At 64.0% G+C, this 41,435-nt stretch carries 28 protein-coding genes and 1 pseudogene; 16 read left to right on the top strand and 13 right to left on the bottom strand.

Annotated elements, in window-relative coordinates; all coding sequences use genetic code 11:
* Nucleotides 1–161 precede the first annotated feature (161 nt).
* On the bottom strand, nt 162–593 hold the full coding sequence (locus FQ664_RS16845; RefSeq protein WP_144173444.1) for a PACE efflux transporter: 432 nt from the start codon (nt 591–593) through the stop codon (nt 162–164).
* Nucleotides 594–786: 193 nt separating this feature from the next.
* Between FQ664_RS16845 and nfrB the strand changes: the two genes are divergently transcribed.
* The 4 genes from nfrB (at nt 787) to FQ664_RS16865 (ending at nt 8,017) form a co-directional block, all read left to right on the top strand.
* On the top strand, nt 787–2,961 hold the full coding sequence (gene nfrB / locus FQ664_RS16850; protein WP_144173446.1) for a cyclic di-3',5'-guanylate-activated glycosyltransferase NfrB: 2,175 nt from the start codon (nt 787–789) through the stop codon (nt 2,959–2,961).
* A complete protein-coding gene (locus tag FQ664_RS16855; RefSeq protein ID WP_144173448.1) occupies nt 2,958–5,963 on the top strand; it encodes a phage receptor in 3,006 nt (1,001 codons plus the stop codon). The genes nfrB and FQ664_RS16855 overlap by 4 nt, the downstream gene beginning before the upstream one ends.
* Nucleotides 5,963–6,802: a DUF4434 family protein gene (locus FQ664_RS16860; protein WP_144173450.1), complete on the top strand. Its 840-nt coding sequence runs from the start codon at nt 5,963–5,965 to the stop codon at nt 6,800–6,802. The genes FQ664_RS16855 and FQ664_RS16860 overlap by 1 nt, the downstream gene beginning before the upstream one ends.
* A 123-nt stretch (nt 6,803–6,925) precedes the next feature.
* Nucleotides 6,926–8,017 (top strand): GGDEF domain-containing protein, encoded by a 1,092-nt coding sequence (locus FQ664_RS16865; protein ID WP_144173452.1) that lies wholly within the window; start codon nt 6,926–6,928, stop codon nt 8,015–8,017.
* Between the two features lie 115 nt (nt 8,018–8,132).
* Here FQ664_RS16865 and FQ664_RS16870 read toward each other — a convergent pair whose 3' ends face one another.
* A complete protein-coding gene (locus tag FQ664_RS16870; RefSeq protein WP_144173454.1) occupies nt 8,133–9,431 on the bottom strand; it encodes an ATP-binding protein in 1,299 nt (432 codons plus the stop codon).
* A gap of 6 nt (nt 9,432–9,437) precedes the next feature.
* A complete protein-coding gene (locus tag FQ664_RS16875) occupies nt 9,438–10,139 on the bottom strand; it encodes a response regulator (RefSeq protein WP_144173456.1) in 702 nt (233 codons plus the stop codon).
* A gap of 272 nt (nt 10,140–10,411) precedes the next feature.
* Here FQ664_RS16875 and FQ664_RS16880 point away from each other — a divergent pair, with 272 nt between their 5' ends.
* The 3 genes from FQ664_RS16880 to mobA all read left to right on the top strand — a co-directional run bounded on the left by FQ664_RS16880 (nt 10,412) and on the right by mobA (nt 15,364).
* A complete protein-coding gene (locus FQ664_RS16880; protein ID WP_144173458.1) occupies nt 10,412–11,587 on the top strand; it encodes an efflux RND transporter periplasmic adaptor subunit in 1,176 nt (391 codons plus the stop codon).
* Between the two features lie 11 nt (nt 11,588–11,598).
* The gene (locus FQ664_RS16885) at nt 11,599–14,727 is read left to right on the top strand and encodes an efflux RND transporter permease subunit (protein WP_144173461.1); all 3,129 of its coding nucleotides are present in this window, start codon (nt 11,599–11,601) and stop codon (nt 14,725–14,727) included.
* Nucleotides 14,728–14,788: 61 nt separating this feature from the next.
* Nucleotides 14,789–15,364, top strand: coding sequence for a molybdenum cofactor guanylyltransferase MobA (gene mobA, locus FQ664_RS16890; RefSeq protein ID WP_144173462.1), 576 nt, complete (start codon nt 14,789–14,791; stop codon nt 15,362–15,364).
* Between the two features lie 123 nt (nt 15,365–15,487).
* Here the strand turns inward: mobA and FQ664_RS16900 are convergent, their stop codons facing one another.
* From FQ664_RS16900 to peaA, 5 genes are all read right to left on the bottom strand, one after another.
* Entirely contained in the window at nt 15,488–17,161 is a 1,674-nt protein-coding gene (locus tag FQ664_RS16900) for a fatty acid CoA ligase family protein (RefSeq protein WP_144173463.1), read from the bottom strand.
* Between the two features lie 139 nt (nt 17,162–17,300).
* Complete coding sequence (gene peaD / locus FQ664_RS16905; RefSeq protein WP_144173464.1) at nt 17,301–18,422, bottom strand: quinohemoprotein amine dehydrogenase subunit beta; 1,122 nt, start codon at nt 18,420–18,422, stop codon at nt 17,301–17,303.
* 32 nt (nt 18,423–18,454) lie between these two features.
* Nucleotides 18,455–18,778 (bottom strand): quinohemoprotein amine dehydrogenase subunit gamma, encoded by a 324-nt coding sequence (gene qhpC, locus FQ664_RS16910; RefSeq protein ID WP_004375838.1) that lies wholly within the window; start codon nt 18,776–18,778, stop codon nt 18,455–18,457.
* Nucleotide 18,779: 1 nt separating this feature from the next.
* Nucleotides 18,780–20,210 carry a quinohemoprotein amine dehydrogenase maturation protein gene (peaB, locus tag FQ664_RS16915; RefSeq protein WP_144173466.1) on the bottom strand — a complete coding sequence of 477 codons (1,431 nt, stop codon included), beginning with the start codon at nt 20,208–20,210 and terminating at the stop codon, nt 18,780–18,782.
* Between the two features lie 49 nt (nt 20,211–20,259).
* Nucleotides 20,260–21,825, bottom strand: a complete 1,566-nt coding sequence (peaA, locus tag FQ664_RS16920; protein WP_144173467.1) for a quinohemoprotein amine dehydrogenase subunit alpha — start codon at nt 21,823–21,825, stop codon at nt 20,260–20,262.
* A gap of 493 nt (nt 21,826–22,318) precedes the next feature.
* On the opposite strand from peaA, the gene FQ664_RS16930 reads away from it, so the two are divergent.
* Together FQ664_RS16930 and FQ664_RS16935 are read left to right on the top strand one after the other, a co-directional pair.
* Nucleotides 22,319–23,812, top strand: coding sequence for an aldehyde dehydrogenase family protein (locus FQ664_RS16930; RefSeq protein ID WP_144173469.1), 1,494 nt, complete (start codon nt 22,319–22,321; stop codon nt 23,810–23,812).
* A gap of 147 nt (nt 23,813–23,959) precedes the next feature.
* Nucleotides 23,960–25,273, top strand: coding sequence for an alginate export family protein (locus FQ664_RS16935; protein WP_144173470.1), 1,314 nt, complete (start codon nt 23,960–23,962; stop codon nt 25,271–25,273).
* 119 nt (nt 25,274–25,392) lie between these two features.
* Here the strand turns inward: FQ664_RS16935 and qhpG are convergent, their stop codons facing one another.
* From qhpG to FQ664_RS28065, 5 genes and pseudogenes are all read right to left on the bottom strand, one after another.
* Nucleotides 25,393–26,685: a flavin-dependent monooxygenase QhpG gene (gene qhpG, locus FQ664_RS16940; RefSeq protein WP_144173471.1), complete on the bottom strand. Its 1,293-nt coding sequence runs from the start codon at nt 26,683–26,685 to the stop codon at nt 25,393–25,395.
* Complete coding sequence (gene qhpE, locus FQ664_RS16945; protein WP_144173472.1) at nt 26,678–27,355, bottom strand: subtilisin-like serine protease QhpE; 678 nt, start codon at nt 27,353–27,355, stop codon at nt 26,678–26,680. Before qhpE ends, qhpG begins: the two co-directional genes overlap by 8 nt.
* Nucleotides 27,345–29,078 (bottom strand): ABC transporter ATP-binding protein, encoded by a 1,734-nt coding sequence (locus tag FQ664_RS16950; RefSeq protein ID WP_144173474.1) that lies wholly within the window; start codon nt 29,076–29,078, stop codon nt 27,345–27,347. Before FQ664_RS16950 ends, qhpE begins: the two co-directional genes overlap by 11 nt.
* A gap of 1 nt (nt 29,079) precedes the next feature.
* Nucleotides 29,080–30,990, bottom strand: a complete 1,911-nt coding sequence (locus FQ664_RS16955) for a sigma-54-dependent Fis family transcriptional regulator (RefSeq protein WP_144173475.1) — start codon at nt 30,988–30,990, stop codon at nt 29,080–29,082.
* 278 nt (nt 30,991–31,268) lie between these two features.
* A pseudogene (locus FQ664_RS28065) lies at nt 31,269–31,460 on the bottom strand (hypothetical protein); the annotation flags it as partial.
* A gap of 351 nt (nt 31,461–31,811) precedes the next feature.
* Here FQ664_RS28065 and FQ664_RS16965 point away from each other — a divergent pair.
* The 7 genes from FQ664_RS16965 to FQ664_RS17015 all read left to right on the top strand — a co-directional run bounded on the left by FQ664_RS16965 (nt 31,812) and on the right by FQ664_RS17015 (nt 41,322).
* Complete coding sequence (locus FQ664_RS16965) at nt 31,812–33,914, top strand: type VI secretion system Vgr family protein (protein ID WP_144173476.1); 2,103 nt, start codon at nt 31,812–31,814, stop codon at nt 33,912–33,914.
* Nucleotides 33,911–34,486 carry a DUF4123 domain-containing protein gene (locus FQ664_RS16970; protein WP_144173477.1) on the top strand — a complete coding sequence of 192 codons (576 nt, stop codon included), beginning with the start codon at nt 33,911–33,913 and terminating at the stop codon, nt 34,484–34,486. The genes FQ664_RS16965 and FQ664_RS16970 overlap by 4 nt, the downstream gene beginning before the upstream one ends.
* Nucleotides 34,483–35,325: a hypothetical protein gene (locus FQ664_RS16975; RefSeq protein WP_144173478.1), complete on the top strand. Its 843-nt coding sequence runs from the start codon at nt 34,483–34,485 to the stop codon at nt 35,323–35,325. Before FQ664_RS16970 ends, FQ664_RS16975 begins: the two co-directional genes overlap by 4 nt.
* On the top strand, nt 35,318–37,189 hold the full coding sequence (locus FQ664_RS27915) for a hypothetical protein (RefSeq protein WP_256675990.1): 1,872 nt from the start codon (nt 35,318–35,320) through the stop codon (nt 37,187–37,189). Before FQ664_RS16975 ends, FQ664_RS27915 begins: the two co-directional genes overlap by 8 nt.
* 1,379 nt (nt 37,190–38,568) lie before the next feature.
* Nucleotides 38,569–39,009 (top strand): hypothetical protein, encoded by a 441-nt coding sequence (locus FQ664_RS16995; RefSeq protein ID WP_144173480.1) that lies wholly within the window; start codon nt 38,569–38,571, stop codon nt 39,007–39,009.
* A gap of 1,107 nt (nt 39,010–40,116) precedes the next feature.
* Nucleotides 40,117–41,046 (top strand): hypothetical protein, encoded by a 930-nt coding sequence (locus FQ664_RS27925; protein WP_256675992.1) that lies wholly within the window; start codon nt 40,117–40,119, stop codon nt 41,044–41,046.
* A 3-nt stretch (nt 41,047–41,049) separates the two neighbouring features.
* On the top strand, nt 41,050–41,322 hold the full coding sequence (locus tag FQ664_RS17015; RefSeq protein ID WP_144173482.1) for a PAAR domain-containing protein: 273 nt from the start codon (nt 41,050–41,052) through the stop codon (nt 41,320–41,322).
* Nucleotides 41,323–41,435: the final 113 nt, after the last annotated feature.

A 41,435-nucleotide genomic window follows, 5' to 3' on the forward strand; every position in this document is an offset into this window, starting at 1 on the left:
TTCACGTTGCCCAGGAGTCAGAGAGAAGAAACCCGCCTCCAGGGCGGGTTCGGTGCACGTACGCGCTAGCCCGCCAAGCTGATAATGGCGGTAATAATAATGGCGTTGAGGTGCGGGACAGTATTCATGAGCAGGAACTTAGCCGGTAGTACGGCACAAAGTCAACACTTCGCCTGCTGCGCCGAAAGCGGCACATCGAACACCTTGTCGAAGCCCCACTGGAAGACAAACGCGTACACGAAGAAGAACACGAACAACGCCAGGTTGGTCAACAACGCCGCCCACAGGCTGACATCCAGCCAATACGCCACCAGCGGCAGCAGGATCAGCACCAGCCCGCCCTCGAAGCCCAACGCATGCAGCAGGCGCCGCAAGAAAGTGCGCTCACGCTGGTGCTGACGGGCTTCCCAGCGCTCGAACAGCCAGTTGTAGGCCATGTTCCAGCTCATCGCAATGCCCGACATCAACACCGACAGCACGGTCGACTGTGCCATGCCGGCACCGAACGCCAACTCCAGTGCAGGCGCCACGCAGGCGACGGCGATAGCTTCGTAAAGAATGGCCTGGACGATCTTGCGTGCCTTGCCTTGCATGTTCAGCTCCCTGGTTAAACGACCTGTAAAGCTACAAGAAGTGGCCCACAAGAAAAAGCCGGAAATTTGGACAACCCCGCGTTCGGCTGCTTGTATCTATCCAGTACAAACGGCGACATGTCGTACAGCTTCGTCCAGGGAATCGAACGAGGATTAAGACGATGGCCCCCCCCTTCCTGCCGGTGACCGGCTCATGAGCCTGGTATTCATCGATTTTCTCACCTACGTGCTGTTCGGCCTGAAGACCCTCGCGATCGTCCTGGCCTCGCTGATGTTCCTGCTGGGCCTGGATGACTTGTTCATCGACCTGTGCTACTGGGGCCGCAAGCTGATCCGGCGCTTTCGCATCTACGACAAGTACGAAAAAGCCGACGAAAAACGCCTGTTCGAGGTACCGGAGAAACCCTTGGCCATCATGGTCCCGGCCTGGAACGAAGTGGGCGTGGTGGGTGAGATGGCGCGCCTGGCAGCCTCGACCATCGACTACGAGAACTACCAGATCTTCGTCGGTACCTACCCCAACGACCCGCAAACCCAGGCCGACGTCGACGCGGTGTGCCTGCACTACCCCAACGTGCACAAGGTGGTCTGCGCCCGCCCCGGCCCCACCAGCAAAGCCGACTGCCTGAACAACATCATCGACGCCCTGCTGCGCTTCCAGCAGGACGCCGGCATCGAGTTCGCCGGCTTCATCCTGCACGACGCCGAAGACGTGATCTCGCCCATGGAGCTGCGCCTGTTCAACTACCTGCTGCCGAACAAGGACATGATCCAGATCCCGGTGTACCCCTATGCACCGGAATGGAAGGGTTTCACCGCCGGGCACTACGTCGACGAGTTTGCCGAGAACCATGGCAAGGACGTGATCGTGCGCGAGGCCCTGACCGGTCAGGTACCCAGCGCCGGTGTCGGCACCTGCTTCAGCCGCCGCGCCATCAGTGCGCTGCTCGAGGACGGCGACGGCATCGCCTTCGACGTGCAGAGCCTTACCGAAGACTACGACATCGGTTTCCGCCTGAAGCAAAAGGGCATGAAGTGCATTTTCGCCCGTTACTCCATCACCGACCCGGCGCTGACCCTGAAGCAGGAATGGCGCCCGGGCATGAGCCGCGAATTCTCCCAGGTGATCTGCGTACGCGAGCACTTCCCGCGCGACTGGCAGCATGCCATCCGGCAGAAGTCGCGGTGGATTGTCGGCATTGTCTTCCAGGGCACCAGCAACCTCGGCTGGAGCCGCAAGGGCGCGCTCAACTACTTCCTCTGGCGTGACCGCCGCGGCCTGTTCGCCTACCTGCTGAGCTTTCTGGTCAACCTGTTGCTGCTGGTGTTGCTGGCCATGTGGCTGGTCACGGTGATTGCGCCAGAGTCGTGGCGCTTCATGTCGATCCTCAGCGACAGCCAGCTGCTGACCACCTTGCTGTGGCTGAACGGGCTGATGCTGTTCAACCGCCTGTTCCAGCGTGCCTGGTTCGTCACCCGCTTCTATGGCATCGGCGAAGGCCTGCTGTCGGCGCCGCGGATGATGTGGAGCAACTTCGTCAACTTCTTCGCCAACCTGCGTGCCCTGCGCCAGGTGATGGAAATGGGTGACTCGCGGCGCGTGGCCTGGGACAAGACCACTCACGAATTCCCCGCCATCGCCGCCCCCGCCCGCACGCCGCTGGGCCAGCGTCTGGTGGCCAAGGGCCTGATCAGCGACGAACAGTTGCAACAGGCGATCACCAGCCCGGTACGCCGGCGCCTGGGCCGCGAGCTGCTGCTGCGCGGCTGGTTGAACAGCGAACAGCTGGTCGCCACCCTGGCCGAGCAACTGGACCTGCCCTGGGCACCGCTGAACCCGTTCAAGCTCGACCCGCAACTGATCGCCAAACTGCCGCGCAAGCTGGCGACGCACTATGGCGTGCTGCCGGTGGCCGAAGACGGCGACATGCTGGTCCTGGCCAGCGAAAGCCCGGTCAGCCAGGTGTCGCTGGGGGTTATCAGCCGCCACCTGAAACGCCCGGTCAGCGCGCGCCTGGCGCCACAGGGCCGGGTGACCCTGGGCCTGCGCTACCACTACCCAAGCCCTTGGCAGAAGCCGGAAACCCGCGACATGCTGGCTATCCTCGAACGCCACCAGGACGACGAAGTGCTGCTGGAACGGGTCAGCCACCATCAGGTAATGCTCGGTGCGCTGCTGCAGGTGCGCGGCATGGTCCCGGTCACCCTGTTCAACCAGGCGCTGATCGACTTCGCCCCGGAACACCAGAGCCTCGGCGAGCATCTGATCGCCCGCGGCATCATCACCGAGCAGGTGCTGCAGCAGGCCCTGATCGAACAGGCCAGCGAACAGCAGGCCGCCTTTGACCTGACCCGGGAGGTGGCATGAAGCCGCGCTTGTCCCTCACCTTCACTGGCTTGTTGCTGTGCTCCGCAGCCCTTCCCAGCGCCGCTTCGGTGCCGATGACCGACTTTCAGCGGTTCACCAGCTACCCGTTCATGGAGCGCAGCTACCGCGAAGCGAAGAAGGATAACTGGGCCGAGGTCGAACGCCTGACCCGCCACGTGCTGAACCGGGTGCCGAACAACGACGAAGCCCGCGCGCTGCTGGTGGAGGCCCTGGCCCACCAGCGCCGCTACAAGGAGGCCGAAGCCCTGGCCGAACAGCTGGACGGCAGCCCCGAATACGCCAACGCGCTGTTTGAACTGCGCCTGGCCTGGATCGAACAGGCCCTGCCGCCGGCCAGCCAGGTGGAACAATGGCTGGCCACCAGCGACGGCACCCACCGGGTGCGCCTGTGGCAGGCCTACAGCCTGAGCCTGGCCAAATCCGGTGGCGCCGCCAAGGCGCTGGACTGGCTCAAGCAACTGCCGCCACAGGGGGATGGCCAATTGCTGCGCCTGGCCCGGGCCAATTTCGCCGAACAACTGCGCAACTGGAAGGAGACCATCGAACAGCTGCAGCCGCTGGCCGACCAAGGCCAGTTGCCCGCGCAGGACTGGCAGCGCCTGGCCAATGCCTATATCCAGCAGGTGGATGAAAAAGGGCTGAACGCGCTGCTGCCCAGCGCCCCTTCCCCGGCAGCAGCCAACCAGGCCCGCCTGGCCATGGCCAACCGCGCCATCGCCGTCGGCCAGAACCAGCAGGCTCAGCGTTGGCTGCAAGCACTGCCCGCCACGCAGCTGAACCAGCCCGAGCAGCGCCAGCAACTGTGGGAGCTGGCCCGCGAAGGCAACGACGCGCCGCTGGTCCAGCGCCTGAGCAACGAACTGCAACGCCCCTGCCTGGAAACCGTCGACTGGCTGTCGCGCCGCGCCCCGGAACTGGCGCGCGAACAGTTCAAGGGCTGCACCGCCAGCACCGACCCAAGCGCCTACGCCGTGCTCAAGCAACGCCTGTACGGCGACCCGCCACAGCCCCCGCAACCACGCACCGCCGCCGAATGGGAGAAACGCTATCGGCAGAGCGGCGACCTGGCGGCACTGGAGCAAGCCACCTTCCTGCTGACGCAACAGGGCCACGGTGAACACGCCAGGCAACTGCTGGAGCAGGCCTACGACCGCCACCAGGGCCGCCTTGCCCCGTCGCTGCTGCAGCGCCTGGGCAACCTGTATGCGCGTAGCGACGGGCCGCTGGACAGCCGCCGCATGCTCAGCCTGATCCCTCGGGTCGACGCCAATACCCGTGCCCAGCTGCTCGGCCGCCTGGCCGAGGCTGGCCTGTGCGATACCGTGCGCCAGGCCGTACCGGCCACCCCCAGCGAACCTGGCCAGTACCGCGCCCTGGGCCGCTGCGCCATGCCTGAGCAGCCCGGCGAAGCGGTGGTCTATTACCAGGCCGCCGCACGGCTGGGCGACAGCGGCAGTCGCTTGCCCCTCGCCTATGCCCTGGAAGCGGCTGGCGATTCCGAAGCGGCCCAGCCCATCTGGCGTACCCAGCCGGACAGCGCCTGGACCGACAACGCCCGTCTCACCGCCGCCCGTGGCGCGCTGAACGCTGGCGACCCGCAAGCGGCCCGGCGCTATTGGGACGCCGCCGCACACAACAGCGCCGACGACTGGGCCCTGGGTGCCGCCATCGCCCAGCGCCAGGGTGATTACCAGGCTGCGCTGGGCTTCCAGCGCCAGGCCCTGGCGCACAACCCGCGGGCCGACCACTACTACGCCGCCGCCAGTACCGCGCAACTGGCCGGTGACAGTGCCCAGAGCAGCGCCTGGCTGGCCGAAGCCGTGCGCCTGGCTCCCGACCAGCCGCGCTACCGCGCCGACTACGGCATGCGCCTGGCCGGCTCGACGGACAAGGCCCAGCGCCGCCAGGCGATCCCCTACCTGGAACGCGCCACCCACGACTTCCCCGAGGACTACCGCCTTGGCGAGACGCTGGCCTTGCGCTACGACGAAGCCGAAGACAGCGCTTCGGCACGCCGCGAACTGCGCCGCATCCTCGATGTGGAGCAGGATCTGGTCGACGGCGACGATGAGTACGGCAGCCTGGAAGCCCGCAAATACCGCCAGCGCCGCGCCCACGAAAGCCTGTCGCGGCGCGACAGCATCACCCTGGCCAGCACCTGGTCGCCGGCCGGCACCTCGACCAATGACAGGTTCCTCGACAATGGCCAGCGCAGCGGCACTTCGCGCCGCGCGCAATCGCAGAACGTGCAATTGGCCATGTGGGACCACGCCCTGGGCGAAGAGCCCAGCCGCAACGGCAGCACCCTGTCGGTGTATGGCCGTGTGCTGTTCGGAGGGCAAAGCCGCACCGACTACGCGCAAAGCATGGGCACCGGCGTCGGCCTGCGCTACAAGCCCCTCGGCCAGGCCAACCTCAACCTGTATGCCGAGCTGTACCACCAGCGACAGATCGACGAGGAGCACTATCGCGGCCTGAGCCTGGGCCAACTGCTGAGTCCGGCCAAGGTCGGCGGCAACTGGGGTGACTTGCGTCACCACGCCGAATCGAGCAACGACCTGCTGTTGCGCGCCACCGCCTCGTTCCTCGACCAGGGCGACTGGCGCAACGACTGGCGGGTCGATGAAGACGACTGGAACGAGCGTTTCCTCTACCTCGACGCCGCCTGGTGGACCCGGGCCGGCGACCACGCCTGGCTGTCGCGCTACCAACAGGGCCACGCCTGGAAGCTGCCGGGCAGCTCGCCGCAAACCATCATGCCCTATGGCTTTGTCGAGTTTTCCAGCCAGGACCCGAGCAACGACTGGCGCCAGGACGCCCGGGCCGGGGTTGGCGTGCGCTGGCAATGGTGGTTCGATGACGACCGCTACAACGCCTACCGCGGTTCGCTGAAAGTGCGTGCCGAGTACCAGCAAGCCCTGGGCGGCAATCTATACGAGCGCGCCAACGGCGTGCTGGTCGGTGCGGAGATGACCTTCTGATGCGTACGTTTCTGGCCCTCTGCCTGCTTGCCGTGTGCCTGCCAGCCAGCGCCGACCAGCGCCTGTTCTACCAACCCCTCAACCGCGACGCCAATGTCACCCCCGCCCAGTGGCAGCAATTGTGGCATGCCACCGTGGTCCGGGGCGGCAAGACCCTGATCGTGCAATGGAGCGCCTATGGCGACAGCGATTTCGGTGGCGCCCAGGGCTGGCTGGCCAACAGCCTGCGCAGCGCGCGTGCCCAAGGTCTGCAACTGGTGCTGGGGCTGTACATGGACCCGGCCTACTACCAGCGTCTCGACGAGCTCGATGGTGAAGGCCTGAACAGTTACTGGAAAGCGCAGCTGGGGCGCTCGCTCAGCCAGTACCAGCAACTGCGCCAGGCGTGGCAGTTGTCGGTGGACGGCTGGTACCTGCCGATGGAGCTGGACGACCATCATTTTCGCGAGGCCGAACGCCGTGATGCCCTGCACAGCCAGTTGCAGGCCTTCAACCGGCAGCTGGACAAGCCTTTGCACATCAGCGCCTTCAGCGCCGGCAAACTGTCGCCGCGGGTCAATGCCGCCTGGCTGGATCAACTGGCCGGGTTGGGCTTGACTGTGTGGTGGCAGGACGGCGCCGGGACCGGGCGCTTGCCCGCGTTGGTACGCCAGGGCTATGAGCAGGCCTTGCCGTGCCGGGTGGGCGTGGTGCGCGAGGCGTTCCGCCAGGTGAGCGCGCCAGGGCAGGTATTTCGGGCGGAGCCTGCCGAGCCCAAGCTGGGCGGCGGGTGCCATGCCGAGGCGGTATTCGACCTGCGTTACCGGCCCTGGGCCCGGGGTGTTCTGCCCAGCAATTGAGTCTCCAGGCCCGGCCCCTTCGCGGGTAAACCCGCTCCCACAAAGACCGCACAGAGTTCAAGCACTGTGGAGTACCCGCGAAGGGGCCGGGCCTGGTCAAGCAGTACACCCAGGAGCCCACCGATGTTCAAGACCATCGAAGCCCACGTGCGCAAACAGGTCGCCCCCGCCGCCCTGCGCGCCGAGTTCCGCCAACACGAATTCGAGGCCATGCGCCCTTTCTGCCTGCTGGTGTTCTGCGTCAGCATCCTGATCTGGCTGGTCTTCGACCTGATCGTCAGCTTCCTCGGCGGTCAGGGTTTCACCTGGCTGTCCTACCTGTTCATCACCCTGCTCAGCGGCCTCACCGTGGTGCTGCGGTTCACCCGTCGCAGCCATCACTTCGATGTGCTCAACCTGCTGTTCGTCGCCGCTATCACCCTGGGCATGCGCCTGGTGATCGAAGGCATCCCGGTGGCCCTGCGTCCGGTGTGGCTGGTGCTCGGGGTCTCCACCGTGCTGTATGCCGTGTCGGTGCTACCGGTGCGGCGCTGGTCGTTCTTCTGCGCCATGGCCATCACCTGGGTGCTGCTCAACCCGTTCTACCACACCCGTATCGGCCCGGACGAACTCGAAGGCGCCATGCTGATCAGCTACGCGGTGTTCCTCAGCGCCCTGGTCATCCACAGCTACCTGCAGATGCGCAAGGCCAAGCTGCACAACTTCTACCTGTCCAAGGTGCTGCTGGACCAGGCCTATATCGACGCCCTGACCGAAATCCCCAACCGCCGCTCGTTCATGACCAAAGCCGACCATCAGCTGCGCCTGGCCACGGCCGAGCAGTACCTGGCGATGATCGACATCGACAATTTCAAACGGGTGAATGATAGTTTCGGCCATGACGTGGGCGATGAAGTGCTCAAGCGCGTGGCCCTGCATATCAAGGCGAGCATGGCCGGTTACGAGTTCGCCCGACTGGGCGGCGAGGAATTCGCGATCTTTTTCCACGGGCTGGACCAGCAAGGCGCCGAGCAACGGGTGGCAGCGCTGTGCCAACGGGTGCGCGAGGACGTTGGCGAGCACCCGGTGACGGTCAGCATCGGCCTGACCCGGGTGGACCAGGGCGACAGCCTGACCACGGCGCTGGTGCGCGCCGACCAGGCGTTGTACGCGGCCAAGCACAGCGGCAAGGACCGCTTTGTGCTGTGGACTAAACAGCTGGCAGAGCAGGGTTAGCAGGCCCGGTCCTTTCGCGGGTAAACCCGCTCCCACAGATTCTCCACATTGATCGAGATCGGTGCGGTCCCTGTGGGAGCGGGTTCACCCGCGAAAGGGCCGGCACAGCCCCCCATCACCCAGCAGGCAAGCGAATCCGGAACTGCGCCCCACCCAGCGCCGACTGCGCCACGGTCAAGGTGCCACCCTGGCCCTCGATCGCCCGCCGGCTGATCGCCAAACCCAGGCCAAACCCGCCGGTATTGCGGTCACGGCTACGGTCCAGGCGGTAGAACGGCTGGAAAATCCGCTCACGCTCCGCCAGCGGAATACCAATCCCGTCATCCTCCACCGTCAGCAGGCAGGCACCATCCGCTTCCAGGCGCAAGCGCAGCAACAGGCTCTCGTCGCAGTAACGCATGGCATTGCGCACCAGGTTCTGCACCGCCCGTGCCGTCAGCCGTGGGTCCAGCACAAAACGCGGCAAATCACCCTCGGCCCGCACCTCCCACTGGATGGCCCGTGCATCGAGTTCCTCGGCAAAGCCCCCCAGCACGCTGTCGACCAGCTCCAGCAACGACACCTCGACCCGCTCGCGGGCCTGGTCGGCGTTATGCAGCCGGCTGTAGGACAACAGCTCCAGCACCAGCTCATCCAGCTCACGCACATGCCCCACCAGCTCCAGCAGGCGTTTACGGCTGGCCGCTGGCACTTCGTCGAACAGCAGCACCAGGCCGAAGTCCAGCCGGGTCAGCGGCGTGCGCAGCTCGTGCGACACTGCATTGAGCAGCTCGCGCTGCTGGTTGACGTGGCGCTCCAGGTCACTGGCCATGGTGTCGAACACCCCGGCCAGCTCACCGATGTTGGAGTGCGGCGAGATGTGCGTACGCTCGGCCATCTGCCCCTGGCCAAGGCGCCGGGCGGTTTCCTTCAGGCGCTCCAGGTCGCGCCAGTGCGGCCATACCCACAGCAGCAGGCAGCCGAGCATGGCCGCACCGATCAGTACGGTCACGCCCCACGACAGCACGTTGATGTCCAGCGGGTCTGGCGGTGAGTGCAGGCGCACCAGCCATTCCTTGTCCAGCGGCGCCAGCACCGTCTCGTAGTAGCCCCATTCGGCGATGCGCACGGCGTACAGGCCGTGCTCCAGGCGCGCCTGCTCGTCCTCGCTCAAGTCGGCCTGGTCCATGCGCAGCAGCTGCAGTTCCAGCGGTGCGAAATCACCGGCCAGCTCCTGCTCCACCGCCGACCACTGCTCGCGCGGGGCCTGGCGGAACTGGCGCACGATCAGCGACTGCACACCCTTGGCCTGGTCCAGGTTGTAGGCCATGAAGCGGTCCTGGAACAGGCCGACAATGGAGTCAGGGATGAACAGCAGCGCACCGGCATAGGCGACGATGATCACCAGGTACAGCCGCACCAGGATCTTCAGCATGGGCGGTCAGCACTCCCACTCGACGCGGCTGAACAGGTAGCCCTTGCCCCACACGGTCTTGATCTTGCGCGCTTCGCCGGCGTTATCGTCGAACTTGCGCCGCAGCTTGGAGATGGCGACATCCACCGAACGGTCGGTGCCGTTGAACTCGATACCACGCAGCTGCTGCAGGATGCGGTCGCGGTTCAGCACTTCGCCGGCGTTGCGCGCCAGTACCACCAGCAGGTTGTACTCGCCACTGGACAGCTCCACCTCTTCGCCGCGCCAGCTCACGGTCCGTTCAGCCAGGTCGATACGCAGGCCACCGATCAGGATCAGGTCGTTGTCCAGGCGCGGCTCGTTGACGCTGCTGCGGCGCAGCAGGGTACGCACGCGGGCCAGCAGCACACGCGGCTCGCAGGGTTTGGTCACATAGTCGTCAGCGCCCATTTCCAGGCCCAGGACCTGGTCGTGGCTGTCGTCGCGGGCGGTCAGCATCAGGATCGGCAGGCTTTGCGATTCCTGGCGCAGCAGGCGGCACAGCTGCAGGCCATCGATGCCCGGTAGCATCAGGTCAAGGATGACCAGGTCGGGTTTTTGCCGGCGGTACTCGTCCAGCACATGATCGCCACGGGCAATCACCTGGACATGGAAGTCGTTGCGTTGCAGGTAGCTGGCGATCAGCTCGGACAGGGCGCTGTCGTCTTCGACCAGGAAAATATTCGGCATAGGCGCTTGGAATCTGGGTTGAGGTAGACCTTTGCCGGCCTCTTCGCGGGTAAACCCGCTCCCACAGGGACCGCACAGGTTCCAGATGCTGTGCGGTCCCTGTGGGAGCGGGTTTACCCGCGAAGAGGCCGGCACAGGAATACTCAGGATATAGAACCCTACAGGTCGAGAGGATTGTTCTTCACACTTTTTCACACTCGCCCTACAGGTATTAACAGCCACCCAAGGAACGCCTGCCGTAGCATACAGGCGGTCATCATCGGAAGATCCGTATGTCTACTACCCTCCCCCCACGCCTGCGCCCATTGGCGCTTCTGGCATTTCTGAGCCTGTCCCTGGCCGGCTGCGACGATAGCGCCGAACAGGACGAACAAGCCCCCACCCCGCAAGTGCGGGTGGAAACCCTGCAACTGCAGCCACTGGCCATCAGCAGTGAGCTCAGCGGCCGCATCCTCGCGCCGCGCACCGCCGAAGTGCGCGCGCGGGTCGCGGGCGTGGTGCTCAAGCGGGCGTACCGCGAAGGCAGCGACGTCAAGCAGGGCGATGTGCTGTTCCTGATCGACCCGGCGCCGTTCAAGGCCGACCATGACAGCGCCCGCGCCACCCTGGCCAAGGCCGAGGCTACCCTGTACCAGGCACGCTTGCAGGAGCAGCGCTACCGCGAGCTGGTCGAGGACAAGGCCGTCAGCCGCCAGGAATACGACAACGCCAAGGCCAGCTACCTGCAGGCCGATGCCGAAGTGGCCGAGGCCAAGGCGGCCCTGGAGCGCGCCCGCCTCAACCTCGGCTACGCCACCGTGACCGCGCCGATTTCCGGCCGTATCGGCCGCGCCCAGGTCACCGAAGGTGCGCTGGTCGGGCAGAACGAGACCACGCCACTGGCGACCATCCAGCAGCTGGACCCGATCCACGCCGATGTCACCCAGTCGACCCGCGAACTCAACGCCTTGCGCCGCGCCTTGCGGGCTGGCGAGCTGCAGCAGGTCGGCGACGGCCAGGCCCGGGCCACGCTGATCCAGGATGACGGCAGCACCTACCCGCTGCCGGGCAAACTGTTGTTCTCCGACATCAGCGTCGACCCCAGTACCAACCAGATCACCCTGCGCAGCGAATTCCCCAACCCGGACCTCGACCTGCTGCCCGGCAGCTACGTGCGCGTGCGCCTGGAGCAGGCCGTGCAGCCCAAGGGCCTGAGCGTGCCGCAGCGCGCCATCCTGCGCGACAGCGCCGGCGTGCCCAAGGTGCTGGTGGTCGACCCGCAGGCCCGGGTCAGCGACCGCCAGGTAGTGCTGGGCAGCGCCCAGGGCGACCGCTGGATCGTCAGCGAAGGCCTGGCCCCCGGGGAGCGGGTAGTGGTCGAGGGCCTGCAACACGTCAAGGCCGGTGACCAGGTGCAGGTCGACAATGCATCAGGGGCACCGCCCATCGCACAGCACACTGGCCAGTGAGGGCCTGACTCATGCCGCAATTCTTCATCGACCGCCCGGTATTCGCCTGGGTGGTCGCCCTGTTCATCCTGCTGGCCGGTGCCCTGGCCATCCCGCAGCTGCCGGTGGCCCAGTACCCCAACGTGGCACCGCCGCAGGTGGAAATCTACGCCGTGTACCCGGGCGCTTCGGCGGCGACCATGGACGAGAGCGTGGTCAGCCTGATCGAACAGGAGCTCAACGGCGCCGACAACCTGCTGTACTTCGAGTCGCAGAGCAGCCTGGGCAGCGCCACCATCACCGCCACCTTCGCCCCGGGCACCAACCCGGACCTGGCCCAGGTCGACGTGCAGAACCGCCTGAAGGTGGTCGAGTCGCGCCTGCCACGCCCGGTGACCCAGCAGGGCCTGCAGGTGGAAAAGGTCTCCACCGGTTTCCTGCTGCTCGCCACCCTCACCGCCGAAGACGGCAAGCTCGACGAAACCGCCCTGTCGGATCTCCTCGCGCGCAACGTGATGGATGAAATCCGCCGCCTCAAGGGCGTCGGCAAGGCCCAGCTGTACGGTTCGGAGCGTGCCATGCGCATCTGGATCGACCCGCGCAAGCTGATCGGCTTCAACCTCACGCCCAACGATGTGGCGGAGGCCATCGCCGCGCAGAACGCCCAGGTGGCCCCCGGCAGCATTGGTGACCTGCCCAGCCGCAGCACCCAGGAAATCACCGCCAACGTGGTGGTCAAGGGCCAGCTGAGCACCCCCGAGGAGTTCGCCGGGATTGTCCTGCGCGCCAACCCGGACGGTTCCACGGTGACCATCGGCGATGTCGCCCAGGTCGAGATCGGTGCCCAGGAATACCAGTACGGCACGCGCCTGAACGGCAAGCCGGCCACCGCCTTCAGCGTGCAACTGTCGCCGGGCGCCAACGCCATGGAAACCGCCACCCTGGTGCGGGCGAAGATGCAGGACCTGGCGCGCTACTTCCCGGAAGGCGTCAAGTACGACATCCCCTACGACACCTCGCCATTCGTCAAGGTGTCGATCGAACAGGTCATCAACACCCTGTTCGAAGCCATGCTGCTGGTGTTCGCGGTGATGTTCCTGTTCCTGCAGAACCTGCGCTACACCCTGATCCCGACGCTGGTGGTACCGGTGGCGCTGATGGGTACCTTCGCCGTGATGCTGGCCATGGGCTTCTCGGTCAACGTGCTGACCCTGTTCGGCATGGTGCTGGCCATCGGCATCCTGGTCGACGATGCCATCGTGGTGGTGGAAAACGTCGAGCGGATCATGGCCGAGGAAGGCCTGCCGCCCAAGGAGGCCACGCGCAAGGCCATGGGCCAGATCAGCGGGGCAATCGTCGGCATTACCCTGGTCCTGGTGGCAGTGTTCCTGCCCATGGCCTTCATGCAAGGCTCGGTGGGGGTGATCTACCAGCAGTTCTCGCTGTCGATGGCAGTGTCGATCCTGTTCTCCGCGTTCCTGGCCCTCAGCCTGACCCCGGCGCTATGCGCCACCCTGCTCAAACCGGTGGCCAAGGGCGAGCACCATGAACGCAAAGGCTTCTTCGGCTGGTTCAATCGCCGCTTCGAAGGCATGAGCAACGGCTACCAGCGCTGGGTGATGCAGGCGCTCAAGCGCAGCGGCCGCTACCTGCTGGTATACGCGCTGCTGCTGGCGGTGCTGGGCTATGGCTTCAGCCAGCTGCCCACAGCGTTCCTGCCCACCGAAGACCAGGGCTACACCATCACCGACATCCAGCTGCCGCCAGGCGCCAGCCGCATGCGCACCGAACAGGTGGCGGCACAGATCGAGGCGCACAACGCCGAGGAGCCGGGCGTGGGCAACACCACCTTGATCCTGGGGTTCAGCTTCTCCGGCAGCGGGCAGAACGCGGCGCTGGCCTTCACCACGCTCAAGGACTGGTCGGAACGCGGCGCCGACGACAGCGCCCAGTCGATCGCCGACCGCGCGACCATGGCCTTCACCCAGCTCAAGGACGCCGTGGCCTACGCCGTGCTGCCGCCGCCGATCGATGGCCTTGGCGAGTCGACCGGCTTCGAGTTCCGCCTGCAGGACCGCGGCGGCATGGGCCACGCCGCACTGATGGCCGCCCGTGACGCGCTGCTGGCCAATGCCACCAAGAGCAAGGTGTTGAGCAACGTGCGCGAAGCCTCGCTGGCGGAAAGCCCGCAGGTGCAGTTGGAAATCGACCGCCGCCAGGCCAATGCCCTGGGCGTGTCGTTTGCCGATATCGGCACGGTGCTGGACGTGGCCGTGGGTTCCAGCTACGTCAACGACTTCCCCAACCAGGGCCGCATGCAGCGGGTGGTGGTGCAGGCCGAAGGCGACCAGCGCAGCCAGGTCGAAGACCTGCTGAAGATCCATGTGCGCAACGACAGCGGCAAGATGGTACCACTGGGCGCATTCGTCCAGGCCAAATGGGTCAGCGGCCCGGTGCAGCTGACCCGCTACAACGGCTACCCGGCGGTGTCGATTTCCGGCGAGCCGGCAGCCGGCTACAGCTCGGGCGAAGCCATGGCCGAGGTCGAGCGCCTGGTGGCGCAACTGCCGGCCGGCGCCGGCCTGGAATGGACCGGTCTGTCGCTGCAGGAGCGGCTGTCCGGCAGCCAGGCGCCGATGCTGATGGCGCTGTCGTTGCTGGTCGTGTTCCTGTGCCTGGCGGCGCTGTACGAAAGCTGGTCGATCCCAACAGCAGTACTGCTGGTGGTGCCGCTGGGCGTGCTCGGTGCGGTGCTGGCGGTAACCCTGCGCGGCATGCCCAACGACGTGTTTTTCAAGGTCGGCCTGATCACCCTGATCGGTCTGTCGGCGAAGAACGCCATCCTGATCATCGAGTTCGCCAAGCACCTGGTCGATCAGGGTGTGGATGCCGTGGATGCTGCCGTGCAGGCCGCGCGCCTGCGCCTGCGGCCGATCGTGATGACCTCGCTGGCGTTCATCCTCGGCGTGGTGCCACTGGCCATCGCCAGCGGCGCCAGCTCGGCCAGCCAGCAGGCAATCGGCACCGGGGTGATCGGCGGCATGCTCAGCGCCACCCTGGCGGTGGTGTTCGTGCCGGTGTTCTTCGTGGTAGTGATGCGCCTTGCCGGGCGACGCCAAGCAGGTAATGCCGACACGCAGGCCGTGACCAGCGACAGCTGACTGGACAAGCCCCGCGTGAAATGGGAGGGTTCCCGGCAATGACTGCCCGGAACCCTTTTTCATGCCCGATGCCCTGCCCCCCTGCTCCATCCTCATTCTCGCCGGTGGCCGCGGCCAGCGCATGGGCGGCCGTGACAAGGGCCTGATCGACTGGCAGGGCGAACCGCTGGTGGCGCATGTGCAACGGGTGGTACGGCCGCTCAGCGATGATCTGGTGGTTTCCTGCAACCGCAACCAGGAGGCCTACCGGGCGTATGCCGACCAGTTGGTGGGCGATGCCGAGGCGGACTACCCCGGGCCGTTGGCGGGGGTGATTGCCGGGCTCAAGGTGGCGCAGCATGAATGGGTGGTGCTGCTGGCTTGCGATGCGCCGTTGGTGGACCGGGGGTTGATCGAGGACCTGCTGCGCTTGGCGGTGGCCAGTGACAGTGCGGCCATGGTGCGCCAGGGTGGGTACTGGCAGCCAATGTTCAGCGTGCTGCCACACCGGGTGTTGCCAGTGCTGGAGCAGGCCTGGGCGGCGGGTGAGCGAAGCTTGCAGAAGGCCTTGCTGCGTGAGTCGGTGCAGGGCCTGGAATGTGCCGACGATGATCGCAGGTTGAGCAACTTCAACAGCCCGCAGTTTTTACAAGGCTGAGATCATCTACTGCCTGTGCTGGCCTCTTCGCGGGTAAACCCGCTCCCACAGGTACTGCACAGGCCCCAAGGGCAGTGGAGAACCTGCGGGTTTACCCGCGAAGAGGCCGACACAGGCAGCACATCACCCGGCAGACAGCTCCTCGACACTGATCTCACGCATGCGGAACTTCTGCACCTTGCCGGTCACCGTCATCGGGAACTCATCGACAAAGCGGAAGTACCGGGGCACCTTGAAGTGCGCAATCCGCGCCTTCGCCCACTCGCGCAGTTCCTCTTCGCTGGCCGTATGCCCCGGGTGCAGCCGCACCCAGGCCACGATCTCTTCACCGTACTTGCTGCACGGCACGCCAATCACCTGCACATCGGCCACCGCCGGGTGGGTGAAGAAGAACTCCTCCAGCTCGCGCGGGTAGATGTTCTCACCGCCACGAATGATCATGTCCTTGCTGCGCCCGACAATACGCACATAGCCCTGCTCGTCCATCACCGCCAGGTCGCCGGTGTGCATCCAGCCTTGTTCATCGATGCTTTCGGCCGTGGCCTTGGGGTTGTTCCAGTAGCCCAGCATCACGCTGTAACCCCGCGTGCACAGCTCGCCGATCTCGCCACGCGGCACGCTGTTGCCGTCGGCATCGATCACCTTGTTCTCCAGCCGCGGCTGGGTACGCCCGACGCTGGTCACGCGGCGCTCCAGGTCGTCGCTGGCGCCGGTCTGCAGCGACACCGGGCTGGTCTCGGTCATGCCGTAGGCAATCTGCACCTCGGCCATGTGCATCTCGCCGATAACCCGGCGCATCACTTCGATCGGGCAGGTGGCGCCGGCCATGATCCCGGTGCGCAGGCTCGACAGGTCGAACTCGCCACGCTGCGGGTGGTCCAGTTCGGCGATGAACATGGTCGGCACACCATACAACGCAGTGGCCCTTTCTTCCGCCACCGCACGCAGGGTGGCCAGCGCGTCGAAGGAGTCGTTGGGGTAGATCAGGGTACTGCCGTGGGTCATGCAGCCGAGGTTGGCCATGACCATGCCAAAGCAGTGGTAAAGCGGCACCGGCACCACCAGCCGGTCATGCTCGGTCAGGCCCAGGCTCTCGCCGACCATGTAGCCGTTGTTGAGGATATTGCTGTGGCTGAGCGTGGCGCCCTTGGGGAAACCGGTGGTGCCCGAGGTGTACTGGATGTTGATCGGGTCGTCGCAGCGCAACTGAGCCTGGCGCTCGGCCAGGGCTTCGCGGCTGACGGCTGCGGCACGGGCCTGCAGGCCATGCCAGGCGAGGAAGCCCGGCGGTGGTGCGGCGGCCAGGCTGACCACGCCGCGCAGTTCGGGGAAACGTTCGCAGATCAGGGCGCCCGGCTGGCCGCTGGCCAGGCCCGGGACCAGGCCAAGCAGCATGGCGTGGTAGTCGGAGGTCTTGAACGCGTCGGCGCAGATCACCCAGCGGCAACCGGACTGGCCGAGGGCGTAGTCCAGTTCGCTGGAGCGGTAGGCCGGGTTGATGTTGACCAGGATCGCGCCGACCTTGGCGCTGGCGAACTGGGTGATGCACCACTCGGCGCAGTTGGGGGCCCAGATGCCGAGGCGGTCACCGGGCTGCACGCCCAGCGCCATCAGCGCACGGGCGTGCTGGTCGACGGCTTCGGCCAGTTGCTGCCAGGTGTAGCGCAGGGCCTGGTGACGGACTACCAGGGCTTCGCGGTCGGGGAAGCGGGCGACGGTGGTGTCGAAGGCGTCGCCGATGCACTGGGTAAGCAGGGATTTGTCCTGGTTGCCCTGGGAGTAGCTTGGCTGGGGCATGGGCGGTCTCTTGTTGTTCTTGTGTTGATTGAGCGGGCCTCTTCGCGGGTAAACCCGCTCCCACAGGGACCGCACCACATTCAGCCCCTGTGGAGGTCCTTGTGGGAGCGGGTTTACCCGCGAAGAAAGCAACACCGGTTTAACGGATGAACACCTGCGGCGTAGTAGTGGACATGTCGCCACCCGGCAACTTGATGTTCTTCACTTTCTCCAGCGTATCCGGGTTGAACACCGCCAGGTCGTTGAAGGTGCCGCCCAGGTACAACTTGTCGCCCTTCTTGTCGAAGGCCACGCAGTAGTAAGTGTGGTCCAGATTCGCCGCCTTGATCAGCTTGCGCTGCTTGAGGTCGTACTTGGCCAGGCGGTTGAGCACGCCGTAGATCTGGTTCGGGTCTTTCGGCGAACGCAGCCCGGTGAAGTACAGCTCGGTCAGGTCGGCGAACTCCTGGGTGTGGGTCTTGCCGGTCTTCAGGTCGACGCTCAGGTAGCCATACAGCAGCTCGGCGGTGGCCAGGTCCTGCTTGTCATCCTTGAACCTGGCAATGGTGTACAGCATCGAGAACTCGTGGCGCGGGCTTTGGTGCGGCCAGAAGTACAGTACGTCCGGGGCGCTGTAGCCTTTGCGGTTCCAGTTGCGCAGCGGCAAGGCCACCGTGTACTTGCCGGTGTTCACGTCCATCTTGTAGATGTCCGGCCCGGCGACGTACAGGCTGCCATCGTCCGCCGCACGCATCAGGTACACCTGGCGCGGCATCGGGAAGCTGCGTACCGGCTTGGCCTCAAGGCCATCGGCGGTGCTGAACACTTCCAGCCGCGGTGGCTTGACCACGTAGTGGTCGTTCAGGCGCTGGGTCGGGTTGACCGTAGCGTACACCTCCTTGCCGTCCGGGCTGATGGCGAACGAGTACATCGACCGGCCCACCTCACCCGGCACGCTGGACAGGTTGGCGTGGAAGGTGTTCTTGCAGGTGTCCAGGTCGATGCCGTAGATGTCGCCGTAGTGGTTGTTGAGCACGTAGGCGGTGCGGTTGTCCGGCGCCATCATCGCGGTGCCGGGGCCGAACTTGTCGGGCATGACGCAGCTCTTGTACACCGTGTCACTGGCCACATCGACCACGTGCAGGTTGTTCGGGTAGTTGGTCACGATCATGTATTCGTGGCCAGCCTTCAGCGCCGGCCCGGTGGTGGCGGCCTGTACCAGCCCGGCGCAGGCCGTGGCGGCGATGGTGAGCGCGAGTGGCGCGCAGCGTCCAGCTTTCATGCGGTTTCCCCTTGTCATTCTTGTTGGGCCGGTCACTTGTCTTTCGGGAACACGGTGCCGAGGTTGCGCCAGTCTTCGGCAGAGTTGCTCGCCTGGGCGTTCCAGTCCTGATAGGTGCTCATCATGTCCGGCACCTGGGCCGGCCACCAGCAAGGGTCGGAGCAGCCATACAGGTCGGCCTCCATCGGCTGGCACAGCGAACTTACGCCGCCAAAAGCATCCACTTCCCAGCCCGGGTCGGTGGTGGCGGTGCAGCCAGCCACCGCACTCATGGCCATGACTTCTTCGACGCGATCTTCGGCGGCGGCCTGCTCAAGGATGCGCGCCTTGTTGTTCAGGGGCTTCAAATGCTTCATGTCAGTGCGCCTTCCGCGGGGTGATGTAGCGATCGATGAAGGCCGGGTTGGCGGCCATGATGCGGCTGTAGACTTCAATACCGAAGTCGACCCAGTCGCGCATCAGTTCGCAATAGTGGTAGGTCGGGTGCTGCGGGTCGCCATAGCGGGCATAGCTTTCGTGGTAACAGCCGCCGGAGCACAGGTTGCGGATGCGGCAGCTGTCGCAGCCGGTATTGCTGCGGTCCAGGCGCTGCGACAGGAAGTCGTTGAGCTGTACCTGCTGCACGCCCTGGTGCACGTTGCCGAAGGTCGGCAGGCTGGAGCCGGTGAAGCGGTGGCACAGGTTCAGCTCGCCTTCGTGGTCCACCGCCAGCATCTTCAAGCCGGCACCGCACGGCAGGGCCTTCTTGTGGCCTTCGTGGATGTCGGTGATCAGCTGGTGCAGGTTGGAGAAACCGATATTGCGGTGCTCCAGCGCTGCCTCCAGGTAGCGCCGGCCCAGCGCCTTCATGTTGGCGAACACCTGCACCAGTTCTTCGCCGGTGAGGTTGAAGTTGGCCATGTCGCCAGAAGTAACCGGGGCAAAGCCGACTTCAGCGAAGCCCAGTTCGTTGAACAGGTGGTTCCAGATGGTCTCGACGTCGGTGATGCCACGGGTCAGCGTGACCCGCGCGCCCACCGGGCGGCTGGTGTAGCGCGACAGCAGCAGGTCCGCCTTGCGCCGCACCACGTCATAGGTGCCCTGCCCGCCCACGGTGATGCGGTTGCGGTCGTGCACGGTCTTGGGGCCGTCGATGCTGATCGACAGGCCGAAGCGGTGGGCGTTGAGCCAGTCGATGATCTCTTCGGTGAGCAGCGTGGCATTGGTGGTCATGATGAACTCCACCTGCTTGCCCGCCTCGGCGAAGCGCCGCTCGCAGTAGGCGACCATGTGCTCGATCAGCGGCCGGTTGGACAGCGGCTCGCCACCGAAGAACACCACACTGTAGCGCTGCTCGTCGGGCGACTCCTTGAGCAGCATCTCCACCGAGGCTTCAGCGGTGGCGGTGCTCATCTTCTTGCCCACGGACGGCTTGTCCAGGTCTTCCTTGTAGCAGTAGGTGCAGCTGAGGTTACAGCCGGTGTTGACGTTGAGCACCACGGTGTTCAGCGCAGTGCGCTCGACCTGTTTGATGGCGATTTCCGGGGTCAGCGGCGAGCCGTCGCTGACCAGCTCCAGCGCGATCAGCTCGCGCAGGGTGTCCTGGATATCGTCGCCGGCAAACTGCTGGCCAAGGCGCTGCATAAGCTCCTCGGCCGAGCAGCCTTGCTGGCGCAGGGTGTCGATGATGCCGCCGGTCACCGCGTCGGCGGTGAACAGCGAACTGCTGGGGATATGGAACAGCATGCGGTCGGCATCGACCTGCACTTCATGCAGGTTGCGTTCGACCAGGTTCAGTAGTGCGCCCATGGCGACCTCCCGATAATCGATCCGTTGGAAAACCGTAAGCCCCCTGCCGTTACGGCAGCGGCGGGTTGTTCCAGCGCTGTACGGTGACGATCATGTGCCCTTCGCCGGTCTGGCCACCGTCGGCCAGGGTGGCGATGACCTTCAGGTTGCCGGCGTTGTTGGTCATCATCTTGCGCTCCGGGTTGGGGCCGGCACCGCCTGGCACGAACACGCCATCAGCCTGCATCTTCCCGGCGAACTTGACGTCTTCATCCTCGACCGCACGCTCGTTGAACGGCTCGACCTTCCAGCTGGCCGGCAGGTAGCCGATGCGCAGCGGTTGGCCATTGGCGTCCTTGCCCCAGGCTTCGGCCTCGAAACGGCCCTGCACCTTGGGCACCGAGGCGCCGTTTTCGCCGATGCGAGCGATGGAGAATGCCGGCACCACCTTCACTTCCTCGACCTTGTCGTAGACCGCCAGGTTGACGCCCTTGAGCGCACCTACGGCGACTTCGCGCTGGCCAGGCTTGGCATCGGCCGCGGCGCGCGCCTTCACCCTTACCAGGGTCGGGGTCTGCTCCAGCACTTCGGTCACTTCCACGCCAGCACCCAGGTCCGGCTTGCCGGCCAGGCCACTGCCAACCAGGGTGATCTCGCTTTCACCACCGACCTTGATGAATGCCGGCTGTAGCGCCAGCAGGCGCGCCTTGCCCTCCTTCACCGCGGTGAAGTCCAGGCCACGCTCATCGTGCTCGGCCTCGAACATGCGGCCCTTCATTTCGCCATCCAGCGCGGCGAACACCTGGCGCAGGTTGACGTCGCCGACCTTGACGTTGCCACGCCATTCATAGCCGTTGTAGAGGATCGCCGAGCCGCTGCCATTGAACGGCGTACCGTCGGCATAAGCGCCCTTGACCTCGACCTTGAAAGTATCGCCCTGGTCAGGCGTGACGCTCATCACCCCGCGCACATCGCCCTTGGCCAGCATGTGGCCGCTGAATGCCCACTGGCCCGGCAGCGCATCGGCCGTGGGCCTGGCCTTCTGCCATTCGGCCCACGCCGCGCTTTCCAGTGGGTAGCGCTTGGCCAGGTCGGGCACCACTTGCTGCAGGGCAATCGGCAGCCAGTCGCGGTCACGCGCCTGGGCCTGGTATTCGAGGGACGGCCACTGGCCAAGGTGGAAGTTGACCAGGTGCTCCCACTCCTTGGCCGGGCGCCGCTGCAAGGCGACGCGGGCACCGGAGTGGCAGCGACCACAGGTTTCGCTGAGCCGGGTGTCGAACTGCTCGACGGTGTTGAGCCGGCGCTCCATGGCATAACGCACGCCATCGGTCTCGCTGGGCGCCAGGCCTTGCTTGTCGGCCAGGTACTTGACCAGGGTGCGGCGGTCATCGTCGCTGATCTGCAGACCGTGCATCACCTGCATGCGGGCGATGCTCATCAACCAACCTTCCGGCGTCTTGCGCTGGTGGCTGATACGGCTGTACGCGTCGTTGCCTTCGGGGATATGGCATCCCATGCACTTGTTCTGCAACAGGCTCGGGCCCTGCTCGGCCGCCATGGCCTGGGTGCTCAGCAGCGCGGCGGCGACCAGCGCCAGTTTGCCCGCATGCCGCCGGAGTCGAGTCGTCTTCAAGGTCAGACCTCCACGGTTGTTGTTCTTATCGTTGTCGCACGCTTTGGTACAGCAGGTGTGCATGTGACGGTTGTGATACAGGAACTGTGCCAGTGGTAATAAAAGTGTTTTCTTTCAATCTATTAGCCGGTTTTCGGGGTTTTACTGCCAGCAGAGATGGCCAATTGCAGCGTGCCATTTCGCGACAGGGTGTTTCATCCTGAGACAGGGCCTGCTGCGCCGGCCAATCGCCGGCAAGCCAGCTCCCACAGGTACAGCACAGGTCTTCAAGGCAGTGGTTAACCTGTGGGTGCTGGCTTGCCGGCGATTGGCCCTTGATGCCACTGTTTCACCACCGTCTCACACCGTCTCAATGTGCAACAGCGCAACCCTGCAATCCCGACCTTGCACCAAGATAAAACCCAACCCGCTCAACGGTTTGTAGCCATCTACCCAGCTTGGCACGCCCATTGCGCCTGTGCCCGTCACATCCAATGACAAGAGGCACAGCCCCATGCTTTCCGAACTGCCCATCCTGCCCGCCACCCGCGCCTTTCTCGAACGCAAGCTGAAGATGCGCATCGGCGCCGACTGGCAGGACGCCGCCAGCGGTCGCACCCTGTCGTTCCGCAACCCGGCCACTGGCGAGGTGCTGGGTGAAGTGCCTGCCGCCGAGGCCGAAGATGTCGACCGCGCCGTGCGTGCCGCGCGCCAGGCCTTCGATGATTCGCCATGGAGCCGCCTGCGCCCGCGCGAGCGGCAGAACCTGTTGTGGCGCCTGGCCGACCTGATGGAACGCGACGCCCGCCAGCTGGCCGAACTGGAATGCCTGAACAACGGCAAGAGCGCCGCCGTGGCCCAGCTGATGGACGTGCAACTGGCCATCGACTTCCTGCGCTACATGGCCGGCTGGGCTACCAAGATCGAAGGTAGCACCGTCGAAGCCTCGATGCCGTTGATGCCCAACGACCAGTTCCACGGCTTCGTCCGCCGCGAGGCAGTGGGCGTGGTCGGCGCCATCGTCGCCTGGAACTTCCCGTTGCTGCTGGCGTGCTGGAAGCTCGGCCCGGCTCTGGCTACCGGTTGCACCGTAGTGCTCAAGCCTGCTGACGAAACACCACTGAGCGTGCTCAAGCTGGCTGAGCTGGTGGACGAAGCCGGTTACCCGGCCGGCGTGTTCAACGTGGTCACCGGTACCGGTCTGAACGCCGGCGCCGCGCTCAGCCGCCACCCTGGCGTGGACAAACTGACCTTTACCGGCTCCACCGAGGTCGGCAAGCTGATCGGCAAGGCGGCCATGGACAACATGACCCGCGTCACCCTGGAACTCGGCGGCAAGTCGCCAACCATCGTCATGCCCGACGCCAACCTGCAGGAAGCTGCCGCCGGCGCCGCCACGGCGATCTTCTTCAACCAGGGCCAGGTCTGCTGCGCAGGGTCCCGCCTGTATGTGCACCGCAAGCACTTCGACAACGTGGTGGCCGATATCGCCGGCATCGCCAACAGCATGAAGCTGGGCAGCGGCCTGGACCCGGCGGTGCAGATGGGCCCACTGATCTCGGCCAAGCAGCAGGACCGCGTCACCGGCTACATCGAGCTTGGCCGCGAGCTGGGCGCGACCATCGCCTGTGGTGGCGAAGGCTTCGGGCCGGGCTACTTCGTCAGGCCGACGGTGATCGTCGATGTCGACCAGCACCACCGCCTGGTGCAGGAAGAGATCTTCGGGCCAGTGCTGGTGGCGATGCCGTTCGATGACATCGACGAAGTGATCGGCATGGCCAACGACAACCCCTATGGCCTGGGTGCGAGCATCTGGTCCAACGACCTGGCCGCCGTGCACCGGATGATCCCGCGGATCAAGTCGGGCTCGGTGTGGGTCAACTGCCACAGCGCGCTGGACCCTGCCTTACCGTTTGGCGGCTACAAGATGTCCGGCGTCGGCCGCGAGATGGGGGCGGCGGCCATCGAGCATTACACCGAGCTGAAGTCGGTGCTGATCAAGCTCTGACCTTCAGCCTGTAGCGGCCCTTTCGCGGGTAAGCCCACAGGATCACCACAGGTCTGAACACTGTGGGATCCCTGTGGGAGCGGGTTCACCCGCGAAGAGACCGGTACAGGCAAACCCGAAAACAACAACAAAAACATGGAGCACACCATGAGGCACACACTCGCCTGTACATTGGCCCTGCTGTTCGCCACCCCCGTCACCCAGGCCTACGAACTGTACAACCACGACGGCACCACCCTCAACGCCGACCTCGAAGCCCTGTTCGGCACCTTCCACAGCGACGAAAGCTTCAACCTGGCCGGCAACCGCAAGCCCGGCAGCACCGCCTGGCAGGAAGGCTACGTCAAGTACGGCCTCAGCGGCAGCCAGGCCCTGGCCGACAGCGGCGCGCTCTACGGCGCCTTCAACCTGCTCAGCTCCGCCACCTGGGGCGATGGCGATGCCGCCGGCCTGACCCGGGGGGACGAGCGCCGCACCGCTGTCGAAGACCTGTACCTGGGCTGGCGCTCGGCCAACCTGTTCCCGGCCCTGGGCGAAGACGGCGTGGACATTTCCGGTGGCCGCCAGGTGGTGACCCTGGGTGACGGCTTTTTGATCCAGGGCGACCCGGTGAACCTGGGCAAGGTCGACCTGGGCGCCAACTTCGACCGCGGCGGCGCCTACTACCTGGCCGCACGCAAGGCCTTCGACCGCACGGCCGTACTGCGCCTGGGCGGCAAGCAAGGCTGGCGCAGCGACCTGATGTGGCTGAAGTCCGACAACCACTACCAGGCCGACACCTCGCTGGCGGTGGCAAACCTGGAACACGTCGCCGATGCCGGCAGCGTAGGCCTGAGCTGGATCCGCGGCCTCGAGGTGGACCAGCGCTACGCGCAGATCATGGGCCTGGAACACCGCGACGGCATGGACACCGCCAGCCTGCGCGGGCGTGGCAACCTCGGTGTGAAGGACCTGGAACTGGCCGCCGAGTACGTGACCCAGGACAAAACCGGCGGGCGGGAGAACGCCTGGTACCTGGAGGGCAACTGGACCTTCTCCGAACTGCCCTGGTCCCCCACCGCGACTTACCGCTACAGCCGTTTTTCCGAAGATTTCGACCCGCTGTTCTATGGCCTGAGCCGTGGCTATGGCACCTGGTTCCAGGGTGAAGTGGCGGCCAACTATGCCGGGCCGTTCAACAGCAACAGCCAGGTGCACCACGTGGCGCTCAAAGGCAAACCACGGGACAACCTGACCGTGGGCGCGCTGTACTTCGACTTCGACACGCTGGACACCGACCAGGGCAACTTGGGCGGGCGGGAGCTGGACCTGTATGTGGAATGGATGGTCAACGACCACCTGCTGATCAGCCCATTGGTGGGTTTCTACAAGCCGGAGCGCAGTGCGGCCAATGGTGGGACGCAACTGGGAGGGCGAGATAGCGGGACCTATATGCAACTGGTGGTCGGAACCTTCTTCTGAATTGATGCCCCCATCGCCGGCAAGCCAGCGCCCACAGGAATAGCACCAGACCTGAGGTCAATGCGATCGAAGTGGGAGCTGGCTTGCCGGCGAAAGGGCCGCAAGGCGGCCCCCGGATCTCAGCAGTAACCCTGCTCTGCCAGCCAACGCCGCAACATCACCTGCTGCTCTGCCAGCCAACCGTTCAGGACTGCCTCAAGAGGCCGACCAGCCTGCAACGCCCGCACCACCGGCGCCAACTCCACCCCCTGCACATGCCACACGCCCAAAGGCTGATCCGCCGTCACCACCACCTCGGCCTCATCCACCAGCCCGTCACGCAACACCGGCCGCCGCTCGACCCTCAGCACGCTCCAGTCCGCCGCCACATGCAATGCCTGCCTGTCCGGCCACCCCTGCCGCCGCGCCCAGAACGGCTGCCCCACCCGGCCCTGCTCTTGCCCATGGAAATCCCGCCCGATCCGGGCAAAGCGCAAAAACAGCTGCTCGATCCGCTGCTGGTGAAACTGCCGCGCCAAGCCTGCCCGCTCGGGTCTGCTCAGCAAGGTGTTGATCACCACCGGCGCCTGCAACGCCGAAGACAGTGACTGGAAGATCCCGTTGCCCGACAGCGGGTCAACGGCCATCGCTGCATCGCCCACGCGTATCCAGTCCTGCCCGACGCACTCGCCGGCCAGAATCGCAGTGCTACTGCGTGCATGCACCTGGGCCGGCGCCAGCGCCTGTGCATCGAACAGCTCGGCCACCAGTGCACTGCGGGCTCGCCGTGCCGCACAATAGTCCGCCAACCCGGCCTTGCCCGGCAGCCCGGCGGCGTCCAGGGTGACTTGCCAGTAGCAGCGGCCATCTTCCAGTCGCGCCATCCACGCCCAGCCATCTTCCAGGCTCTCCACCGCCGACGCCGGCACACCAGGGTTGGCCTGCCAGACATTCAGCAAGCTGACCGTCTCCGGCCCGCGCAGGCGATCTGCGGCCAGCGGGGCCTGGCGGCCTCGGGCCTCGACCAGGAAATCGGCCTGCAGTACCTGCCCATCGTCCAGGCGAACAAGATGACCGCCCTCGTGCGCAACCTCGCGTACCCGTCCCTCGATCACGCTCACACCCGCCCGCTGAAGGTCGTCGCGCAGCGCCCGGTCAAAACCTTGCCGGTCGAGCAGAAACTCCTGGTTCAGTTGCAGTCGCTGGCCGTTCCAGTGCACCTGCCGGGTGGCCGGTATGGCCGCCTGGCTCAAGGCACTTCCAAGACCCGCATGACGCAAGCCTTCAAGTACCCGTTGCGATACCCCCTCGACCGCCGCGAACCGGCGCCACTCGGACACCACCGTGACCGCGTAGCCCAGCCGCCGCAGGCCAATGGCCGTGGTCGCACCCGCAGGGCCCGCGCCCAGCACCACAATGCGCGGTTCAGGCATGGCCGGCACCTCGTCGCTCGGGGCCGGCAAACACCGCGTGGCGGCGCAACCAGTCATGCACCTGCTGGTGGTCCATGCCCGGCGCCTCACGCAGCAACGCCGCAATCCTGCCACTCAAGGCCGCGCAGCCCAGGCTCGCGCCCGCCCTGCCGCCCGCCCCCACATAACCGCCAAAGTCTGCCTGTCGGCTACCCAGCCAAGACCACTGGCCCGGCGCGCACCGGGCATCGCCGGTGACCCGGATCACCCCAGGGTAGCTGGCCGGATACACTGGCCCGCCCTGGGCCGGGCTGGACGCGCACAACAGCACACCCGCGGCCAAAGCCTCGGCACAGGCCTGGTGCAGCACAGGCCGGTCCTGCTGCAGGCCAAGGCTGAGGTTGACCAGCGTAACCCCCGCCTCCACCAGCCACAGCAGCGCGGCCGCCACCTGCAAGGCGCTGGTACTGGCCTGGGCGCCGAAAACCTGGGCCAGCAGCACCGGCACCGGCCCGGCCTCCCGCTGCAGGCCGGCGAGCACCGCGCTACCATGCCCAAGCTGGTCGGGCAGCATGTCACCTTCGCGCAACTGGCCGTCCTCCAGCCAGAAGCGGCGCGCGCCCAGCAAGGTGCTGGCCTGCTCCGGCGAGCAGCCACTGTCGATGACGCCAACGCGCAAGTCAGTGCCCATGCTTGATCACCTCCCCGGGCAGCACCTGCAACTGGCCATCGTGCAGCTGCAGGTGCAGGTCAGCATCGGCCAGGGTCGAAGCACGGTGGCTGATCAGGATACGTGTGCGGCCGGCGAACAGCTGGTCGATGGCCGCGATCACTTCGCGCTCGGTGGCTTCGTCCACCGCCGAGGTGGCCTCGTCCAGCACCAGGATCGCCGGCGCCTGCAGCACTGCGCGGGCGATGGCAATGCGTTGTTTCTGCCCACCGGACAGCTGCTGGCCACGCTCACCCAGCAGGCCGTCCAGGCCCAGCGGCAGGCTGTCGACCAGGCTATCCAGCCGCGCCAGGCGCACCACCCGCTCCAGCTCCGCACGGCTGGCCTCGGGCACGCCGTAGGCCAGGTTCTGCGCCAGGGTGCCACGGAACAGCACGATATCCTGGCTGACCACCGCGATGCGGCGGCGCAGCGCGGCCAGGTCCAGCTCGCGCAGGTCGGTGCCGTCCAGCAGGATGCGCCCGGCGTCCGGGTCGTAGAAGCGCTGCAGCAGGTCGATCAAGGTTGACTTGCCTACCCCCGAGGCACCGCTAATGGCCACCTTGAGGCCACCCGGCACGCACACTTGCACGTTGTTCAGCACCGCGCCCTGGCGCCCTTGATGGGCAAAGCTCAGCCCCTCGAGGCGCAATTCGCCCGGGCCGTCTGGTATCGGCCGCGGGTCGGCTGCCGGGCACACGGCCACGGACTCCTGCTTGAGCTCCATCACCCGCCCCAGGCTCACCGCCATGCGCTGCACCGCCACGTACAGGCCCAGCAGGCTCTGCACCGGCCCTACGGCCATGCCCATGTAGGTGGAAAAGGCGATCAGCGCACCCAACTGCCAGGTGCCCTGAATCACCCACCAACCGCCGACCAGAAAGGCGCAGGCGCGACACCACGAGGTCAGCGTGCCGGGGATGGCCTGGGTGAAGAATTCGGTCACCTGCACCTTGAGCAGCTGGCGCATGTAGCCCTGGCCCAGCTGGTCCAGGCGCCCCGCCTCGCGGCCTTGCTGGCCGGCCGCCTGGATGAACTTCATCGCCGGCAGGGTTTCGACCAGGAACGACGACACATCCGCCGAGCGCTCGCGCAGGTTGCGCACTTCGCGCTCGACCTTGCGCCGCATCCAGCGCAACCACAGCACTTCGATCGGCACCAGCAGCGCCAGCAGCAGCGACAGTTGCCACGACAGCATCAGCATCAACACCACCGCGCCCACCAGGCCGATCACTGCCGACACCGCCGAGAACAGCGAATCCACGGCGAAGCGCTGGATTTCCGCCACATCGCCATCCAGCCGCGAAAGGATGTCGCCGATGCGCCGCCGCCCGTAGAACGTCGGCGACAACTGCTGCAGGTGGCGGTAAAGGTCATCGCGCAGGGCAAACAGGATGCGCCCCGACAAGCGCGTATGCAGGTAGCGGTTGACCCCGGCCAGCACGGTACCCAGCAGGCCCGCGGCGATCATGATCGCCGCCATGTGCCAGAGGGTCTGGTAGTCCTTGGCCAGCAGCCCCCCGTCGATCAGGGTCTTGACCAGCCATGGTTGCGCCAGCGCCAGCAACGAGGCACCCAGCGACAAACCGAGCAACAGGCCGATGGCGCGTCGATGGGGGCGCACGAAACCATACAGCCAGGCCAACGCCTGGCGCATGAGTACAGGGTCGCTGGATTCCACCAGCCGGGCGAACAGGCCCCCCATGTCAGCCGCGCAACTGTTTGAGCTTGCGGTACAGCGTCGCCCGGCTGATGCCCAGTGCCTCGGCGGCGGCGGAAACGTTGCCCTGGTGGCGCACCAGGGCGCCGCGGATCTGTTCCAGTTCGTTGTCCTTGAGGCTGCCGGAAGGCGCCGTGCTACTGGCCAATTCATCCAGCAGGCAATCGGTGAGGTGATCGAGGGTGAGCAGCTGCTCGCCGTCCTCACGCATGGCCAGCGCGGTGCGCACCACCATTTCCAGTTGGCGAATGTTGCCCGGCCAGTCGAAGCTCTCCAGCAGTGCGGTCAGCGCCGGGTCGAGGGTCACGCCCCGGGCACCGGACTTGTCCAGCAGCCCGTGGATGATGGCGGCCAGGTCATCGCGCTCGCGCAGTGCCGGCAAGCGCAGTGACACGCCGTTGACCCGGTAGTACAGGTCTTCGCGGAAGTGCTGCTCCTGTACCAGGCGCTTGAGGTCGCGGTGGGTGGCACAGATCAATGCCACGTCGATGTCCTGCTCGTCGCCGGCGCCCAGCGGCGCCACACGGCGCTCCTGCAGTACCCGCAACAGGCGCGCCTGCAGGGCTAGCGGCATGTCGCCGATTTCGTCGAGGAACAGCGTGCCACCGTGGGCCTGCATCAGCCGCCCGACCATGCCGCCACGGCGCGACCCGGTGAAGGCCCCCTCGCGGTAGCCGAACAGTTCGGACTCGATCAGCCCTTCGGGGATGGCTGCACAGTTGACCGCCACGAACGGTTTGTCGGCCCGTGGGCTGGCCTGGTGCAAGGCCCGGGCGACGACTTCCTTGCCAGTACCGGTTTCGCCCAACAGCAACACCGGCAGGCCATTGCCCAGCCCCTGGCGGGCCATGCGCAAGTTGCGCGCCAGGCGTGGGTCACCACCGGCCAGCGCGTCGAGTGCCGGCGACTGCTTGCTCAGCGCTGGCTTGCTCGCCGGTGTGCTGCCGTTGACCCGGCCATGGCGCGGCAGCTGCAGGGCACGGAAGTAGAACTCGCCCTTGGCGGTTTGCACGCTGCTCACCCCGCCCTGCCACAGGCGCGCAATGAAGGCTGGCGAACGTTCGCCCAGCAGGTCGCTGCTGCGCCGACCTATCAGCTCATGGCGCGGCACCTGCAACAGCTGGCAGGCACTGTCGTTGGCGGCCAGCACTTCACCGTCCAGGCTCAGTGCCAACAGGCCATGCCAGGCGCTGTTGAGGTATTGCGGGCGGCTGTGGAAGGCCAGCACCAATTGCTCCGGGTGGCACAGGCCAAACATTCGGCTTTCGATGTTGCCGGCGGCCAGCATCAGCGTTGTCAGGTTGTCCTGTGGCTGCGCCATCACCCCTTCGCGGGTGATGTCGAGCACACCGATCACCTGGCCGCCTGGGTCGCGCAAGGGCACGGAGGTGCAGGAGAACGGGCTGAGGCGGTCGAGGTAATGTTCGCCGCAGTTGATCTGCGTCGGTCGGCCTTCCACCACTGCCGTACCGATGGCATTGGTGCCACGCAGCGACTCGCTCCAGCAACTGCCCAGGTGCAGGTCGCGCAGGCCTTCGCGTTGCAGCACGTGCTTTTGCCCTTCGATGGCCAGCACGTTGGCCTGGGCGTCGCCGAGGATGACAATGCCGGCCTTGCCCTGGCGCGCGACCAGGTAGTCCAGTTCCGGGGTGACGGCGTCGACCAGCAGGCGGTTGCGCTCCAGCAGCATACGCAGGTCATGACCCTGCTCCTGGCCCAGGCCAACCTGCTCGCCCTGCAGGCAATCCAGGCCATGGCCCAGGCTGCGCCGCCAGGAAGCGTCGATCTCGTCGCGCAGCATGCCCTGCGGCAGCTTGCCTTCGCGGGCCAGCTTCAGCCGGGCCTGGCGGGATTCGTGCAGCGGGTCGTGGGCGTTTGTTATTAATTGTCGCGCCATTTTCTACTCCGGCTGTGCCCCGCAGGTGGCGGGGAACGGGCTTGGGAATTTTCCGCAGTGTGCGGGAGAAATCCCTGGCCGTCATCAGGCTGCAGCAGAAGGTGGCATATGGTGACGTTTACGTAAAGGGACACGCAGGAGCACCGTCTTGCTCAAGATCTGCAAGCTTGCGCAATCTTTGTGGGAGCGGGTGCACCTGCGAAGAGCCCCCCGAGGTCAATCACGGCTGCCGCTTGATTCCAACAAAGCCCAAGCGCCCGGCAGACATCCGGCACCGTCTTCCGCCCGACCAGCTGCTGCCTTTCCACCCCATCAAGCAACGCCTCCACCACCGCCTTGGCCGAATCCAGCCCATGGTCATTGCTCAACAACAGATCACGACAGGTCCCCTTGGCCAGCTCCAGCGCCTTGAGATTGGTTGCAAACGCCCCTTTCAGCAGCGTAGACAGGTGCACAACTGGAGTCGCCACAAATCGCGACCAAACGAGATGGTGACGGCTGTACGCAGGTTGGTAGACCAGCTAACGCGATCGCACCTACAGAAACAGCGCACAACTTGCTTTCAGCTAAATACCCGCGAAGAGAGCCTAAAAGTCAATCCAGGAACTAAAAATCAACACTAACTTACAGTTTTCGGAAAGTTCCTACTTATAGCCAAAACAACAACACCCTGTTTATTTCAATCCCGCCGCAGCCCTCCTACCCTGCAAGTTCGCCCTCGCCATCACCTTTACCCCACGCAGCAGCGATCACTGGATTGCCCCCTCTGCATCAAGGCTACGCCTGATACCGGAGTAATCCTTAACAAGGGAAAACACGCCATGTACCGACAATCTGATCTGCGTTTCAGCTTCCACCCCTTGGCTGGCGACCATCAATTCGAGGTGATTTCATTCGAACTCGACGAAGCCGTCAGCACACCATTCCAGTTGAAGCTGGAGCTGATCAGTCACGAAGATGAAGTCGACTTCGGTCAGTTGCTCGACAAGCCGGTACTGTTCACGATCTGGCAGCGCGAACGCCCACTGCGCTACGTGCACGGCGTGGTCAGCACCTTCAGCCAGGGCGAAACGGGCTTTTATCGCACCCGTTACCATGCCTTGGTCGAGCCCCTGCTGGCCCGCGCCGGGTTGCGTTCGAACTGGCGCATCTTCCAGCACAAGACCGTGCCGCAGATTCTCGAAATCTTGCTCAAGCGCCAGTGCATCCTCCATTTCGAGTTGCACAGTTTCGGTGAGCATCAGGTGCGTGAGTTCTGCGTACAGGCCGGTGAAACCGACCTCGACTTCATCGCCCGCCTGGCTGGTGAAGAGGGTTTCGTCTACCGCTTCGAGCACACGCCGAAACACCACCTGCTGGTCATGACCGACCGGCTGCTGGCGCTGGGGCAGATCAGCCGAGGCGCGATCAAGACCGAAGACGACGATGAAGGTTTTCTTGAAGAGGACGACATCGGTCCCAATCAGGTGCTGTACCGCGCCAACAACGGTGCTGATCAGGTGAGGCCTTGCCTGCGCCGCCTGCGTTACAGCGAGCAGGTACGCACCGCACGACAGGTACAGCGGGACTACACCTTCACCAACCCGCAGTACCGGCAGGAACACCGGGCGGATGATAGTGGCATCACCCATCAGTCCCGGGACTATGAGCGCTTCGACTACCCCGGCCGCTACAAGCGCGATGTGGTCGGCGTGCCCTTCACCGCCACCCGCCTCACGGCCCTGCGCCATGACGCCCGTATTGCCGAGGTAGCGGGCGACGATGTACGGCTGCAACCAGGCCTGAGCTTCACCCTCATCGAACACCCGCGCAAAGACCTCAACGCACACTGGCGCGTGATGCGTGTGCACCACGAGGGCAGCCAATTCACCAGCCTGCAAGAAGAAGCCGCCGGAGCCGAACAGGGAACGCACTACTCGCAGGAAGCCGTGCTGGTGCCCGGCCGGATCGAATGGCGACCTGCACCGCTGGACAAACCGCGCATCGACGGCCCGCACATGGCCACCGTCGTCGGCCCACCCGGCGAGGAGATCTATTGTGACGAATGGGGCCGGGTCAAAGTCAGCTTCCCCTGGGATCGCGAGAGCAACAACAATGAGTTCAGCTCCTGCTGGGTGCGCGTGTCACAAGGTTGGGCCGGCGGCAGCTGGGGCTCGATGGCTATCCCACGCATCGGCCAGGACGTGATCATCCAGTACGTCAACGCCGACCCCGACCAGCCGATGATCACCGGGCGCACCTACTGCGGCGATCAACTGCCGCCCTACGACCTGCCGGAACACAAGACGCGCATGACCATCAAGAGTCAGACCCATAAGGGTAATGGCTTCAACGAACTGCGCTTCGAAGATGAGCTGGGCCGACAGGAAGTGTTCGTGCATGCCGAAAGGGACATGAACACCAAGGTCAAACACGACCAGACCCTGAGCGTCGGCAATGATCGCGCCACTGCGACTGGCCGGGACCACACCACCAGCATTGCGCGTGACGAGTCGATCGATACGGGACGTGATCGCCGCGATCACGTTCACCAGGACCGATTCACCAGCATCGACCGCAACGACATCCACTCCGTCGGCAACACAAGCCGCATCACCATTGCCGCCGACCACAGCCTGAGTATTGGCGGCAATCAGTCGCTTGTCATCGAAGGTACGCGCGCCATTGAAGCCCGTACCGCACAACGCCTACTGACCCGGTACTACATGCTTCAGGGCACGGAACGCATCCACATCCGTGGCCCGAGCGGCAAGATCATCTTCGATGCCGAGGGCATCACCATCGAAGCTCCCAACATCCGCTTCAAAGGCAATGTCACCTACCAGACACCTGTGCAGGCCCAGGTCGAAGCCATCGAGGCCGCCATTCGAGAAGGCTCACCGCTGATCGAAGAGTGCCCCTTTGCCGGGAAGGACGACGCATGAGCCTGCACCAGCAATTAAGCGAAGGCGGCCTGTACACGGGTGTCGTCAGCGCAAGCCTGTTCGTGCTTGCCGAAGCGTCGGCCAATCCGGGCCTGCTGGGCAGGCTCGAGTTTCATTCCATCCAACACCAATGCCTATGGCACCTGGAATATAACACCGGGCTAGAGAAGCATGCGCCATTACTGTTCCGGCTAACCGCAGGCAGCGAACTGGATGCCTGGCTTGGCGGCCTGGATGGGGCGTTCGCCTGTACCGTGGTCGAGGCCGCCCTGTCCCTCGAAACCCTCGCACGTCACCTGCGCCGCTTTGGCAAAGTCCAGGAAGGCCAACGTCGTTACTTTCTGAGGCTTGGTGACCCTCGGTCATTAAGTTTGTACGTCGGCTCACTGACGCACCGGCCAGACACCTTGGCCCGGCTGTTCGATCACGGACGGATACGCAGACTCTACTTCCACGATTCACGAAGCGGGCTCGCACTTGGTGCACAGCCGCTGTTCGAGCAAACAGAAGGCCGCTCCGAACGGGAAGGCTGCCTGGCCTGGCTGCCATTGCGCCGGGAGGTCCCGGCATGAATCTACCGAGTCTGGATCTGGGTGCGGTACAAGCTGCATCGCTACGGTTCACCAACCGTCGACTGACTCGCTTCCTGCTGGAGACGTTGGACGGCTCCCTTGCGCGCTTTCATACCCGCCCCGAGGATGTTCCCCTACTGGTAGCCGATGCAGGGGCTCTGGTCAGCAACAGTGGCTACACCTGCGGCAGAGAATACAGTTTGCTGGTGCTGAGCCACTTCTTGCTGGGCCTGGGCTGGTGGAACGACCCTGTTAGCGAATCGGTGTGGTCAATCACCCAGGTTCCTGGCCTGACCCAGGATGAGCGGCTCGACATGCTGACCGTTCAGGCGGTAGCTCACCGTTCGCGGTGGGAAGGTCAACTTACCCATATGCATGACGTCACACGGCAAATGTTGCGTTTGCCCGACGACGATTGCGACCACGACCGACAGTGGCGATCACTGGAGCACCTGATGACCCTGCGCGGCATACCCGCTGACGCGCAGCAGGCCTGCTATTGCTGCTATGAGTCGGATGCCAGCAGCCGCTATGCGCTGCCCGCCATCAACCACATGGAACTCAACGAGAACGAGATCCGCGCCTATCGCTATTACGGCAAACGGTTACCGCAGCCGTCCGATGACCTGTACAAGCTGCCCCCGCTATCCCGCAGCCAAGTGCTGCTGCATGTGCTCCTGGCGATCGCGTTCGGTCGACACTTTTACCTCAACCCATTGTTCACCCCTTGGGTGAAGTTGCTGGAAGCCACCGACTCTCCCAGAGAGCGCCGCCACGCGTTGGCAAGTCAACTTGCAGTTCATCAGCAGGCACTCAAGGAGCCGAGTCCGCATGGTTGAATCATCTGCTTTACAAGCACTGGGTCAAGCCGCACTCAACGGGGCGCTACCCGTTCCACCCGACATTTGCGTACCCTGCTCCCTGCCCGGCGCGCTGTTCTCGCTCGACGGCGGCGACGGTTGCGACCAGTTGCTGGGCATCCCCTCCCAGCACGGCGTTGGCCCCGCGTGGTTTCGCAACAACCCCTGGATTCGCGACCCGGCGCGCAACCACCGCGATACTTTCCTCCAGCAGGTGCTGGAACATGCCGGCAACACGCTGGGCAATGCCTGGCTGGCAGAGTTCTATGCCTTTGCCGCCAGCGAAAAGCTGCAACTGGTGTGCATCGACGACGCGATCCGCCTCGACGAACTGGCCCCGCCCGTACTCGATCACATGGGCGAGCGCAACCAGCAAGGCTTTGGTTTCACCCTGCACAGCAATTTCTTCTTCACCGACCACAAGATCTATTTCGCCACCTTCACCCATGTGCAGTGGGCCGAAGCGCAACGGGAAGAGTACGTCGACGAGCACGGCACCCCGCGCATCAGCCCGCCGTACACCTGGCACACGCCTAGCGGCCTGTACCCGATCGAACAGGCTTGCGAACAGCTGGCCCGGCATTACGCCGAGGCCAAGGCCCGAGCCCGTTTCTGGCAAGGTGTCTTCGGCGCGGGCGAGTTCGCCCTCGGAGTGCTGGCATTCATACCAGTGGTGCGCGGCATCAAGGGCACTGCAACCCTCGGCCGCTATGCCTTCGTCGCCCTGGAAGCCGCGCTGGCCGCCGACGCCATGGTCGACGGCAGCAGCCGCATGATCACTGGCGAAGGCCTGAGTATCGGCGAGCAGTTCTTCACCGACCTGGCGCACCTGGCCAACCCCGACACTGCCGAGGCACGTGGCAAGCAGGTGTTCATGGCCATCAACCTGGCCCTGCTGCTGCCGGCCGCGATGGGCGGCGCCCGTTGGCTGATGCACAAGTTGCGGCCCGGCAGCATGACCACCGTGCGCCTCGACAACGCCGCACTGTCGCAAGAGGAAGTCCGCCGCCTCGGCAACCGCAGCGCCGGCGAAGTCACCGTACTGGAAACCCGCATCCAGCGACGCACCCGCGAGGGTGAGCTGCCGGTCACCGCCCGTGAACTGCACTCGGTGGAGCGCAATGCCAGCCTGGTCGCACTCGATGTGGTCGGCGGCAAGGCCGACTACGCCTACACGGCCACCACCCTGCGCGACCGGCTGGTGGCCCTGATCCAGCACAGCGTCGGCCCGGTGCGCATGGGCGGCAGCCTGACCCGGGTGGTGGCCGATGCCGGCGAAGAAGCCCTGGCGGCGGCCCTGGTCAGCCAATGGAAGGTCAAGCCGGAGAACATCCTCGGCCTGAGCACCCACCCCTCCCGGCCCAGTCAGTTCGGTTTGAAGAACAAGAGCGATCAAGGGATCGACATGCTTGTGTACGTACCACCACCGCCGTCGATGACGGTGCGTAATCCGACGACGCAGGAAATGCGGAACCACATCGATGGGCTGAAGGGGACGGCGCCGCTGGAAGAGCTGAAGTTCGAGGCGGGGACGTTGTTGGTGATCGAAGTGAAGACGACGCTGGGGAAAAGCAAGACGCCTGGTTTTTTAAAGACACAAATGGCTGGCGGCAGTGCAAATGCCGAGCGAATACAGAAACTGATTGCGAGAAAACAGGGCGGCTGGAACATCGACAACCTAAAAGCAACAACCCCTGATATAGCCGCTAAAGCAGCACACCTCCGTAATGCGATGAGTAGTGGAAAGATCTCACACCTGCACGCTCAAGTGTTTCTTGCATCTAATGGGCAGTTAAACACGATCGCAGGCGGCTCAACCGGAATTCAGATGAACACGTGGTGACGACATGACATCTACCAATAGTTCTCGACTAACCAACAGCCTCAAAAGTATTAACAGCTGGGCGTCAGCTGATACCTCACTAGAAAAACATAGAATCATAGATTACATAAATGGAAACGACAGCATCGCTATCGCCGCCGATGAAATATTCAGACTCGGCATGAATGACATAGGAAAAAGTCTGCTCCAAGCCTCTGACAACCCATACTTGAAAGCACCTCGTACAATCGCCATAGGCATATTGAAACTACTCGTGGCCAACAGCGTGATAGTCGAGAATTTAAAGGGCACCACCCGGTTCGGCCTTGATGATCTGGATGGCATCACTCACGTAATGCTATGTGCCTTGGCCACTGGACAATTTGCTCCAATAATACCTTGCCATAATGCTGTATTCTCGGGTTTTACCAATGGCTACGGTGTCAGCGATGGCCACAACCTACCAATTGGTACCACCCTACGCTACGCCGCCTTCGGCCTGACCATCATCGGCGACTGGCTGGGCAAACCACTCGATCTCGACAAGCACGCCCTGCCCCGCGACCCGGCATGGGGCCAATTGGTCGCCCATTGGCGCGAGCCCGATCCTGAAAAGTTGCTGCCGATCCTGCTGGCAGCTTGCGATACCCATGTCAACNTGGTCGCCCATTGGCGCGAGCCCGATCCTGAAAAGTTGCTGCCGATCCTGCTGGCAGCTTGCGATACCCATGTCAACCGCATCGCATTGACCTCCCGCGAACTCGACTCCGGTAATTTCGAATTCGGCTCTCCCTTCGAAGCCGTCTACCCCGCCGAGATCCTGGCCATTCTCAACCTGCGTCAGTCTTTGGGCCTGCAGAACCCTTCCATCGACCACCCATTGATGAAAACGCCCTACGCTCAGCTGACTTGCCCGCCAGGCATGCGTTTCGAGCCGGATGAACTGCTGATGCGCTTCCTGGCTGCCGCCTGCAAACACGATCCCGATGCCGTACCGGTCGGCCTCTATGAAGCCATTCTAGAAACCACGACGGCTAGCTGAAAATGGCCGCTCTACAGGCTCTGCTGCTGCAAACTCGCAATGGTGCGCTACCCGTTCCACCCGACATTTGCGTACCCTGCTCCCTGCCCGGCGCGCTGTTCTCCCTCGACGGCGGAGATGGCTGTGACCAACTGCTGGGCATCCCCTCCCAGCACGGCGTTGGCCCCGCNGCGCTGTTCTCCCTCGACGGCGGAGATGGCTGTGACCAACTGCTGGGCATCCCCTCCCAGCACGGCGTTGGCCCCGCCTGGTTTCGCAACAACCCCTGGATCCGCGACCCGGCGCGCAACCACCGCGATACTTTCCTTCCCGGCCCAGCCAGTTCGGTTTGAAGAACAAGAGCGACCAAGGGATCGACATGCTCGTGTACGTACCACCACCGCCGTCGATGACAGTGCGTAATCCGACGACGCAGGAAATGCGGCACCACATCGATGGGCTGAAGGGGGCGGCGCCGCTGGAAGAGCTGAAGTTCGCGGCAGGGACATTGTTGGTGATTGAGGTGAAGACGACTCTAGGGAAAAGCAAGACACCAGGATTTCTGGATACTCAGAGAAATGGAGGCAGCGCTGATCTCAGACGTATTCAGCGCTTGGTACAAAACCAGTCCCAAGGATGGAATCCCTCTCGCCTAATAGCAACAGACCCTAATTTCATAGCCAAATTGAACGCCGTGGATAACGCCCGTAAAAATGGGAGCTTAAGATATTTACATGCGCAGGTATTTTTCGACAGTAAAGGCAACCTGAGCAACTTACCAGCAAGCACGACCGGTATCCAGCTAAACCCTTGGAATTAAAATGACATTTATTCATACGCGCCTTAAGAAAAGTTTAGCCAAAGCCCCAGCTTGGGCCGCGGACACTTTCCCGAGTAGAGAACACCTAATAACCGACTATATTTCGGGTTCAGGAGACCTGTACAGCGCCTGCAGAGAGCTATTTTCTTCCGGAATGAAAAAAACAGGCGAGAGTCTTTTACTTGTAGCCAACGGATCATTTTCTGCCGCACAAAATAAATTCATTGGTGCTTCTAGCCAAATGCTAGCGACTAACTCAATCCTCATTCATAGATTGAAAATGACACGTGAAGAGGACATTGCCACGCTGGACGATATGACATTACTGATGTTCCGTGCTCTCGCCACTGGACAGAACAGGCTAATTGCACCAACCCACCAAACTATTTTCACTGCAATTGAGAACGGATACGGCATACGCGATGGCCACGGGTTACCCATAGGCACCACCCTACGCTACGCCGCCTTCGGCCTGACCATCATCGGCGACTGGCAGGGCAAACCGCTCGACCTCGACAAGCACTCCCTGCCCCGCGACCCGGCATGGGGTCAACTGGTCGCCCATTGGCGCGAGCCCGATCCTGAAAAGTTGCTGCCGATCCTGCTGGCAGCTTGCGATACCCATGTCAACNGCGCTGTTCTCCCTCGACGGCGGAGATGGCTGTGACCAACTGCTGGGCATCCCCTCCCAGCACGGCGTTGGCCCCGCGTGGTTTCGCAACAACCCCTGGATTCGCGACCAGGCGCGCAACCACCGCGACACCTTCCTCCAGCAGGTGCTGGAACATGCCGGCAACACGCTGGGCAATGCCTGGCTGGCAGAGTTCTATGCCTTTGCCGCCAGCGAGAAGCTGCAACTGGTGTGCATCGACGACGCGATCCGCCTCGACGAACTGCCCCCACCCGTACTCGACCACATGGCTTGGCAACTCGATAAGCTTCAACAGCATGACCCAGGTTTCACATCAAAGGTCGAGGCGATCATGACGGCGACAGCCTCAAGAAAAGTTAAATTCCTGCACGCTCAAGTTTTCTTCGATTCCAGCGGAAAACCCAACCCACTGACCCACGCTCTCAGCGGCATACAACTCAATAACTGGAAATGACATGAGAAAAAAACGACTACAACAGAGCCTCCGACGATTGAACGACTGGGCATCTGGCAATGGCAATTATCCAGCCGATTGGTTTGGAAATTACTTGAACAACGGCTCCCAACCTACTCTGGCTTTTCATGCCCTATTCAGAATGGGGCTTCTCGAAGTCAAAAAAGAGCTTCTGCAAGCACGGCTAAAAATAACACCACCAGCACCCATGAATTTAACGACCGGCATAGTTAGAATGATGACCAGCGATGCAATACTTATCGAATCACTTAAGGGCACCGGAGGAGTAGGTAACGATACGCTGGACGGCATAACACATCTCATGTTCTGCGCCATTGCAACAGGGCAATTTCGACTGATAGCACCCTTCCACCAAACAATTGTTTTGGCGTTGGAAGGCGGCTATGGCGTGGAGGACGGAAACAACCTGCCAATTGGTACCACCTTACGCTACGCCGCCTTCGGCCTGACCATCATCGGCGACTGGCTGGGCAAACCACTCGATCTCGACAAGCACGCCCTGCCCCGCGACCCGGCATGGGGTCAATTGGTCGCCCATTGGCGCGAACCTGATCCCGGAAACTGGCTGCCAATTCTGGTGGTGGCCTGCGATACCCATGTCGAACGCATCGCCCTGACATCCCGCGAACTCGACTCCGGCAATTTCGAATTCGGCTCACCCTTCGAAGCCGTCTACCCCGCCGAGATCCTGGCCATTCTCAACCTGCGTCAGTCTTTGGGCCTGCAGAACCCTTCCATCGACCACCCATTGATGAAAACGCCCTACGCTCAGCTGACTTGCCCGCCAGGCATGCGTTTCGAGCCGGATGAACTGCTGACGCGCTTCCTGGCTGCCACCTGCAAACACGATCCCGATGCGGTACCGGCCGGCCTTTACGAAGCGACTCTGCAAAACGGCGCAGAGGGTTGAGCGATGTCCAGACAAGGTGCGATTCGAAAAGGCGACCCACACAGCGGGGGTGGTCGGATGGATGAAGGAAGTGGAGTGCTTGTCAATGGGCGGCAACAATGCATTCTCGGTGATCTTGCGCCGTGCCCGCTGCATGGTGGGACATTTGCACTGGTCTCTGGCGGTGACGGGAGTGTCTTGTTCAACGGTATTTCGTTGGTGTTCGAGCCAGCAGAGCTTGCTTGTGGGTGCAGGGTCTCATCTACCTGTTCGGGACCTTATGCCAAAATGGGGTGAACGATCTGAAGATTGTTGGTTTCACGCCCCTGCCTCTTCGCGGGTAAACCCGCTTGTATGGTTAGACTTGAAGGGGTGGTGGGACTAAATGCCCGATTCTGACTGTTCAGAGC

Source organism: Pseudomonas persica, assembly GCF_900291015.1.
In the GTDB taxonomy this organism is placed as follows: domain Bacteria; phylum Pseudomonadota; class Gammaproteobacteria; order Pseudomonadales; family Pseudomonadaceae; genus Aquipseudomonas.

Excerpts from the sequence above, each read along its gene's own strand:
- FQ664_RS16845 (WP_144173444.1), bottom strand. The coding sequence starts at position 593 with ATGCAAGGCAAGGCACGCAAGATCGTCCAGGCCATTCTTTACGAAGCT.
- nfrB (WP_144173446.1), top strand. The coding sequence starts at position 787 with ATGAGCCTGGTATTCATCGATTTTCTCACCTACGTGCTGTTCGGCCTG.
- FQ664_RS16855 (WP_144173448.1), top strand. The coding sequence starts at position 2,958 with ATGAAGCCGCGCTTGTCCCTCACCTTCACTGGCTTGTTGCTGTGCTCC.
- FQ664_RS16860 (WP_144173450.1), top strand. The coding sequence starts at position 5,963 with ATGCGTACGTTTCTGGCCCTCTGCCTGCTTGCCGTGTGCCTGCCAGCC.
- FQ664_RS16865 (WP_144173452.1), top strand. The coding sequence starts at position 6,926 with ATGTTCAAGACCATCGAAGCCCACGTGCGCAAACAGGTCGCCCCCGCC.
- FQ664_RS16870 (WP_144173454.1), bottom strand. The coding sequence starts at position 9,431 with ATGCTGAAGATCCTGGTGCGGCTGTACCTGGTGATCATCGTCGCCTAT.
- FQ664_RS16875 (WP_144173456.1), bottom strand. The coding sequence starts at position 10,139 with ATGCCGAATATTTTCCTGGTCGAAGACGACAGCGCCCTGTCCGAGCTG.
- FQ664_RS16880 (WP_144173458.1), top strand. The coding sequence starts at position 10,412 with ATGTCTACTACCCTCCCCCCACGCCTGCGCCCATTGGCGCTTCTGGCA.
- FQ664_RS16885 (WP_144173461.1), top strand. The coding sequence starts at position 11,599 with ATGCCGCAATTCTTCATCGACCGCCCGGTATTCGCCTGGGTGGTCGCC.
- mobA (WP_144173462.1), top strand. The coding sequence starts at position 14,789 with ATGCCCGATGCCCTGCCCCCCTGCTCCATCCTCATTCTCGCCGGTGGC.
- FQ664_RS16900 (WP_144173463.1), bottom strand. The coding sequence starts at position 17,161 with ATGCCCCAGCCAAGCTACTCCCAGGGCAACCAGGACAAATCCCTGCTT.
- peaD (WP_144173464.1), bottom strand. The coding sequence starts at position 18,422 with ATGAAAGCTGGACGCTGCGCGCCACTCGCGCTCACCATCGCCGCCACG.
- qhpC (WP_004375838.1), bottom strand. The coding sequence starts at position 18,778 with ATGAAGCATTTGAAGCCCCTGAACAACAAGGCGCGCATCCTTGAGCAG.
- peaB (WP_144173466.1), bottom strand. The coding sequence starts at position 20,210 with ATGGGCGCACTACTGAACCTGGTCGAACGCAACCTGCATGAAGTGCAG.
- FQ664_RS16930 (WP_144173469.1), top strand. The coding sequence starts at position 22,319 with ATGCTTTCCGAACTGCCCATCCTGCCCGCCACCCGCGCCTTTCTCGAA.
- FQ664_RS16935 (WP_144173470.1), top strand. The coding sequence starts at position 23,960 with ATGAGGCACACACTCGCCTGTACATTGGCCCTGCTGTTCGCCACCCCC.
- qhpG (WP_144173471.1), bottom strand. The coding sequence starts at position 26,685 with ATGCCTGAACCGCGCATTGTGGTGCTGGGCGCGGGCCCTGCGGGTGCG.
- qhpE (WP_144173472.1), bottom strand. The coding sequence starts at position 27,355 with ATGGGCACTGACTTGCGCGTTGGCGTCATCGACAGTGGCTGCTCGCCG.
- FQ664_RS16950 (WP_144173474.1), bottom strand. The coding sequence starts at position 29,078 with ATGGGGGGCCTGTTCGCCCGGCTGGTGGAATCCAGCGACCCTGTACTC.
- FQ664_RS16955 (WP_144173475.1), bottom strand. The coding sequence starts at position 30,990 with ATGGCGCGACAATTAATAACAAACGCCCACGACCCGCTGCACGAATCC.
- FQ664_RS16965 (WP_144173476.1), top strand. The coding sequence starts at position 31,812 with ATGTACCGACAATCTGATCTGCGTTTCAGCTTCCACCCCTTGGCTGGC.
- FQ664_RS16970 (WP_144173477.1), top strand. The coding sequence starts at position 33,911 with ATGAGCCTGCACCAGCAATTAAGCGAAGGCGGCCTGTACACGGGTGTC.
- FQ664_RS16975 (WP_144173478.1), top strand. The coding sequence starts at position 34,483 with ATGAATCTACCGAGTCTGGATCTGGGTGCGGTACAAGCTGCATCGCTA.
- FQ664_RS27915 (WP_256675990.1), top strand. The coding sequence starts at position 35,318 with ATGGTTGAATCATCTGCTTTACAAGCACTGGGTCAAGCCGCACTCAAC.
- FQ664_RS16995 (WP_144173480.1), top strand. The coding sequence starts at position 38,569 with ATGCTCGTGTACGTACCACCACCGCCGTCGATGACAGTGCGTAATCCG.
- FQ664_RS27925 (WP_256675992.1), top strand. The coding sequence starts at position 40,117 with ATGAGAAAAAAACGACTACAACAGAGCCTCCGACGATTGAACGACTGG.
- FQ664_RS17015 (WP_144173482.1), top strand. The coding sequence starts at position 41,050 with ATGTCCAGACAAGGTGCGATTCGAAAAGGCGACCCACACAGCGGGGGT.